This is a genomic window from Clostridiales bacterium (assembly GCA_030016385.1).
Taxonomy (GTDB): Bacteria; Bacillota; Clostridia; order Clostridiales; family Oxobacteraceae; genus JASEJN01.
Window position 1 is genome coordinate 1 of the sequence record JASEJN010000020.1, and the last position, 46,449, is coordinate 46,449.

General features: G+C 39.6%; 38 protein-coding genes, 1 tRNA gene, 1 other RNA gene and 1 other annotated feature. Of the genes, 12 read left to right on the forward strand and 28 right to left on the reverse strand.

Going from position 1 to position 46,449, the window contains the following annotated elements; all coding sequences use genetic code 11:
- Positions 1–235 precede the first annotated feature (235 nt).
- From QME45_06580 to QME45_06605, 6 genes are all read right to left on the reverse strand, one after another.
- Positions 236–1,216 (reverse strand): ATP-binding cassette domain-containing protein, encoded by a 981-nt coding sequence (locus tag QME45_06580; GenBank protein ID MDI6618330.1) that lies wholly within the window; start codon positions 1,214–1,216, stop codon positions 236–238.
- Complete coding sequence (locus tag QME45_06585; GenBank protein MDI6618331.1) at positions 1,209–2,222, reverse strand: ABC transporter ATP-binding protein; 1,014 nt, start codon at positions 2,220–2,222, stop codon at positions 1,209–1,211. Before QME45_06585 ends, QME45_06580 begins: the two co-directional genes overlap by 8 nt.
- Before the next feature lie 12 nt (positions 2,223–2,234).
- Positions 2,235–3,089, reverse strand: coding sequence for an ABC transporter permease (locus tag QME45_06590; protein ID MDI6618332.1), 855 nt, complete (start codon positions 3,087–3,089; stop codon positions 2,235–2,237).
- Positions 3,090–3,095: 6 nt separating this feature from the next.
- Positions 3,096–4,049, reverse strand: a complete 954-nt coding sequence (locus QME45_06595) for an ABC transporter permease (GenBank protein ID MDI6618333.1) — start codon at positions 4,047–4,049, stop codon at positions 3,096–3,098.
- 77 nt (positions 4,050–4,126) lie between these two features.
- Positions 4,127–5,704, reverse strand: a complete 1,578-nt coding sequence (locus tag QME45_06600; protein MDI6618334.1) for an ABC transporter substrate-binding protein — start codon at positions 5,702–5,704, stop codon at positions 4,127–4,129.
- A 57-nt stretch (positions 5,705–5,761) separates the two neighbouring features.
- Positions 5,762–5,974, reverse strand: a complete 213-nt coding sequence (locus tag QME45_06605; protein ID MDI6618335.1) for a hypothetical protein — start codon at positions 5,972–5,974, stop codon at positions 5,762–5,764.
- A gap of 114 nt (positions 5,975–6,088) precedes the next feature.
- Positions 6,089–6,333 (reverse strand) — a binding site (T-box leader).
- Between the two features lie 593 nt (positions 6,334–6,926).
- Here QME45_06605 and QME45_06610 point away from each other — a divergent pair.
- Positions 6,927–8,285, forward strand: a complete 1,359-nt coding sequence (locus tag QME45_06610) for a citrate/2-methylcitrate synthase (protein ID MDI6618336.1) — start codon at positions 6,927–6,929, stop codon at positions 8,283–8,285.
- A gap of 59 nt (positions 8,286–8,344) precedes the next feature.
- Here QME45_06610 and QME45_06615 read toward each other — a convergent pair whose 3' ends face one another.
- Entirely contained in the window at positions 8,345–10,138 is a 1,794-nt protein-coding gene (locus QME45_06615) for a heparinase II/III family protein (GenBank protein ID MDI6618337.1), read from the reverse strand.
- A 430-nt stretch (positions 10,139–10,568) separates the two neighbouring features.
- Between QME45_06615 and QME45_06620 the strand changes: the two genes are divergently transcribed.
- Entirely contained in the window at positions 10,569–11,141 is a 573-nt protein-coding gene (locus tag QME45_06620; GenBank protein ID MDI6618338.1) for a 5-formyltetrahydrofolate cyclo-ligase, read from the forward strand.
- Between the two features lie 57 nt (positions 11,142–11,198).
- Here QME45_06620 and thpR read toward each other — a convergent pair whose 3' ends face one another.
- Positions 11,199–11,726, reverse strand: a complete 528-nt coding sequence (gene thpR / locus QME45_06625) for an RNA 2',3'-cyclic phosphodiesterase (protein ID MDI6618339.1) — start codon at positions 11,724–11,726, stop codon at positions 11,199–11,201.
- A 206-nt stretch (positions 11,727–11,932) separates the two neighbouring features.
- On the opposite strand from thpR, the gene QME45_06630 reads away from it, so the two are divergent.
- The 6 genes from QME45_06630 (at position 11,933) to QME45_06655 (ending at position 17,781) form a co-directional block, all read left to right on the forward strand.
- Complete coding sequence (locus QME45_06630) at positions 11,933–13,228, forward strand: response regulator (GenBank protein ID MDI6618340.1); 1,296 nt, start codon at positions 11,933–11,935, stop codon at positions 13,226–13,228.
- Between the two features lie 5 nt (positions 13,229–13,233).
- Positions 13,234–14,385, forward strand: coding sequence for a hypothetical protein (locus QME45_06635; protein MDI6618341.1), 1,152 nt, complete (start codon positions 13,234–13,236; stop codon positions 14,383–14,385).
- Positions 14,386–14,408: 23 nt separating this feature from the next.
- Positions 14,409–15,464, forward strand: a complete 1,056-nt coding sequence (locus QME45_06640; GenBank protein ID MDI6618342.1) for an ADP-ribosylglycohydrolase family protein — start codon at positions 14,409–14,411, stop codon at positions 15,462–15,464.
- Between the two features lie 116 nt (positions 15,465–15,580).
- Positions 15,581–16,408 carry a sugar phosphate isomerase/epimerase family protein gene (locus tag QME45_06645; protein MDI6618343.1) on the forward strand — a complete coding sequence of 276 codons (828 nt, stop codon included), beginning with the start codon at positions 15,581–15,583 and terminating at the stop codon, positions 16,406–16,408.
- A gap of 20 nt (positions 16,409–16,428) precedes the next feature.
- Positions 16,429–16,920, forward strand: a complete 492-nt coding sequence (gene rpiB, locus QME45_06650; protein ID MDI6618344.1) for a ribose 5-phosphate isomerase B — start codon at positions 16,429–16,431, stop codon at positions 16,918–16,920.
- 192 nt (positions 16,921–17,112) lie between these two features.
- Complete coding sequence (locus QME45_06655; GenBank protein MDI6618345.1) at positions 17,113–17,781, forward strand: HAD family phosphatase; 669 nt, start codon at positions 17,113–17,115, stop codon at positions 17,779–17,781.
- A 71-nt stretch (positions 17,782–17,852) separates the two neighbouring features.
- On the opposite strand, the gene QME45_06660 is transcribed toward QME45_06655, so the two are convergent.
- The 3 genes from QME45_06660 to QME45_06670 all read right to left on the reverse strand — a co-directional run bounded on the left by QME45_06660 (position 17,853) and on the right by QME45_06670 (position 19,550).
- Positions 17,853–17,928 (reverse strand) — tRNA-Met (locus QME45_06660).
- Positions 17,929–17,972: 44 nt separating this feature from the next.
- An RNA gene (gene rnpB, locus QME45_06665) (RNase P RNA component class B) lies at positions 17,973–18,294 on the reverse strand.
- Positions 18,295–18,671: 377 nt separating this feature from the next.
- Positions 18,672–19,550: a DMT family transporter gene (locus tag QME45_06670; GenBank protein ID MDI6618346.1), complete on the reverse strand. Its 879-nt coding sequence runs from the start codon at positions 19,548–19,550 to the stop codon at positions 18,672–18,674.
- A 186-nt stretch (positions 19,551–19,736) separates the two neighbouring features.
- Between QME45_06670 and QME45_06675 the strand changes: the two genes are divergently transcribed.
- A complete protein-coding gene (locus QME45_06675; protein ID MDI6618347.1) occupies positions 19,737–20,441 on the forward strand; it encodes a hypothetical protein in 705 nt (234 codons plus the stop codon).
- 7 nt (positions 20,442–20,448) lie between these two features.
- On the opposite strand, the gene QME45_06680 is transcribed toward QME45_06675, so the two are convergent.
- The 7 genes from QME45_06680 to QME45_06710 form a co-directional block, all read right to left on the reverse strand.
- Positions 20,449–21,618, reverse strand: coding sequence for an aminotransferase class I/II-fold pyridoxal phosphate-dependent enzyme (locus QME45_06680; GenBank protein MDI6618348.1), 1,170 nt, complete (start codon positions 21,616–21,618; stop codon positions 20,449–20,451).
- Positions 21,615–22,094: an Lrp/AsnC family transcriptional regulator gene (locus QME45_06685; GenBank protein MDI6618349.1), complete on the reverse strand. Its 480-nt coding sequence runs from the start codon at positions 22,092–22,094 to the stop codon at positions 21,615–21,617. The genes QME45_06680 and QME45_06685 overlap by 4 nt, the downstream gene beginning before the upstream one ends.
- A gap of 228 nt (positions 22,095–22,322) precedes the next feature.
- Positions 22,323–23,381 (reverse strand): NAD(P)-dependent alcohol dehydrogenase, encoded by a 1,059-nt coding sequence (locus QME45_06690; protein MDI6618350.1) that lies wholly within the window; start codon positions 23,379–23,381, stop codon positions 22,323–22,325.
- A 107-nt stretch (positions 23,382–23,488) separates the two neighbouring features.
- Entirely contained in the window at positions 23,489–24,430 is a 942-nt protein-coding gene (locus QME45_06695; protein ID MDI6618351.1) for a hypothetical protein, read from the reverse strand.
- Positions 24,423–25,106, reverse strand: a complete 684-nt coding sequence (gene sigI, locus QME45_06700) for an RNA polymerase sigma-I factor (GenBank protein MDI6618352.1) — start codon at positions 25,104–25,106, stop codon at positions 24,423–24,425. Before sigI ends, QME45_06695 begins: the two co-directional genes overlap by 8 nt.
- A gap of 202 nt (positions 25,107–25,308) precedes the next feature.
- Entirely contained in the window at positions 25,309–26,106 is a 798-nt protein-coding gene (locus QME45_06705; GenBank protein ID MDI6618353.1) for a hypothetical protein, read from the reverse strand.
- A 15-nt stretch (positions 26,107–26,121) separates the two neighbouring features.
- Entirely contained in the window at positions 26,122–26,439 is a 318-nt protein-coding gene (locus tag QME45_06710; protein MDI6618354.1) for a hypothetical protein, read from the reverse strand.
- A gap of 168 nt (positions 26,440–26,607) precedes the next feature.
- Here QME45_06710 and QME45_06715 point away from each other — a divergent pair, with 168 nt between their 5' ends.
- Positions 26,608–27,180 (forward strand): nitroreductase family protein, encoded by a 573-nt coding sequence (locus tag QME45_06715; protein MDI6618355.1) that lies wholly within the window; start codon positions 26,608–26,610, stop codon positions 27,178–27,180.
- Positions 27,181–27,189: 9 nt separating this feature from the next.
- Here QME45_06715 and nagB read toward each other — a convergent pair whose 3' ends face one another.
- The 3 genes from nagB to nagZ form a co-directional block, all read right to left on the reverse strand.
- Positions 27,190–27,942: a glucosamine-6-phosphate deaminase gene (gene nagB / locus QME45_06720; protein ID MDI6618356.1), complete on the reverse strand. Its 753-nt coding sequence runs from the start codon at positions 27,940–27,942 to the stop codon at positions 27,190–27,192.
- Positions 27,943–27,947: 5 nt separating this feature from the next.
- A complete protein-coding gene (locus QME45_06725; protein MDI6618357.1) occupies positions 27,948–28,673 on the reverse strand; it encodes a GntR family transcriptional regulator in 726 nt (241 codons plus the stop codon).
- 154 nt (positions 28,674–28,827) lie between these two features.
- Complete coding sequence (gene nagZ / locus QME45_06730; GenBank protein ID MDI6618358.1) at positions 28,828–30,141, reverse strand: beta-N-acetylhexosaminidase; 1,314 nt, start codon at positions 30,139–30,141, stop codon at positions 28,828–28,830.
- Between the two features lie 159 nt (positions 30,142–30,300).
- Here nagZ and QME45_06735 point away from each other — a divergent pair, with 159 nt between their 5' ends.
- Positions 30,301–31,086 (forward strand): alpha/beta hydrolase family protein, encoded by a 786-nt coding sequence (locus QME45_06735; protein MDI6618359.1) that lies wholly within the window; start codon positions 30,301–30,303, stop codon positions 31,084–31,086.
- 266 nt (positions 31,087–31,352) lie between these two features.
- Here the strand turns inward: QME45_06735 and QME45_06740 are convergent, their stop codons facing one another.
- Positions 31,353–33,239, reverse strand: a complete 1,887-nt coding sequence (locus tag QME45_06740) for an ABC-F family ATP-binding cassette domain-containing protein (protein ID MDI6618360.1) — start codon at positions 33,237–33,239, stop codon at positions 31,353–31,355.
- An 817-nt stretch (positions 33,240–34,056) separates the two neighbouring features.
- On the opposite strand from QME45_06740, the gene QME45_06745 reads away from it, so the two are divergent.
- Positions 34,057–35,019 carry a DUF4180 domain-containing protein gene (locus tag QME45_06745; protein ID MDI6618361.1) on the forward strand — a complete coding sequence of 321 codons (963 nt, stop codon included), beginning with the start codon at positions 34,057–34,059 and terminating at the stop codon, positions 35,017–35,019.
- Positions 35,020–35,107: 88 nt separating this feature from the next.
- On the opposite strand, the gene QME45_06750 is transcribed toward QME45_06745, so the two are convergent.
- The 6 genes from QME45_06750 to QME45_06775 all read right to left on the reverse strand — a co-directional run bounded on the left by QME45_06750 (position 35,108) and on the right by QME45_06775 (position 46,181).
- Positions 35,108–37,291 carry a family 2 glycosyl transferase gene (locus QME45_06750; protein MDI6618362.1) on the reverse strand — a complete coding sequence of 728 codons (2,184 nt, stop codon included), beginning with the start codon at positions 37,289–37,291 and terminating at the stop codon, positions 35,108–35,110.
- A 13-nt stretch (positions 37,292–37,304) separates the two neighbouring features.
- Positions 37,305–39,485 (reverse strand): family 2 glycosyl transferase, encoded by a 2,181-nt coding sequence (locus QME45_06755; GenBank protein MDI6618363.1) that lies wholly within the window; start codon positions 39,483–39,485, stop codon positions 37,305–37,307.
- A 10-nt stretch (positions 39,486–39,495) separates the two neighbouring features.
- Entirely contained in the window at positions 39,496–40,899 is a 1,404-nt protein-coding gene (locus QME45_06760; protein ID MDI6618364.1) for a glycosyltransferase family 2 protein, read from the reverse strand.
- Positions 40,896–41,870 (reverse strand): HEAT repeat domain-containing protein, encoded by a 975-nt coding sequence (locus tag QME45_06765; GenBank protein ID MDI6618365.1) that lies wholly within the window; start codon positions 41,868–41,870, stop codon positions 40,896–40,898. The genes QME45_06760 and QME45_06765 overlap by 4 nt, the downstream gene beginning before the upstream one ends.
- Before the next feature lie 187 nt (positions 41,871–42,057).
- A complete protein-coding gene (locus QME45_06770; protein MDI6618366.1) occupies positions 42,058–45,174 on the reverse strand; it encodes a hypothetical protein in 3,117 nt (1,038 codons plus the stop codon).
- A gap of 221 nt (positions 45,175–45,395) precedes the next feature.
- A complete protein-coding gene (locus QME45_06775) occupies positions 45,396–46,181 on the reverse strand; it encodes an ECF transporter S component (GenBank protein ID MDI6618367.1) in 786 nt (261 codons plus the stop codon).
- Positions 46,182–46,449 lie beyond the last annotated feature (268 nt).

Consider the following 46,449-nt stretch of genomic DNA (forward strand, 5'->3'; position numbering starts at 1 on the left):
ACTTATGGAGACAGCCAACTTTTGGGCTTTCCCACTCTTTGCAAGGTTACCCTCTCCACAAGCCAACCTCCGGTTCGCTTTCGCTATGTCCCATATTTCCTCTTCAGCTTCCTTTAGACATCTTTGTCACCAAGGATGCCCTTGCCTTTGAGTTATCTTCCCGTTGGTTAGGTGATAAGGTTTCTTTCAACCTATCGGCTCAACAGACATGTTGGGCGTACAAAAAAGCCATTTATCATAATAAATGGCAGGCAGCAAAATGGCCTTTTTCTATTTCCCTCATTTTCGGGTCTTCTTCACTGCATATTTTCCTTGCATATGGACATCTTGAGCAAAATCTGCATCCTTTCGGAATATCGAATGGACCCGGCGGATCCCCTTCTATTATCTGCCGCACGGTATTCCTTGCTTTAACGGGATCAGGTATGGGTATGGCCGAAAGCAATGCCTTAGTATAAGGGTGCAGAGGATTCTTATAGAGCTCGGAACTTTTCGATATTTCGACTATCCTGCCAAGATACATAACACCCACCCTGTCTGAAATATGCCTTACCATGGATAGATCGTGGGCCACGAAAAGGTACGTAAGATCCATTTCATCCTGCAGGTCTTCCAGCACATTTACAACCTGTGCCTGTATCGATACGTCAAGAGCGGATATTGGCTCATCACAGAGTATGAATTCAGGTCCTACCGAAAGTGCTCTTGCAATGCCTATTCTCTGGCACTGTCCTCCGCTGAATTCATGAGGAAACTTTTCCATATCATTTTTACTTAGACCCACCTTTTCAAGTATTTTCTTAACCCTTTCCATCCTCTCCGCCTTAGTAAGCTTTGTATGGATAACCATGGGCTCTTCAACTATTTCGTCAACAGTCATATAGGGATTCAATGAAGAATAAGGGTCCTGAAAGATACTTTGCATTCTTTTATGATATGGCTTAAGTTCTTTCTGCTTAAGCCTTGTTATATCTGTCCCATCAAAAATTATTTTCCCGTCGGTTACATCATATAACCTTATAATAGTACGGCCGAGAGTAGATTTCCCGCATCCCGACTCGCCTACAAGTCCGAATGTTTCCCCTTTATTGATATAGAAACTCACATCATCCACAGCCCTTACATATTTTCTCTTTCGCCCATAAAACGGCATCCCGGTCTCAAAATATTTTTTTAAGTTTTCTACTACTATGAGTTTTCTATCTTTATCATACATCGCATTTCACTCCCTTGTCTGCCAGAAAACACATGCATCTATGGGTAGGGGAAAAACTTTTATACTCCGGCATACTGCTTTTGCATCTATCCTCTGCGATATCACAGCGTTCTGCAAATGGGCAACCATTTGGAGGATCAATAAGCGACGGCGCATTGCCCCTTATCGGCTTTAATCTCTTCACATCATCTATATTTACAGATGGGATGGAGTCCAAAAGAGCTTTTGTATAGGGATGCCTCGGGGAATAAAATATTTCATCTGCAGTCCCTTCTTCCATTATCATACCGGCATACATGACAGCAATCCTGCTGCACAAACTTGCGACCACCCCAAGGTCATGGGATATTAAAATAACCGACATATTGTTTTCATCCTTCAGCTTTTTCAAGAGCTCAAGTATCTGGGCCTGTATCGTAACATCAAGGGCGGTTGTAGGTTCATCTGCTATAAGAAGTTTGGGACTTGATGAAAGAGCCATAGCTATCATGACCCTCTGCCTCATTCCGCCGCTTAATTCATGTGGATACTGGTTTATCCTCTTTTCGGGAGATGGAATCCCGACCATTTTGAGAAAGCTTATGGCATTTTCCCTGGCCGCAGCCCTGCTCATGTGCTTATTTCTTATCAAAACTTCTTCAATATGGTATCCTATCTTTTTCAGCGGATCGAGGGCAGTCATGGGATCCTGAAAAATCATCGCGATTTCCCTGCCTCTTATCATTCTTTTTTCTCTTTCTGGCAACTTTTCCAAGTGACTTCCACATAATATTATTTCACCTTTATCTATTTTCGCGTTTTGAGAAAGTATACCCATTATGGATCTCATCATAACACTTTTTCCGCTGCCCGACTCACCTACTATGCCGAGTATTTCGCCGGCATTTACCTTAAGATTCACCCCGCGTACAGCCTCAATTTTTCGATCTCTGTCATAAAAAGTCGTGCGAAGATCCCTTATTTCAAGCAGAACATTCTCGTTTTTAATTTTTGCAGCACCTTCCAATCGATATACCCCCTATCTGCTTCCTATCCTTGGTTCTGCAAATACCCTGACAAGATCCCCTGATTTGTTAAACGAATATACAGTAAGCACAATCAAAAGGCCCGGTAAGATGGCCATATATGGTGCATCCCCGATATGGCTTTGAGCACTTTGAAGCATGCTTCCCCATGATGACATGGGCTGCTGCACTCCAAGGCCCAGAAAGCTCAAGGATGATTCCATCATTATGGCATTCGCTATGCTTATCGTAGATGCTACAATCACTGTGGGAAAAACTGCGGGTAACAGGTGCTTTATTATTATATTTTTAGATGACTGGCCTGACACAATGGAATATAAAACATACTCCCTCTCCTTTACAGATAGTGTTTCGGCCCTCACCAGCCTTGCGATATTCATCCACGTAAAAAGCCCTATCACTATGATAATCGCATGGAGCCCAGGTGTAAGATAAATGCTTACCACCGTAACAAGTATCATCCATGGCACTGAAGATACGATATCGACTATCCTCATCAAAAAGTTGTCTATCCATCCTCCAAAATAACCGCTGACCGTACCTACCGTAACTCCTATAGCCGTGGAAATGATCATGGCAAGGAGCCCGACTGTAAGCGAAATGCGGCCGCCATACATGGCCCTTGTAAAATAATCGCGCCCAAGTTCATCTGTTCCGAAAATATGGGCAAGGCTCGGTTTTTGCAAGGCTCCTGATACATTCACTGCATCGGGTTTATAAGGCGACAAAAATGCAAAGACCGACAGCAGTATAATAAATATTAAAAATATCACGGCAAAAAGAGAAGCCTTATTATGCTTAAGCTCTCTTTTGACCTCCTGAAGTCTCCTGCTTTTATTCTTTTCCATCTGCCGTCACCTCATTTCCCTTATCCTTGGATCTATTACACAATATAAAATATCCGAAAGCAGATTTCCTATAATCACCAGGCCGGATGACAAAAGCATGACCGCCATGACTACCGGATAGTCAAAGCCCTGGATAGCCTTTACGAAATAAGGGCCGACGCCCGGCCATCCAAAAATCGTTTCTGTAATAAATGCCCCGGTGACCAGCATGGGAAGAGCCATCCCTATTATAGTTACAACAGGAAGCAGCACATTTTTGAGAACATGATTATAAAGTATCTGACTGCTGTTGGCTCCATAAGCTTTTTGCACAACTATATAATCCAAAGATAATTGACTTATAGTCGATGATCTTATATACCGAACAAGCTCAGGCAAAAAAGCAATCGTAAGCACTGTAAAAGGCATTATAAAATGCCTGAAAAAATCAGCGGGTGAATTTTCCATTCCGATGGTATGCATACCGAGTATAGGAAAAAGCCTTAGCTTATACCCGAAAATAAAAATAATCATCATGGCAAGCCAGAAAGTCGGTATGGATATGCCGGCAGAACAAAAACCGTCAATAAGTTTATCAGCCCACTTGTCCTTTTTCAGACCTGATATAAGCCCCAGTATAAAAGCAATTAAAAGCGCTGTTATATATGCAGGAAGCACCACCGCTATTGTGGCGGGAATCCTTGCTGCCAAATCCTTTGCAATGCTTTGATGCGTTACGATGGAGTAGCCGAATTCACCTTTTAATATCCCTTTAATCCAATAAAAATACTGTATATATGCAGGCTTGTCTAATCCATATTTAGCCTTTATAAGCGCAACAGTCTGTTTGGTCATATTTGGAGTCGTCATAACATCGACTGCATCATAAGGTGCCAGCTGCATCAGGGTAAAACATATTATAGATATTATTATAAGCATCGGCACTGCCTGTACGATCCTTCTAATTATATATTTTAGCAATTTAACTTTTCACCACCACTTACACTGATAAAGGGGAGTGCACCTCCCCTTTATCAAGTTCATATTACGAATTGAAGTTATTTAAAATAAAGCTTCGACATATCTTCAAAAGTATATATCGGGACCAGGCCCGCATCCTTTATACCGTCAATATCTGAATCGATGGCAAGTATTCGTTTGTTTTCAGTGATTGGATAAAACGCAGCATCGTCTATTATTATCTTCTGGATCTGTTCATAAATTGATTTTCTCTTTGCCGGATCCTTCTCGACTCTCCCCTGCGCAAAAAGTTTATCGACCTCGGGATTGCTGTAATGCATAAAATTGCTGGGATCACCCGTTACAAAAAGAGAATTGAATGTATCAGGGTCTATCCCCATGATATACCCGCCAAGATACATATCGGCATCCGACTGCCCCTTTGACAGCTTCTGATACAGGGCCGTGCCATCTACGCCTGAAAGCTCCACATCGACTCCTGCGGCCTTCAAATCCTGCTGTATGACCGCTGCCTGTTTTTGCTGTGTCACGTTGTTTGCGGTATACGCCAGCTTTAGCTTGATACCGTTTGCCGATGCTTTCGACAGCAATTCTTTTGCCTTGGCAGTATCGAAATCATGTTTGTCTACGTCTTCAGTATAGAAGTTTGCCTTTCTCGGAAGGAAGGAATATGCAGGCAGAGAATATTTTTCCGATACATAACTTGCATTAATTATCTCCGGCCTGTTCAGCGCATATGCGATTCCCTGCCTGAGATCCTTATTCTGAACCTTTTTAGACGTCATATTAAATGCCAGATATCCTACTCTTCCTTCATCATAAGGAATAATACTTATCTTGGAATTGTTTTTATATTTATCGACATCTGCAGGCGTAATTGCAAGCGCATCGATTTCGCCGCTTTGAAGCGCCAGATTTGCGGTATTTGCATCGCCTATTATACGAAATACAACGTTTGCGATCTTGGGAGCCCCTAAAAAGTAATTATCATTTTTTTCAAATTTAACATATTCACCTGCTTTGTATTCTTTTAATTTATACGCTCCTGTACCGACAGGCTCAGCATTTTTAGGACTGTTCGCTATATCGGTTTCACCTTCGTATATATGCTTTGGCATTATGAAAATGTTGCCTAAATTTTCTATCGCATTCATGGATATCTTTGGCAGCGTAAATTTCACCGTATAATCGTCGATCTTCTCGACTTTTACAGGTTTACCGTCAAATATGAGTTGGCCCCTGGCCCAGCCGCCGTTTGATTCCTTAAGCATCTGATCATATGTGAAAACAACATCATCGGCGGTAAAAGCCTGGCCATCCTGCCATTTTACATCTTTCCTGAGTTTTGCAGTGTAGCTTAAATAATCCGGCGATGGTGTCATGCTCTCCGCCAGGAAATAAACTATATTATTGGCGCCGTTATACATATACAAAGGCGAGTAAACAGCCTTAATCTCCATAAGCCCATATCTGTCACCGGTCGTTATCACATTTACAGCATTGCCAGGGTCTCCGTCAATACCATAAATAAATGTATCCGGTTTGGCCTTGCCGGTATCCTTACCCTTAATGGATTTATTTGCACATCCGCTTATCATAAGTAAAAAAGTAACTATAATTGCTATTGTTTTTATAATATTTCTTTTATTGTTCATATTTTCTTTCCTCTCTTTCTATATTGATTTCAATTCTCTTAATATCAAGTTGCTGCGTTATTTCAGTTCGTTTAAATCAGGTTTATCGAATATTATCCTTTCTCCATTGTTTATTACTATGCATGGTATCCCTACCCTGCCGCTTTTCTTTACTTCATCAAACTCATGCCTGTTGTCCCTGTACTTTAGAAACATTTTTAAATTAAATATACTGCTTGTAATATCAAGATATGCGTACCTGATATCATTATTTGAAAGAAACTCTTTCATATCCTTGCAGCCGTCTCAATACTTGCTCCCGAACAGCACTATCCTTTTCATATATCCTCCCCCCTTTGATCGGATGAGTACAAATTCTGAAAATAAAAAAACTCCTGTCTCATTTTCAGAGGCAGAAGTTCAATTCCGCGGTTCCACTCTGTTTGCCACAAAAACGGCATCTCATCGTTTTAGCAACAATAAATATGCTCTAATACTATAACGGGTACACCCGCCGGAGCCTACTATTAATTCGATCCGGTGCTCGAGAATGCATATTCGGTTAATTTTATCTTAAAATTCCTTCCAACCTGTGAGAACTTCTCTCTGTAAAATGTAAATTAACCTACTCTTTCCGTCAAAGCAATTCTTAGTATTTTACTCTGCTTTCTATATTATATTATCAGCATATGATTTTTGTCAATATGCATTGTTGAATTTGCAATATTCCAATTTTATGTTGCAAAATTATCATGAGAACTATTTCATATAAAAATTAATATACTGATATAAGCGGCTATAATTCATGTCAATATATGCCGTAATAAATAATTTTGCAACATGCCAATATTAATCTTTCACAATATCATATAATGTGTTAGAATCTAATTATTATTATATAAGAATGTGTGTATATATAATATCTGAAGAATATACACTCTATAAGGACTTCGATTCGTAATATAAGCTCTATGTTATTTTGAGCACTCATTCGCCAGATTTAAGTTCTATAAGTTCTAAGGCCAGCAGCCTTAAGAATCCAAGAGCTTTTGAAACTCGCTTTGCTCAGACAATCAAAAGCTCTACGGGATTCTTTTGCGGTAGCAAAGCCAAGAACTTATCAAAACTTTCATAATGCTTATTCGTTATTCAAAATAACATAATCCTATTTATACTGAATCAAAGATACTGGAAACTTAATATAAATAAACTGCAAGTTTGATGAATTGGAGATATGGGAGGAATGAGCATGTTTGATAGTTGTAAAATAGATGATAATGTTTTAAACAAGCTTGCTTATCTTGCAGAAAAGAACGGCAAAATAGACCCTGAATATTATACTATGTACGATGTAAAAAGAGGTCTTCGAAATAACAATGGTACAGGCGTACTGGTGGGCCTCACTCAAGTCGGCGATGTTCACGGTTATATCATCGATGAAGGCGAAAAAACACCTATCGATGGCAGATTGACTTACAGGGGCATCGACATAAAGGATATCGTAAATGGTTTTGAAAGCGAAAATAGATTCGGTTTTGAAGAGGTTTGTTATCTTCTCCTGTTCGGAAAGCTTCCAACAAAAACGGAATTAAAACAATTTCAGGAGATACTCGGTAAATGCAGATCCCTTCCGGAAGGATTCGTCGAGGATATGATATTAAAGGCACCAAGCAACGACATTATGAACAAGCTTGAAAGAAGCGTACTCGTATGCTATTCGTATGACCCTAACCCTGACGATATTTCCGTAAAGAATGTTTTAAGGCAGAGCATCGAGCTTATTTCCCGCTTTCCGGCTATGATCGCCTATGGATATCAGGCAAAGGCCCATTATTTTGATAATAAGAGTTTATATATCCATTCTCCACAGCCTAACTTGTCCACAGCCCAGAATATACTTCATATGATAAGGCCGGATAATAAATATACAAAAACAGAGGCTGAAACCCTTGACCTGGCGCTTGTCATCCATGCTGAACATGGCGGAGGCAATAATTCGGCTTTTGCAACGCATGTTGTATCTTCAACAGGAACCGATACCTATTCTGCAATAGCGGCGGCAGTAGGTTCATTAAAGGGGCCAAAGCATGGCGGTGCGAATATAAAGGTTATGGGAATGATAGACAATATAAAGAAAAACGTAAGCAACTGGGAAGATGACTCAGCCATAAGGGATTATTTGCTTAAGATTTTAAGAAAAGAAGCTTTTGATGGCTCAGGCTTGATATATGGAATAGGACATGCGGTTTATACAAAGTCCGACCCGAGGGCAGAACTTTTAAAAAGCAAAGCCGAACAACTGGCATCTGAAAAGGGAAGAATAAAGGAACTCAATCTTTATAAAAAGATTGAGGAAATATCCAAAAAGATATTTGCGGAATCAGGCAAGGTTATATCTGCAAATGTCGACTTCTATTCGGGTTTTGTATATGATATGCTGAATATCCCGAAGGAACTATACACACCGATTTTTGCAACGGCAAGAGTCCCCGGTTGGTGCGCTCACAGAATTGAGCAGCTCGTAAGCGAGCCTAAAATAGTAAGGCCGGCTTACAAAAACGTAAAGGAAGCCGTAAAATATATCAGACTCGACGAAAGGTAAAACATGAGGGTGTTGCACAGTGAATAAGTGATCCACTGTGCAACACCCTCATACAGTAATCAATATATCGAAAACGAAAACTGGCATCCATCGGGATAAAAACAAGTGCGATAAATCTTATCCCCCCATTCCCTCTTTAGCTTTGCATCCGTCAGAATGATTTCTTCTGTTTTCGCCTTCCCTGCTCCGGAAAATATTATTTGACCGCCGCCTTCTATGAAAAGCACTCCGTCCTTCCATTCCGTTTTTCTTAATGTCATAAGGGTAAGATAAGTGCCTTTTATCTGCGGCGTGAAAGTATCGGTAACGGTGATCCGCTGTCCCTTGACAAATTCAACCTTCCTTAAATAGCTCTGTACCGTCCCTGCAGGATAAGCCTTGGCAAGTTCCATAGTGATAGACACGCATGAATCCGAAAAGTTGACATCGCTTACTTCCGCCTTGTGTTCTGCTCCCGGAAGCTGAACTGCATCATTAAAGGTAAGAACATTGTGATAGCATGACTGCATCGTCCATATCTCATACCTCTGGGGTGAGAATGTCTTTCTGGAATAGGTTTCTACCCCCACATCGATAAGCAGGGGCCTGTTATCCCGATACAGCGTTATGCTTCCTGTATCATTATGATTGTGGCTGTCATTATTGCAGCCGGCTTTTACGGCCAGACAGAACTTATCGTCTCTTGCAATCATAAGGCCCGCACTCTCATACCAGATGTCGGGCTTCACTGGTGATTTGGAAGTGTCATAAGATGCAATTTCCTCCTCGTTGAATATACCCTGCAGGCGGTAGAACAGGTTACATGCCATCGGCTGAAGCCGTGCTGAATCCAGCTTATGGTCCATCGCTGCCCAGCTCATCATATCTTCATTTCCCGTACGCTTTGCAAAGAGGAATTCCCTTACTCCCGCCCGTCCGGCTATGGGTGAACAGTCCGCAAAATTGATATAGTATCGATCGTCTACGTGGACATTCATGATGTACGAGGCGATGTTCTTGATCTTATTTTTCTGATATACATTAAGGAATGCATCATCCATCACGGCATCCAAAACTTCAATGGCATTAAACAGGCAAAGGCCAGCTGCACGGTAATAGCCGGCTCCTTCATCGCAGCATCCATCCTCCCCATACCCGTCAACAAAATAATCAAGGCCTCTGCATGCCTGCAGAATCACCTCATGTATATCATTATCCGTAATGTTCTCCCTGCTTGTCAGCGCAATCAGCACGTTCTGGGTAATCCACGGGGTCCAATTGTTTACACGTCCCCATCCCCCCATCCAGCCAAAGCGGTTTCTCAGGTAAGGCGTAAGGATGCGGTCTGTGATTTCCCTATCGATCCTTTTGGTGATAAACGGGCAGATCTCATCCAGTTCCTCTTTCAGCAGATATTCCGCCATGGCCAGCTGAGCGCCCGTCTCGGCAGCAAACAAATCAAGTATCGGATCGGTACTGTCCGGCAGGCAGTAATGCTGCGACCACATATAGCAATTATGAGCCGGAATCTGCCAGCCGCTCTCTTCACAAATTGCCATAAGCCCGTTCACGATATCGTCAAGAAACCTTCCCCCTCCTTCTGCACATTCCGCCAGTATCAGCGTATTCAATATTCTTCTCCGGTTAAAATATAGTGCTTCATAGTTGGAACGGTTCCCTGTCCGGCAAAACTCCATGTACTTTGTGGCAGGAAGCACAGGATAAGCATAATTGATGTATTTTTCTCCCTCTTGAATGATTTCCTGCCTGAAATCATCCGGAAGGCTCTCCCAGCGCTTTCTGTCCGATTCTGGTGCATATGGTGCAAACTTCTTAAAATCCTTCCGATATGACTGCGCAATCCCAACAAACAATTACAATTCCCCACTTTCAAATATAAAATAAAAGATCCAATTAATAATCGAAAAAATATAATATAATGACAAGAATCAATTCTCTTTAGTTATTAAATCGAGGACATTTATTATTTTCACTTTAACATTAATTTACTATTTTGCAAATCCTGAATGTTGTATGGATGGACTATATTAAGCTCCATATTTCTATATATACTAAATAGTATTACATTTTTTGTTATCTCCTGTATTTTCCTCTGCTTACATACCAAACCTGTAAATCGAGCAAAACATATGAGAAAATTTTCATTAAACCGAATTAACCTGTAAGTCTGCATTTACAATCTGTTTGTGAATTATGGCAATAAATATTTTTCAGATCCTGATAATGACGCTTCAATTATATTGTGTATAATATTAATGAAACAGAATAATGGAGGCATAGAGCATGGAGTTTAAAGTCAAGAAAGAGTTAAGAAGATTAATGATTGAAAAAAGAAATTCGATGGATTTGAATAAAAAAGCCGAATGGGATAATAAAATAACATCTCAGCTTATAGAGAGTTCATTCTATGAAAATGCTAAAATTATATTTACTTATGTAAGCTTTGGCAGCGAAGTGGATACCCACTATTTTATAAAATATGCCTTAAACGATAAAAAGGTATTGTGCGTACCAAAGATAATATCAAAAAACGGTGTAATGAAGGCTTTCAGGATAAACAGTTTCAAGGATTTAAAAGCCGGTTCCTTTGGCATACCGGAGCCTGAAGACTGCCGCGTTGAAATCACGCCTTCAAAAATGAATTTGATATTGATGCCTGGATTGGTTTTTGACAGAGGAGGCGAAAGAGTCGGCTACGGTGCAGGATTTTATGACAGATTCCTTTATGGAGCGGGCAAAAAAGCAAGTAAAGTAGCCCTTGCATATGACTTTCAATTATTAAATAAAATCCCATCTGATAAGTTTGATATAAAAGCAGACGCAATAATAACAAATAAGGAAATAATCATCTTGTGAAACGCGCTTTATAATCCAAATGCTATAGGGGAAATTTGTAAAAAGATCTAGCGTCTGCTAAAGAAGCTTTGCATAAACTTCAGTATAAGTCAGCCTGCCGTTGATTCTCTCGGATTTCATCAGACTGATTTTCGCAACATCCATGTCCACCGGCAATATCGCCTTTGAAAAAGCATCCCTGTTAAAGTCGTCGGATAAGATAACTTCCCTGCCCATCGTCAGATGAGGTTTGAACTTGCGGTTTTCTAATGAAAATCCGTATTCACCAAGTGACCTGTAAAGCTTGTTATAAATGCCGCATAGCGCATTGCTTTTCATGGCTCCCATCCAGTATATATCGCCGCCGCCACGTCTAAAGCGCCCGACTCCCCTCAAGGTTATATTAAACGGCGGCTCGTCGATCTTATCCATTGCTTCCTTTACCTCATTCATTCTTTCGGTTTCACCGATAAATATAATCGTCAGGTGGAGGTTATCGCGCAAAGTAAAATTGCCGTGAACTGAACCCGCTTTGAGCCTTTGTATGTATCCTGAAAGTTTATTTTTAATCTGATCGTTGAATACAATTGCAATAAATAAACGCATTATATAACACCAAATCCTTCCAAATTACAGTAATAGCAACAATATGCCCATTCGATATTCATATTTTAACATAAGCATCGGCTATTATTCAATAACTGCAACTTTTCTCAAGGTAGGTGCATTTTTATATTTGAAAGATTTGTTCGAGATATGTAGAATATTATGTAGAATATTCAAAAATGTTATACTTTTACGGGGGTAAAATAATGTTTAAACTCATGCTGGTAGATGATGAAACCCTAGAGAGAGAAGGATTGAGGGATTTTATACCATGGAAAGAACTTGGAGTGAAAGTAGTAGGGGAGGCATCAGGATGTCCCCAAGCTTTAGAGATGGCTACCCGATTAAGGCCCGAGATTATAATAACTGATATAAAAATGCCGGACATGAGCGGGCTTGAACTCGCATCCAGGTTAAAGCCGGCTATGCCTTTATTAAAAGTCATTTTTGTGAGTGGATATCAGGATTTTGAATATGCTAAAAATGCTATATCATTAGACGCGTACGGCTACGTATTGAAACCGGTAGATGATGATGAACTGATGAACGTAGTAAAAAAGGCAGTTGACAGCATTATCGAAGAAAGGAACAGCATCCAAGAAAAAGAGGCTTTGAGGGTTCAGATAGCAGAAAGTTTGCCTCTCTTGCAGCAGCAATTTTTGAGGGATGTTATTTTTCACATCAACTGCCTGAAGGAAGCGGAATTATGGGATAGATCCTCTTACTTGGAACTTCCGTTTGATACGGGTTTATTTTGTGTTGCAGTAGTCAGTATAGATGACTACAAAAAGTACGATGACAAATTTACACAGGAAGACAAAGAGATTTTAAACAGATACGTATTAAATATGATTGGAGGAAATAGTATTCCTGGCATGGTATCTATGGCTCTGCAGATTAAAGAAGCCCTTTACGCCGTCATTATGAATATGAAAACCGATAATATTGACGGCATTGATTCATTTTTTAGAAAATTTATAGATACCTTAAATGATGTCTATGGTATGACCGCAACAGTGGGAATTAGCGAAACTGTAATAAACTATTCCGGTATATGGACACTGTATGATCAGGCGATGATGGCAATAAAGCATAAATGGTATTTGGGAAAGGGACAGATTATATTTTCTTCGGACCTTGAGGATGATGTTATATTAAAAAAGGCCAGCCCCGAATTGCCCGATATGGAAAACGACATCGTTCAGATAACTTTGTCTGGAGATATAGAAGGAGTGAATGCCGCCATAAGAGAATATTTCGATGGTATCCCCTTTGATAAAAAGAATTCTCCCGGTTATGTTAAAAATATCTCCTTAAATCTGGTTGCAGCCATTGAAAGAGCCCTTATAGAAAGAGGAGAAAACTTAAACGATATCCTTAAAGAAAATTTTAGAGGATTTGAAGATTTATTATGCTTGGAAACTATAACTGATGTCATTATGTGGGTGGAAAAAATATTTGCTGACGTCGCCACTTATATAAGAGAGCAGCATGAAGTTTAAATATCATGGATATTCCATGGTGTGCAACATATATTGCAAACCTGGCATACAAAATCGCAGGGGAGAAAGCACCAGGTAAATGGAAGAATATATTAGAAGGAAGATCACCAAAATTCCATTTTGAATTCCCGGGTTCAACTCATGGTTTCAGAATAGCATCTGATATCGAAGAAACGCTTGAATATGAAATACATAATACCACGGAGACATCTCATAGCGGCACAGGTTCATTAAAGATTGTAGCAAAACCATTGATGGGAGGAAAAGAGCTCCGTGTATTTTATAAGACATATTACAGGCCGAAAGATTTCCATGACAGTCGCTACGACCCGAGTTTTTCACCTGTTCTATATCCGGGGCAGAGGGTTACTGCAGGTGTAATGGTCCCTCAAGATACAGGTTATGGCGTACTTGCATGCCTATATGTAAAAGATGGAAATACAGGAAATATAATCGAAGGAAAAAAAGTCGATTTAAGTTTGGGCAATTGGAATGAACTGTCTTTTAACATCCCCCACCTTGATGGAGCATGCCTCGAAGAAGCAGGAGTCAAATTCATACCAAAGGACGGATGGAATGTTACATTGGTTGCCTATATCGATGATATGGACTTTAGAGGGGAACCCGACTATGCAATAGACTTTACAAAAGAGCGAATGGAAGTATGGAACGGCCTCCATCTTGAAGTGAGTCAGTTTACTTATCTTAAGGGAATATGGAGAATAGAAAACGGTGAGCTTAGCGGCAGCTGTTGCGATTTTGGGGAGGCATATACTGGAGGAAACAAGTGGAAGGATTATACCTTCGAAGCCACAATAAAGCCTCAGGTCGGTGAATACCATGGGATCAACTTCAGGGTACAGGGTGCCATAAGATCCTATTCAGTAGGATTAATTCCTTCTAACAAGCTAGCGCTCTCAAAAAATGAAAATGGATATAGAATCCTTGAGAAAGTCGATTTCCCGTGGCACTGCGGCGGCGAATATACTCTCAAAGTAGAAGCTAAAGGACCTTCGATAAAAGTTATGGATGGAGATAAAGTGCTTATAGAATACGAAGATTCAGACAAGCCATATCTTACCGGACAGGTAGGTGCTTGTATCCAGAAAGGCAGCCACTGTCATTATAAGGACTTTAAAATAGGGAAAATAAAATAGTTTCAATCTGGGGGAGCGCAAAAATGTACAATTATAGAAATGAACTATTTGATAAAGTTTATGGTTGTCTCCTGGGAGGATTGATTGGAGATGCTATGGGAGCGCCAGCGGAAGGTAAAACATATCGCGACATAAAAGAAAAATTTGGCTGGATTCACGATTTTAAAGGCTCGGGTACAGATGATTCAGCCATAAGATTAATCTTGTGTGAAGCTATTATTGGAAATGACGGATATGTTACTGCTGATGAATTTGCGGCCTCTTTTATAAAAAACAAGGAAAAGTATTATAACTTATTTTATATTCCTGTTAAAAATATGTTCCACAAGATTGAAAGCAAATTGACCCTTCCCGTGTATGCCGGATTTGGAAATATGCATAGCAGCAGTACGGCGATGTCTATCTCACCAATGGGACTTATCAATGCTTGCAATCCAAGGCAGGCCGCTGTTGAGACTTTTGATGTTGCAGGTCTCATTCATGCGGGTGATTCGACGTTTTGCAGGGACGGCGCTTGTGCCATGGCAGCGGCAATAGCCGAAGCGATAAAGCCGGAAGCCACAGTGGATTCCGTTATTGAAGCTTCTACCGCATACTTGCATAAAACAAGCTCTGCGGAGATGATCGGCTGGATAGATAGAACCATTAAAATGGCTAAAGAATTAAATAACTATGACAAATTCAGAGAAAAATTTTATAAAACAAATCTTGGCGATATTATCAGCGATTCAAGGGAAACAGTTCCTTGTGCTTTAGCCTTGTTTTATATTTCCAAAGGTGAACCTGAGCAGGCAATCTTGTATGGCGCTAATTTCGGCCGTGATGCAGATACTATAGGCACTATGGCAGGTGGTTTAGCCGGAGCATTTAAAGGAAGCAAAGGGTTGAAGCAAGAATGGGTTGATAAGATTGAAGCAAGCTATGGGAAAAAGCAAAATGTCAGTAAGGATTACGGCATAAATGATACGGAAGCAGTTAATCAAATGGAACTGGCCCAAAAGATAGTCGATATTATTGAAAAAAGAATGGAAGCACAGGAGAATCATATCAACACCTTGAAAAAACTCACAAATGAATAACAATATTTGCATGCGATAATTTTTATAATGATGTTCAATTATATCGGCGGATTTTTAATCATATTCAATGGATATCAAACGTTCTAAGCGACGAAAAATAGATTGGGGGAAACTTTATGAAACTCTCGATAGCTATCGCGTCAAAGGGTTCTCCACCTTCGGCATTTGTTGTTTGGAGGGGATTTGAAGACTCTATTAGAAAAGCGGCAGAGCTTGGATATGACGGTGTCGAGTTAGCGCTTAAAAGTGCTGATGAAGTTAATCCTGAAAAGCTTGCACGGCTATTGGATAATTTGAATCTTAAAGTAAGCTGTATAAGCACAGGGCAAATTTTTGCATCATTGGGTCTCTATTTTACTCAGGAAGATTTAGAGTTAAGGAAAAAGATGCTGGATGTTTTTTCAAAGCTTATATATCTTGCAAAAGATTTCGGGAAGATAATAAATATAGGAAGAGTAAGGGGCTTCATTGCAAAAGGCCGGACTAAAGAAAAAGCAGAAAATCTTTTTATAGATATGGTTAACAGATTATGCGATATAGCGGATCCATTGGGCGTAACTATTGTCGTAGAGCCAGTCAATCGCTATGAAATCAATTTTATCAACAATCTTGACGAAGGCAGCGACTTAATAAAAAAAGTGGGTTATACTAATATAGGTCTTATGCCTGATGTTTTTCATATGAACATAGAGGATGACAATATAGGCGAAAGTATAATACGCAACGGAAATTTAATAAAATATATACATTTTGCCGACTCCAATAGGCTCGCTCCCGGTCAGGGGCATATTAATTTCGATGAAGTATTCAATGCGCTCAAAAAAATACAGTTTAATGGATGGGCTTCTATTGAGATACTTCCGAAACCTGATCCTGATACTGCTGCTCTTCAAGCGGCAAAATTTATTATCCCAAGAATAAGGAACTATAATAAATTAAAATAGGTAAGGAAAGGAATTTGATAATGGATAAAGATGTAATCTGGATAGGAAACGACCATGGAGGCTACGAACTAAAGCTCCAGATCATGGAATATTTGAAACAGAATAATTACAAAGTACATAACGTGGGCTGCGACTCGACTAAGATCGTAAGGTACCCTTATTATGGGGCAAAGGTGGCAGGTGCTGTTTCGCGCGGCGAAGCAGCAAGAGGGATATTAATATGTTCCACTGGTATTGGCATGAGCATAATTGCTAATAAGTTCAAGGGCGTGAGGGCGTCTCTTTGTACCAGTACTTATATGGGAAAAATGACACGGGCTCATAATAACTCGAATATTCTATGCCTTGGAGGTAAAATAACCGGTGTATTTGAAGCATTAGATATTCTTCAAGCCTGGCTGAATACCGAATACCAAGGCGGAAGGCACGATATTTCATTGGGTTTAATCGAGGAAGCCGAACGGACATTATGCAACGAGGGCGGCTGGACCCCTAGCGGACCAATGAAATAATAAAGCAGATTACTGACGTCCATCATACCATTGTGGTGATCGGCGGCATCAACCGGAAAACCACTCCGATTTTCAACGGAATAGGCATTGACGGCATTGCAGCCGTGTCGGCCCTTATTTCAGCAAAAGATATCGCTTCGGAGGCAAGAATACTCAAAAATTTATCATTGCATATGCGGGGGTAATAGCATGCTGGACTTCAAAGCTGCAATTTTTGATCTGGATGGAACACTGATCGACTCCATGGGAGTATGGGAGAAAATCGATATCGATTTTCTGGCAAAGAGAAATCTGACTGTGCCTGAAAACTATGTCGGCGAAATCTGTACAAAAAGTTTTAAAGAAGCAGCTATTTATACAATTTCTTTATTCGGCTTACATGAAAGCACAGAGGCCATCATTAGTGAATGGAACAGAATGGCTATCGATGAATACAGCCATCGTGTCCCGTTAAAACCCCATGCAAAAGAATATCTGCTGTTCTTGAAAAACCATGGTATCAAGCTCGGAACGGCTACCGCCCTTCCAAGGGTTCTTTATGAGCCGGTGCTAAAGAACAACGGCGTGTATGATTTATTTGACGCATTTGCTTCGACCGATGAAGTAAAACGCAGCAAGGAGAGTCCTGACATTTATCTGCTGGCGGCAGAAAAGCTTGATGTCTGTCCCGGCAAGTGCATCGCCTTTGAAGACGTCCTGCCCGGAATACAAGGCATAATCTCGGCAAGAATGACAGCATACGGGGTGTATGATAAATATTCTAAAAACGAAAAAACCGCCATCCAGAAACTATCCAAGTGTTATATTTACGACTTCGCAGAAATGATGGATGTAAATTCGTTTGTAAGTCGAAATACCTGATTTTTAGTGAAATGTAAAAAAGCAAAGAACCACTAAGCAATTTTTTAGCTTAGTGGTTCTTTACAAAAATGTGGTTGCGGGGGAAGGACTTGAACCTACGACCTTCGGGTTATGAGCCCGACGAGCTACCAACTGCTCCACCCCGCGACAAATGTTAAAGCAATGATACAAATAATCATCAGATTAAGTAATGTTGTAAGCCACTTTCTGTTTTTAACAATCATCTGTCTACCATTTCTGGTCCCCCGCCAGTTCAATTCCCTTAAGGGGGTTCCCCTACCGTAATTTGGGTTTCTACATCGAGGGGTTTACAATCGTTCCATCTTCACTGTCACCAGTGAAGCTCGTCTCTGTTGCACTTTCAGGGTACTCATGCCTTGATTCAAGAATACTTTCCCCGCCGTCGGGTTACCCCGCCCTCCCTTGCGAGAGGCTCGATCCTTTTGGCACGGACTTCTCAGTCTGTGGTAGTGTGGACTTTCCTCTATGATACCATAGCGATTGTCCGCATTGCTTAATCTCGATTATTTAATTATTCTCACCGGAACAACATATCTTTATTCCAGTTTTTCAACGACTTCAGGACTCCAATGGTACTATTTCCATACCAGAAATATATTATATATCATTTTACGTAATTTTCAAACCGTTAAATACTAGCATTTTTACAATAGAATCCACCCCATACCGCCATATAAGCATTTATGCTCGAAATAGCCCTCTTTTTTGAAAAACATGCTCGACATGATTTTCGGCCTCTGTATCATCAAAATCCTCATAAATATACCAAGGTGTGTAAAGATTAATTGATTTGACCTGTCATGCAGATTAGAATATATACCCTGCTGATTATAAATCTAAGGCATCTTGAAATATGCTGCTATATATTCTTATCTGTTTGCAGTTTTAAGGATACTGAAATTAAACTTTATATTAAGCACGATCATGCCTAAGAAGATGAACGCGCATCCTAAGAGTTCCCTGCCTGTGAGGGCATCTCCTATAAATGTCGAAAATATAGCTCCGAATACTGGTTCTGCAAGGTAGATGATTGCCGCATGCGTTGGCTGCGTCAGAGGCTGCATTTTATTTTGAACCGACATAGCTATTGCTGAGCAAAATACAGATGTGAATATTAAAGCAAATATCGAATACGGGTTGAGTACAATATGCAGCCCTTCAACCCCTATAGCAGGTATAAACGCAAGGATGCCTACCACAAATGTTTCGAGGCAGGCAAGAAGAAGCACGTCGCATTCCCTGCTGTATCTATCGACAAACAGTATCTGAGATGAAAAACATATGGCGCCCAAAAGAGTAAGAACATCTCCGATATTTATGCCGTTTATTCCATTTATGGATATAAACCCGAGTCCTATAAGCGATAATATGATGCCGAATATCGTCTTCCCATCGGGGAATTTTTTGTACAATATAGCTATCATAACAGGTACAAAAACAACATTAAGCCCCGTTATAAAACCCGACTTGCTGGGAGTTGTATAAACAAGCCCCACAACCTGAAATATACTGCCGAGCAGAAGCGATATTCCGATTAAAAAAGCACCCTTTACTGCTATAACATTTATTTTTTTAAACCGCTTATGAAAAATCAGCGCCATAATTAAAGCAGCCAGCATGTTTCTAAAAGCTATATAGGAATATGGAAGAAAATATTTATTTTTTAATACTATGCTCATTACAGGAAAGCTCGCGCCCCATAACACGGTAATTCCGAGCAAACATAGATCCGCCTTAAGTGTCTTCATCGTTCCGGCCTTTCAGTTTAAAATAATTTTATTCTGTTTATGATTTTTTGCCTTTTATAATAACGTAAAATATTATATATTATATTTATATACAATGAAAGAAATATATTTTGCCCGGTGCATATTTTATATTTGGATACATTAAATTTTGCCCGGAGTTTTGATATGTTTAAGGATGGCCAGTCAATGCAGATTATAAATAAAAAAAAGTTTGTTTTTCGTGCTATCGTTTTTGTCTTTGCGTATGGGCTCGGCATTTATAATGCCGGTATTTTAGAAAGTATATTTTATTATAAAATAAAATTCATAAGAGTCTACCATATACTCTGGGCATTTTTGATGCTCAATATGGTGAAAGTTTCCATCCCCACACTTAACAGACATATTTCAGGTGGCAAAATGTTTGCAAAATACTTTAAGGAAGATCCCGGCTATAGCAAAGATGTACTGTATGAATACATAAAAAAAAACAACCAGAGAGCCCTTCTGGTTGCAGTTCTATGGGTTATGCTTTTATTTTCCATAGGTTTTTTATATTATAAAAATATAATAAATAAACTTGCAATACATTTGATCGTGGTGCTTTTTTATTTCGGCGATATATTTTGCATAAATGTATGGTGCCCCTTCAGAACATTTATCGTTAAAAGCAAATGCTGCAACTCCTGCAGAATATTCAACTGGGGATATTTTATGAATTTCTCACCATACATCTTTATACCATCCTTCTGGACATACAGCTTGGTTGCCATGTCGCTTATCCTGCTGGTACAATGGGAATACCTGCACCATAAATACCCATACAGGTTCTACGAAGTATCCAACCTTTACCTTCGATGTTCCAGCTGCTTGAACGGCAAATGTCATTATATGAATACAAAAATACTTTAATAGGTGATTATGACACCTGTGAGTGGATAAAATTATCAATCCTCTTTAAGGCTTCCATGATTTTGTCCATGGAAGTTGCATAGCAGGCCCTTACGAATCCTTCTCCGCATTGTCCGAAAGCATTCCCGGGTATGACCAGTACTTTTTCTGTTTTTAACAGCTTTTCGCAAAATTCATCCGATGTAAGGCCGGTGGACTTTATGCTGGGGAAGGCGTAAAAGGCTCCTTGGGGTTCAAAGCATTGAAGCCCCATTTTTCTGAAACCGTTTACCATCACATTCCTTCTCCTGTTATACTCCCTGACCATTTCACCGACACTTTCATAACTATTCTTAAGAGCCTCAATTGCTGCATACTGCGACATAGTCGGAGAGCACATTATCGCATACTGGTGTATCTTTTTCATAGCGCTAATGAGTGATGGATGCCCGCAGACATACCCAAGCCTCCAGCCTGTCATGGCATATGCTTTTGAAAAACCGCTGACAAGTATCGTCTTGTCCTTCATCTCAGGAAAACTTGCTATCGAAACATGCTTTTTCCCATATGTAAGTTCAGCATATATTTCATCTGATAAAACTATGATATTCTTATCTTTTAAAACATCCACAATAGCCTTAATCCCATCTTTTGTCATTATGGCACCAGTCGGATTATTCGGGAAAGGAAAAATCAGAACTTTTGTTTTTGGAGTTATGGCATTCTCCAAAAGTTTTGGAGTAAGCTTGAAATTATCCTCGGCTCTTAAGTTTACGACTTTAGGAGTTGCTCCGGCAAATGCGGTGCATCCCTTATATGCTACAAAGCTCGGTTCGGGTATGATCACTTCATCGCCCGGGCCCACCAGCGCCCTTAAGGCAATATCTATCGCCTCGCTTCCCCCGACAGTAACGATTATTTGATCTTCCGGATTATAGCTGACACAGAAATTCTTTTTCAAATAATCTGCAATTTCCTTTCGAAGCTCAATTAGCCCGGCATTTGCAGAATAATGAGTATGCCCCTTTTCAAGGGAATAGATACTCGCTTCCCTTATATTCCACGGTGTAACAAAATCCGGTTCGCCGATTCCAAGGGATATGACATTCTCCATCTCATTGATGATATCAAAATATTTCCTTATCCCTGACGGAGGAATATTTTTAATTTTGGGCAGTATCATATCCTCCATGTTCATATGATTATGGCCTCCCTGTCATCCTGCTCCTTTCCTTCAAATTCAACACCCTCGTCCTTATACTTTTTAAGCACAAAATGGGTTGCAGTGCTTAAAACATATTCCTGCACAGCCAGTTTTTGAGACACAAAAAGCGCAACTTCCTTCATCGTTTTGCCCTCGATAATAACGGCAAGGTCAAACCCGCCCGACATAAGGTAACAAGCTTTTACCTCGGGAAATCTGTATATCCTCGCGGCGATCTTGTCAAAGCCATATTCCCTCTGGGGAGTCACCTTGATTTCAATAAAGGCCATAACGCTTTCTTTATCTGTCTTTTCCCAATTAATCAATGTCATATAGCCAAGGATGATTTTTTTATCTTCATACTCTTTAATGGACTTCTGAACTTCTTCTATGCCCTTTCCTGTCATCTCTGCTATTTCTTTCGCACTCAACTTGCTGTTCTTCTCAAGAATTTCAAGAATCTCTTCCATATAATTACCTCCTTAAGTCAAAATGGAATATAAGACAACTTCGATTCGTAATTTGAGCTTATGTTATTTATGCCTGATTTCATATTGCGAATTAAATATAAGGCAATTAAGAACGCTTAATAATTATTATATCATTAAACTTATAAATAAAAAAAGACTATCGTAAGCTGCATTAAAGCAGTTATACGACAGCCTCTCAATATTAAAATATTAACAATGTTTTAATTCTTAATCTATTATAACAACAGGTTTTATAAGGTCAGGCTGTTTATTTTTCATCATGAGAAGAGCCTCTTCGAGCTTATCGAATCCATGGAAAACATGGGTAACAAGTTTGGAAGGATCAACTCTCTTATATTTTACAAGGCTTGCAAGAGCTTCCATTCTCACTCTTCCTCCCGGGCAAAGCCCTCCTTTGATCGTCTTATCAGCCATTCCGCTTCCCCACTCAATTCTCGGGATCGGAATAGTGTCGCCTGAACCGAAATAATTTACATTCCCTACCGAACCACCTGGCTTTAACATCTTTATTGCCTGAGATATAGATTCGGATGTGCCTCCGGCAACTACTACATTATCAACGCCTTTTCCATCCGTTAATTTCATGATTTGCTCAACTATATCTCCCTTTTTATAATTGACGATATCCGTTGCGCCATACTCTTTTGCAACCTCAACACACTTAGGCCTGCTTCCTACCGCTATAAGCCTGCCGGCTCCCCTCAGCTTCGCTCCTGCCACCGACATGAGACCTACCGCGCCTATTCCTATAACGACTACTGATGCACCTAACTTTACATCTGCAAGCTCTACGCCATGAAAACCGGTTGTCACCATATCGGATACCATAACAGCCTGCTCCAAGGAAACACCTTCAGGTATCAGGGCAAGGTTCATATCCGCATCATTTACATGAAAATACTCGGCAAATACACCATCTTTAAAATTTGAGAACTTCCATCCTGCAAGCATTCCGCCTGAATGCTGATGAAATCCCCTCTGTACCTCCATGGATCTCCAGTCTGGAGTTACGGCAGGAACAATAACCCTGTCACCGGGTTTAAAATCCTTGACTTCGCTTCCTACTTCAACGACTTCTCCTACTGCTTCGTGTCCAAGTATCATATCGTGTCTGCGTCCCAAGGCGCCTTCAAATACCGTGTGTATATCAGAAGTGCATGGGGCAACAGCTAAAGGTCTTACCAAGGCATCATATATGCCAACTTTAGGCTTTTCTTTTTCTATCCAGCCAACCTTTCCAATATCTATCATAGCTAAACCCTTCATGAAAACTTCCTCCTTTGTTGGTTAATTTATTAACAATTGATATTGTAGCACAAATTTATAAAAATCGCAACAGATAGAAATTGGCGAATTATAAGCAAATAATCAGGCTATCTGCTTTTTTTATCGTGCTTAATTCTGCAAATGCTTGTGTACCTTCGTATATTTATATTGCTTTTGCCATGTCTGCTGCTCCTCGATTCTTTTTTGCTTATATTATGGCTATCTATACTATTCCGGCGATACTTATTATTTTCTCCTGGATTAGCTTTATCATTCCTGGAATAATTTTTTTTGCTTTCAGTTTTACTTTCCGTTTTATTGATAACTGAGTCATTGCCTTTCTGAAAATCGATTTTTTCATGCGATTTCCCATTTTGAATTGCTTTGCCATCATCGATTGTTTTCACATTATCGATTTTATTTTTATTTTGAGTCTGCTTATCAATGGAATTGTTCTGCTTTGTTTTATTAATACTTTTAGTTTCTTTTTTCGCAGGTGCGCTTGTGACAGACACATTCAATCCATTTTTGGAAACATAATTCTTAAACTGCGATAGGTTCGGCGGGCTTTGCTTTTTCGAATATATCTGTATTTTTACCTCATTGCCGTTTTGAGTATAATCATTATTTATAAAATTGTCCTTTTTGGATTGCTCGACGATCGAACTCAAACCGGCATTTATAGTCTTATTCCTTAACTTCACTTCCCCAAGAATTCTTTGACCGTCCTTATTCAAACCCTTGGAACTGATTATCCTGTCGAAAACGTTTGTTTTAAGCTGTATCGATGGATTTATATCCACAACTATTTCAGAATACGGCGAATAGTACGCATATGCGGCTGTTCCGCATGCTAGAATCATAAATAGAATTGATGCCGCCATGACCATACTCTTATAAAAGCTGTTGTGACCTTTTACTCTGCCTGTATATTCCTCTCCAATATCTACCGCTGTATGTCCGGTATAAACCTCATAGAACTTACCATTCTGGGACATAATTACTGCGGTATTTTTTTGTTTCTCCATTACAAGGCCCTTTCTAATCATTTTTTTCACCTGCTTTTATATTGAGATAAGATTTTATGTATTGGTAACTTTTACCTGATAATATCAGCATCAACGCCAAAAGATATCTTCGCCATTTCTCTATTTTTTTTCTTTTTGTATTCGTCAGACTTACAATTTGATTTACAGGCAATTGTTTTTTTCTTTTTATATATTCCATTATCATATTATTTTTTGTACATAAAAAGGCTATGTTCAAAAGCATATTCCTCGTATCCTCATGTGAGGGAGAAGATTTAACCAGCATTTCAAAGCTCAGCCCATATTCTTTAAGTTCATTTGAAAGCATCATTATTTCTTCCGCTCTGTTTTTATTTTCAATACCCTTTTCATATTCGCTAACAGAGATTTTTAAATCAATACATTCCTTTTTTTCATTCTGGTCCTCAAACTCAAGAACAGGTATATTTTTATTTTTCCTAAAGTAATCTATAAGAGAATTTTTTATCACTATACCCGCATAGCTGTAAAAATTACCCTTGGAATTATTGAACGTATCGCATGCCTTGTTAAATGCCATAAGTGATATACTTAGCTCATCATCATTATTCCAATCAAGTTTCCTTTTGCATATGTGCTCCGTGCAGGCGTATATAAATCCTTTATTTTCTTCAATAAATGCATTTCTGTTTTCTGGGTCAAGAATGCTCAAATTCATTAAAACACCTGCCTCTATATCTATATTACGTACATTCAAAGCAAATTAAGGGGGGCTTTTAGATTTTCGGTACAAGTACTCAATATATATTATTATATCATTACAATCCATTGGAATGTATATTTTACTTCGATTGCTGTAAAAATGCTCATAATAAACAAAAATAGGGAGCATAATATGCACCCTATTTCGACCCTTTATGTTAGTTGGTGGCAACAACTGAACTGCCGGTTGAAGGAGCAGTCGCCGGAGCCTGTCTTAGTACTTTCAATACATCCTCTAAATCTAAATTCAGTTTGACAAGTGCATTAAACCTCTGTGACATCCTTTGAATCACTTTATCCAATGAACTCAGGGCATTATTGAAATCTTTTTTATTGAGTTTTCCCTGCGTATCCGATATCAGATCTTTATATGAAGCCGTTCCTTCAATATTGTTAATGTCCGTCTTCAATATCTGGGCCTTTGACAATAAAGTGCTCAACATGTCGCTTGTAAGCGTCTTTTTACCCGATTTAATATCATTCAATATCGATTCAAGTTCAGTTTTCTTTTGCTGAAGAAGCTGCTTTTGCTCTTTTATCTTTTCCTGAAGCTGTTTCATTGTTTCATGCTTTGCCTTGATTTGATTTTTAAAATCTTCTATCTGCTTCTTTTTTTCTTCATTTTGCTTTTCGATTATTTCTTTTTTGGCCTGTTCTTGTTCATTTTTAATGAGCTTGCCGGTTTTCCCAAACAAAACATCATGTAATTTTTCAACGGTTTGTTTTATTTGAATACCCTGTACCGCTTTTTTTCTATTGAGTTTTATGCCATTTGTTTTATTCTTTGGGTATGCAAAAACATTATGTAATTTTTTAACGGTTTGTTTTATCTTGATACCTTGTGATGATTTTTTTGTATTGCCTTTTATTCCACATGTTTTATCCTTTGCGTATGCAGCTGTCGGCAATACCAATAAAACAGACAATATTACCGCAATAATCCTTTTATTTTTCATATATTATACCTCCATTTAATTAAGCGGACTTAAATCTATATCTTTAAAATCATCAGTGGATTTTAAAGAATCTTCTATCCCACTTGTAATCGAATCAAATTTTTTATCGATCTGCGATTTTTGAGCAGCATTCAGTTCAGATGCAGAATCGCTTTTTTCAGTTTTAGAACTGGTACTCTTATCATCACCTCTCTTGTCTTGCGAAACTTCAGACTTGTTTATGGTGTTTTTTGAATCATCATTTTTGTATTTTTGATTATTCAAGTTTTTTCCACGGCATCCCGATAATAGAAACATCAATGCTATGAATACTAAAATGATCTTGAATTTCAAGCTAAAACCTCCTTTTTTAATCTCATTCATTTTTATATACGCTTGTAATATTTATTTTCAGGGGGTACTTATAAAAAATGGATAATATACTCGTTTACGACATTGAATCTGTGATAGAATGATGTTAAATAAGCACTGAATATTATTTTTAAAAGGAGAGATTGAACTATGGATGTATATGAAGCTATCTTAAAGAGAAGAGCTATTCGGAAGTTCAAACAGGACAAGATAAAAATAGATGTACTTAAAAAGATAATCAATGCTGCAAGATTGGCTCCTCAAGGATCTAATATGCAGCCGATGAAATATATCATAGTCTATGAAAAACAGACAGTAGACAAAATATTCGAAACAACAGCCTGGGCAGGTTATATAAGACCGCAGGCGGATCCTAAAGAAGGGGAAAGGCCTACTGCATATATCGCCGTCTTAGCTGATACAGAAATAAAAAAATCCGGTTATGATACAGATGCAGGTGCTGCAGTAGAAAATATGCTTTTAGCTGCCGCCGGGGAGGGAATAGGAAGCTGCTGGCTTGGCGCTATAAACAGGGACAGGATAAGACAGATACTATCCATCCCTGAAAGATATCGGATCCATACTTTGGTTGCCCTTGGCTATCCTGCTGAACATCCTGTTTCTGAAGATGAAAACGGCTCAATAAAATATTACAAAGATGAAAACGGGGTACTACATGTCCCAAAGAGGAAGTTAAACGATATCATATTAGATATCAAATGATCCACGTTTTCAGACGGCAATACTCTTTAATTCATCCGGATTTATATACGATGCCGCCTCAGTATCCATTATTACGATGACATTATTATGAAGATAAAGCATCGATGCGGGCACCTTAGTGTTCACTACCGGTTTTATAAGCTTTGCCATTATCGGTGCTTTATCCGGCCCGGATGATAGAAGTATTATTTTTCTCGATTTCATAATCGTACCAAGCCCCATTGTAATGGCAAAACGCGGCACGTCGTCATAAGAATCAAAAAATCTTGAATTTGCCCGTATGGTATCTTCTGTAAGCTTTGTCATATGCGTTCCAACCATCAAAGCGCTTCCGGGCTCATTGAATCCTATATGTCCGTTTCTGCCGATTCCAAGCACCTGAAGGTCTATTCCTCCAGCATTCTCAATGGCTTTATCGTAATTCTTGCATTCGATTTCCACATTTTTGCATAATCCATCTGGTATATGGATGTTTTTTTTATCTATATTTATATGGCTGAACAAATTTACATCCATAAAATACCTGTAACTTTGGGGATGAACCGGCGGCAATCCATAATATTCATCCAGGTTGAATGTTTTTATATTCGAAAAGTCCAACCCCTTGTCGTATTCCTCAACAAGTTTTCGGTACATGCCAATCGGCGTGCTTCCTGTCGCAAGTCCTAAAACACTGTCTCTCTTATCATTTAGCTGATCTTTTATAATCTTTGCTCCGATGCTGCTCAATTCATCATAATCCTTTGCAATAATAAATTTCATAGTGCTCATCTCCTGTAAATGTTTACATTGAAAACATATTTATCAGATCTATAAAGGGATTCTTCATAATATAAATTCAAACCCTTATCGGTAACATGCACAGCCGTAACTTTAAGTATAGGCGCAGGCTCTTTAAGGTTAAAGAGCTTCAACTCGTCTGGCCCTGTTATTACAGCCTCCAGAGTGGTTTTTACATGATCTATGCTGTAATCATATTTATCTTTTAAAAGCTTATATACAGAACCCTTAAAATCGTCTTTTTTTATATTTCCTATATACTTTACGGGTATATACATTTCTTCTACGCCTATTATCATTTTCTCAATCGTCCTGAATCTTTGGATATAATAAACATCCTCGTAATTATCGAGTCCCAGTCTCTCCATTACGCTCATATCGGCAACCTCTATTTCAAAGTTTTTCACGATATTGCATGCCTCAAGTCCCTGATTTAGCGCTGCCTCGGTAAAGCTCATGGCATCCGATTGCTCAATCCTCTGCTCTCTTACAAACGTTCCCTTTCCTTTTTCTCTATAGAGTATCCCTTCGCTCACAAGCTCATTCAATGCCTGACGTATGGTCATCCTGCTTACTCCAAACATTTCCGAAAGCTCCCTCTCGCTCGAAATAGGCGAATCAGGAAGCCATTCGCCTTTTTTTATCCTGTTTAATATAATCTGCTTTAGCTGAAAGTATATGGGGATAGGGCTTTTCTTATTTATCTCCATCATTACCACCCCTTATATATATTATAATGTATAGTGTTATAGTTGTCTATACCAGTTGTGAATAATCTCCGATTCCTAATATGGGATACATCCTTCAATCGCTGCGAAAATGCTGACCAGAAAAAATGAGCTGGGAAAAACACAGATTTGAATAATATTATTTCAATGTTCTAAGGAGGGCATTGATCTCGCCGTTTATCTTTTTTACATCTACGGAACCGATCAAATTATCGTTTATATTGTATTTTCGCTTTAAACTGAGTATCCTGTAAACACTTTCATCAACTCTGGCTTTGCTTATGGTGCCCTTTGAAACTGCGCTTTTGAGCGCGGTTATGACGGCGACTTCATTATCATGTCCATGGCAGACGAGTATTATATCGCACCCTGCATTTACAGATTTAACGGCCGCACTTCTTATATCATAGTTTTTAGTAATCGCACCCATCGTCATATCGTCCGTAATTATGACCCCTGTATATTTAAGATAATTTCTCAAAATACCGGTTATGATAGATTTTGACATTGAAGACGGATAATCGGCATCTATCTTGGGAAACAATATATGCGCCGCCATCACCCCGTCAACACCATTTTTTATCGATTCCTGAAATGGAATAAGTTCAAAACTTTTAAGCTTATCCAAGCTGTGATTTACTGAAGGGAGCCCTATATGCGAATCGACAAAAGTATCACCATGCCCCGGAAAATGCTTTACAACGGAGATTACATTTTGAGACTTTAAACCTTTGACAGTCTGAATGCCGAGTTTTGTAACAATATTTGCATTTGCTCCAAAGGATCTGTCCCCTATTACAGGATTTTCAGGGTTGCTGTTTATGTCGAGGACCGGGGCAAAGTCCATATTAAATCCAAATGATTTTATCTTATGCGCTATTGCAACTCCCACCTTATATGAAAAAGCGGCATTATTGGCTCTGCCGATTGTACTGTTGGGGGGAAAATTTGCAAATTCTGCGGGCATTCTGCTTATTCTTCCTCCTTCTTCATCTACAGAAATGAACAGGGGAATTTTATTCTTTGAATTCGCCTTTTTTAATGAATTTAATAATCCGAGGAGCTGGCTCGTATTTTTTACATTTTGACTCAGCACAATAAAACCGCCGACATGGTAGCTGTTTATCATCTTCAATGCATTGCCGTCTGCAGTATATGAATCTATACCTGTTATAACCATCTGACCTAATTTTTCGTCTAACGTCATACTATCTAATTGTTTCTTTACAGGATCCGTGCCATTGGTTTTCGGCTGTATTTTATTTTCGTTATTGCCATTGGTGCTCTGCTTTGGCGGCACCGTATTATTATCTTTTGCATTATCACTTGACGAGGGATTTTTGCCCTGCGGTCCTAGTATCTTTCTATTGCCTTTAATATTTCTTATCAGACTGCATCCTGATAAAAAGATAAATGCTGTTATTATGAATAATGCTATCAATTTTCTAGTCATTTAAACTCCTCCAAGCTTTTAGATAATCATTAATCTCTGTTTAATATGCGACTGCTGTAACTAAAATATAAAATAAAGCAATCTGATTATAGCATAAGCTATTTTGATAAATCTATTATATAATATATTCATAGTGATAAATTATCGGGAGGTGTTAAAATGGCATTTATCGAATGTCATTTCTTTTCAGATGTACTAGGAGTTTCAGCATCTATAAGCGTTTTACTGCCGCAGGAGGCTAAGCAGCAGATAGGGATGGAGGGATCTTCAAGGAAGGGTAACTATCCCACTCTTTATCTTCTCCACGGCCTTTCGGACGATCACACAATATGGATGAGAAGAACATCCATAGAAAGATATGTATCGGATATGGGACTTGCAGTTGTCATGCCCGAAGTAGGAAGAAGCTTTTATACCGATATGAAAAGGGGGTATAATTATTTTACCTACATAACGGAAGAACTTCCTAAGGTGGCACGCTCATTCTTCCACCTTTCAGACAGACGTGAGGATAATTTTATAGCCGGTCTATCCATGGGAGGGTACGGTGCATTTAAAATTGCACTCAGCTGCCCTGAAAAATATGCCGCGGCAGCAAGCCTCTCAGGTGTCCTTGACATAACCGCCATCAACATGAGAAACGATATACAAAGCCGTTCAGAAGCTGAGAACGTATTTGGAGACTTGAATAATCTTAAAGACAGTAAAAATGATGTTCTGTACCTTGCTAAAAAATTAGACTCATCCGATGGGCCAAAACCTATGCTTTACCAGGCCTGTGGAACTGAAGACCCTCTGTATGAAAACAATCAGACTTTTAGAAATGCCATCAAGGATTTAAGCTACGATTATACGTATGAGGAAGGTCCCGGCACGCATGAATGGGGTTTCTGGGACTCCTATATACAAAAAGTCTTGAAATGGCTTCCTCTGAAAAATTGCTAAGATAAGCAAAAAATCTGTTCAATTTTGGGTATGCATATTTTTATTTGAAGAATATTATTCAATCGCTAAGTTCTAAGTATATAGAGTCTGTAAACTTGTTCAGGGCAGAATCAAAACCCAACTAAGTTCAAATATTGATTCTGCTTATCCTGAACATGCGTTAACAGACTCTAAAGACTTTCCGCTAATTGCTCTTTCCATAATATTCTTCAAATAATTTTGATACACCCCGATTACGAGCGGATTTTTTTGCATGGCTAAATATTTTAAATGGTACTATCCCATGCTGCATATAATTTGTCGATTCTATTTAACAGGTCGTTATATTCACGATATTTTTCAGGATCCGTCCCGCTATCAAATGACCGCTCCATATCCTTTGCCATCTTTTCAAGCCTCATTATTTCCCATTCTATATTATCGCCGTCTATCTTTGTACCATCGCTTTTTATCTTTTCGCTCACATTTTCCTTTTTCCATTTTCCCTGTTTGTGAATCGTCCTGTCATCCGAATTATAAGCCTTATCTTTCATCTGCCTGTAATGCTCATAGTTTCCCTCATATGAATTTATCCTGCATCCCGATATTTCAAGTATCCTGTTTACACAACTGTTCAGAAAATATCTGTCGTGGGTCACCGCAATAACAGTGCCTTTAAATTCTAAAAGTGCAGACTCTAATGCTTCCCTTGCGGCTATGTCCAGGTGATTTGTGGGCTCATCAAGTATAAGGCATGTAGGCTCGCCGAGCATTATACACGCAAGATACAGCCTTACTCTTTCTCCGCCACTTAAAACGCCGATACTCTTTTTTGTATCATCGCCATAAAACTGAAACCTCGACAGATAATCCAAAGCCTCGGATTGCAGCATTTCTTTCTGGGCCATTATTTCATCCACGACAGTTCTGTTCTCATCCTTAAAAGAAATCTCCTGTCCCATGTATGAATATTTGACCCATTCACCCAACCTTACATAGCCTTTGTAATCCTTATCATTTCCAAGCAGTATATTTATAAGCGTAGTCTTACCGCATCCATTCGGTCCGATTATTCCTACCCTTTCACCGCCTCTTATGCAAAACTCCGCATTTTTGAATAAATCCACGTCTTTGAAACTCTTGAAAAGACCTCTTACTTCTGCAATATCCTTGCTTGTATGGTCAACTTTTTTAAATGCTATCTTCGGCGGATTTTTTTTATATAAATGGTTTCTCTGCTTCATTTCCTTCAAGTCTTTGAGTCTTTCTTCATTCCTTTTTTGCGTTATATGCTCCCGGCTTTTCCATGCGCTTATTCTTCCCATGCTTTTAAGTCTCTGTACAACTTCGTTATCCCTTTTGATTTGTATCTCAAGCCTCTTCTGTTCCTTTAAAAGATAATCCTTCATAATCCCCTTTTGTTCCATAAAATTAGTGTAGTTACCAGCCCTTTCGGTTATGCACCCATTTACAAGCTCAGCTACCCTTGTTGCGACATGGTCCAAAAAATACCTGTCATGGGATACTACAATAACTCCGCCGCTAAATTTACAAAGGAAGCCTTCAAGCCACTCGCAAGCGCCAATATCCAAATGATTTGTGGGCTCATCGAGTATTATAAGGTCCGGCTTAGTCAGCAGCATCCTGGCTATCGCGACACGCATCTTTTCGCCGCCGCTGAGTTTGCAAATGGGAATAGTAAGAGCCTCTTCCCGTATGTCCATCCCAAAGAGTATTTTTTTTATTTCCGTTTCGGCATTATATCCATCGATGGCTTCAAATCTTGAAGTAAGCTTTGCATATTCATCAAGCAACGTCTTCTGCTCATTTTTATCGGCTGGGGAAAGGTTCGACATCTTCATCTCAAGCTGTCTCATTTTCTTTTCCATACCCATCACATTCTTGCAATATATGGCTGTTTCCCCATTATCATCGTTTATAATATCATTCACGCTTTGCGAAAGATAGCCGACTTTTATATTGCGGGCGATCGAAACATTTCCGCTGTCACAGGATTCCAAGCCGACAGCTATTTTAAGGAGTGTGGATTTCCCCGAACCATTCGGTCCGATCAACGCAAGCCTTTCTCCCTTTTCCACTTTCAGGGTTACTCCGTTCAATACTGTCCTCATTTTAAATTCCTTAGTAATATTTTCCATTAATAATAAACTCATTTTACCATCCTCCCGACTTTTAAAAGTAAAAGGCCGCAAGCATGCTGCGACCTTTTATACAAAAAGGATAGTAAAATATAAAAAGCCGCAGAAAGAGTGATACTTTCCGCAGCTTTAATTCATAGATAACAACACTCATTATATATAGCAATCCTCAAATGAGTATAATAAATAAACCAAATACAGCACGCATTCGATTACCTGAAGTTGCCAAAAAACAAACCTAATAAAGCCCTTGCATTTTTATAAGGGCAAATAAAATTTTTTAAGCTTATCTGGCACCGGCTACTTCCTGTAATCAAGCTCCGGACAAAGCATCACCGATTTTTTTCATGCTCTGTTATCTCTGTACGAAGCCAATCCTGCGGCCTGATGCCAGCACATTAATATACATATCCATGATAGTATCCTCCTGTACCAGCAAAACTATTTATATTTCTTACAAATATAATATATCATATGCATTAAATAAAAACAACACCATCATTAAACTTTGATTTGTAATTTAGAATCAGGTATAAATAAACTTACGTCATTTTGAGAAACGAAATTCGCATTATGAGAGTTTTGATAAGTTCTTGGCCCCGCTGCCGCAAAGAATCCTTAGAACTTTTGAATGCCTGAGCTTTAGTTAAGTTTCAAAAGCTCTTGGATTCTCAAGGCTGCAGGCCTTAAAACTTACAAAACTTGAATCTGGCGAATGAGTGTTCAAAATAACATAAGTTCATATTACGAATTGAAGATTAATAATAAAAAGTTATTGACTAGCAGCATAACATATGTTATTATTAACTTATGATAGGAAGGAGAGGATATTATGCCCATTAGATATGCAATTTTGGGATTATTGAGTTATAAATCGCTTACAGGTTATGACCTTAAAAAAATCATGCAGGATTCACCTTTTATGTATTGGTCTGGAAACAACAACCAAATTTATAAGGCGTTAGTTGATCTGCATAATGAAGGCTATGTGACGAGTGAGATTTTCCATCAGGAAAGTTTTCCGTCAAAAAAAGTATACACAATTACGGATGCAGGTTTATCGGAATTAAAACGATGGACGCTATCTTTACCAGAAGTACCTGAAATAAGGAATACTTTTCTTGTTCAGCTTGCCTGGACGGCACAGCTTAGCAACAAAGAAATAGATTCGTTGCTATCCAAGTACGAGCAAGAAATAAATGGCCGGCTTGCTATTGAACAGCAAAAAATAAACAGAGGTTGCTTTTCCCCAAAACGGACACCTAGGGAAGCATGTATTTGGGAATTGCTGTATGACAATGTTTTAAAGGCTTATAAAAGTGAGCTGGAATGGGTGAATAAGGTTAGGCAGGCACTTCATAAATTCAACGATGCGGATTATGAAAAAAAAGCAAATAACTCAATCGGATCTGAAAGTGAGGAGAAATCAATGGATTATCAAGTTGTTGAAAAAGATAACCAAAAATATATCAAGCTGGACCATTCGGGAGCTTTTATCGAAAAGGAACAGGACGCTTTGAAACTCGTATCGATTTGTGCAGAGAATGGGACAAACCTTTTATTGATCCAGGATGAAAGATTACCCAATGAGTTTTTGCAGCTAAAAACAGGAATTGCAGGAGCGGTATTGCAGAAATTAGCTATGTACAATATTAAGGCGGTTGCCGTGCTTGACCAAGATAGAATCAAAGGCAAGTTCAGGGATTTTATTTTCGAAAGCAACCGCGGTAATACATTCAGAGTCTATAAAAGCTTCGACGAAGCCGAGCAGTGGCTTTTGAACAATAATCATTGAGTATCATTTCAGTTTCTAACGATCATTAGTGCTAGAATAAAAATAGTACAAGAGAAATTGAGAAAGTTCCCACACCGCTTTTAAAAATTTACTGATATTCTTTCATGACCCGCAAAAATCCCTTTCTTATGATCTGATAAGACCTCTTCAGCCGGGCATGGAAAGTGGAAGTATTCCAGCCGTTGAATGGTACAGATGACATTTTAACCTGCGTGATACCTGAAGCAGATATCCTCGCCGCTCCGATTCCGATCCTATCAAAAGTGCAGAATGAAATTTGACCGTTTTGATAAAAGTCGTCCACTTGTAATCTTTCAGCCGGATTGACCACACTCAGCAGATACCATGGGATTCGGATTTCGAAAGCGTTATCTTCAAAGTAGAAATCAGCCAGTGAATCGTACGATGGGCTTTTCGGATTTGCATCTCCAAACTTAAGCAGACCCGCTTCATAAGATTGCGGAGGAATGGTTTTATCAAATGGCAATACTATTTGATAGCTCAGCAGCATTTTTATCGGATTGAAGATTCCGCTATCCTTCTTGGGAGTTCCCATCGATTCGGGAAATACACGATTCTGTTTTGCATATTGATAATAAAACAAATCATAGTAAGCATTCGTCAAAAGTCTTGTACGACTTTTCCCGTCAAGCACAAGCAGAAAATCAGCCGGATCTGAAAAGGAAAGCTTGTAGGCGCTCGAGCTTCTATTCCCTCTTCCCGTTAAACCAATCCCTATGGCAAGCTTGTCCTTGTCAAACGAAAATGGCTTTTTAAAACGTCCCATCATGTATAAATAACCTTCATCCTCCCTTAGATAAAGGCTTGCTTCGGCAGTAGAAGATACAGGTTTATCACCCGACCACTCGCTTAAATCGCCGTCTGGATAGCATTTATTCTCCGATTCCCCAGGATCATAAGATAGGATTCCATAATGCTGTTCGGCGGATTGCTCATTCACCGTCCTTTGAATGGAATCGGCAGGCGCATATTTTACCGTATTCCACGTTTGTTTAAACCATTCATCCTGCCAGCTGAAAACCATCGCTCCTGCATAGCGCTCCCTGGCAATATCCTCAAGCATCGATACATCCATTTTCCCCTGGTCGGTTTCACTTATACCCCCTTGATTATAACCCATAATGCTTTTATGCGCCATGCCTCGGGAAGTAGAGAGCCCAAATTCCGACACGATTACCGGAACGCGGTAATGATTCTGCAAATCCCCGAGGTATGCTCTAAACGGATTTGTTTTGCCTGAAGGATCCCGATGGTTCACATACTCCCTCTGATAATTCAAAAATTCGGGATAATAAGGGTAAACATCCATGGCTGCGAAAAGCCCTGCTGCATACGCCTTTGTCCCTTGAATGTGCTCGGTATCCACGCTTACCATGTCTTCCTGCAGATCAGGCTCGTCGCTGTGCTTTATAGGGTCGGTGCCCGACCAATTCAAAAAAGCTACGGGATGCTGCGCATGATAATTGGAAGTCTCATAATCGACCAAAAAGTCTCCGGCCTGACATAAGAACGATTCAAATGGCGAGGCATTTTGCGTATAAAGGTATTTCCCTGAATAAAATCTTCGATCCGGATGGGCGTTATCGGTCTTTATTACAAAGTCAGGCGACCATTCCAGCCCCATGATATAGCCGGCCACATATTCCGACACATCCTTGTGATAGGTTGCTTTCGAGATGCTTCCATATGAAGTATAATCGCTTTTCCCGTGGACGATATCTACAGTTTCAAGAGCCGCTCTTTCAAACTGCTTGAGAATCGTTTCATTTTCTCCAAAGGCGTCGCCGATAACGGACATCTCCTCCTCATTGAACCATATCCCCTGAAGCAGATAAAGAATAGACTTGGGATGACCCCTGTTATAATCATAAAGTGCATTGTAGAAATCCGGATTCATAACAGTATAGACTTTGATGGTGTTTGCGTTCATCGCGGAAATTTCCGAAAACCACTTCAGATATGTGCTGTAAGGAATATCAGGATTGTCAAGATCCGTTGTCGGCAATGTCAATCCGATGTTGACACCTTTAAGGAACATGCATGTCCATTTGCCATTCTTATTTAGATAAAAATATTTTCCATTTGTCCGTGAATTGAGCCGTATTCCGACTATGTCCGCCGCCTGAACGGTTTTAGGCGGCGACGGGTAGGGATCCCTTCGCTGATTCTGAAAAATCACAAACAAGGCGGCAGCGGCAATGCATAAAGCGGGAATCAGGATAATCCACAAACGCTTTCTTATTTGATTCAAAATCGACCACCCTTTACTGAAATTTTACAAGCCCCTTTTGAAGAAGATAATAGGCCGGTTTCAAGCGTTCATGGAAAGTCGGAGTCGTCCATGCGTTCCAATCAAATTTTCCATCCAATGAAACCTTCATGCCTGCACTGCCGGTAACACCCATTCCGACCGAAAAGCCGTCCGCTTTTGTCGGAGAAATACTCTGCATTTGATATAAATCATTCATGATTTGTTTTTCTGAAGGGTCCATGACATTCAGAAGGGCCCATGGAATCCGGATTTCAAGGATGCCATCCTTATAGTTAAAATCTGCGAGAGATTGATAGTCCTCATGGGATGGATTACCGTCGCCGAATGTAAGTTTCCCCGTTTCATAACTTTCAAACGGGACCTGCGTATTTTCCGGAGGAACCGTCATCGGATAACCGATGCACTGTTTTAGCTGATCAAATCTTCCGCTATTTTTGGCAGCGATATCCGCGATGACCGGCAGCATTTGATATTGTTCAGCATAAAGATAATTGAACGAATCATAATAAGAGTCGACCATGATCCTGGTGTTGTTTTTTCCATTCACAACAATGACGAAATCAGCCCCTCTATCAAAATTTATATTTAAATCGTTCATCCTTATGTTTCCCTGACCGGGAATAGTATCCATAGGGATCACAAGTGTCGAAGCGTTGAAATCGAAATCCGGAATCTTCGCCATAAAATAGACATACCGTTCATCGCTTTTCATATAAAGCTGACCGGTGCTGTTCGTAAGCACAGGGGCATCTTTTGTCCAGTCTTTAATATCTGCGTCCACACAGCATATTGTCGTCTTCTCTCCCGGATCAAATGCCAAAATCCCAAACGACTGCTCATTATTCTGGATATTGGACCAAAGCGGCCGGTTGCCGGCAACATCAAACTGATCTGTGTTCCATGTTTTCTTAAACCATTCATCCTGCCATGAAAAAATCAGCCCTCCGGCATATTTTTCCTTATAAATGGAATTCATCATGTTCAGGATCATATCCCCTTGCTCAGTTTCAGAAATATTCCCCTGATTATAACCGGTGACGACGTTTTCATGCGCTTTACCCCTTGAAGTCGGTATCCCGAACTCGCCGATAATAACCGGCATGGTATGTGCCATTTTCAAATCCTTCAGATACGCTTCGTACGGATTTTTCTTTCCGCTCGAGTCTATATAATTTATATAGTCCCTCTGATAATTGAATGAATCCGGATAATAAGGATACACATTATAAGATGCAAATTCATTTGGCAGGAAACTGTCTCTGCTCTTGATGTCCTCCATGTTGACGGATACCATGTCGTCATCCGGATGAGGCTCATTCGGATGGGTAAGCGGATCCGTGGTAAACCAGTTGGTAAACGCAAGAGGCACCTGGTCTTTATATTTTTCTGTCTGGTATCGAATCAGCTCATCGCCCACCTGGCATAAAAATGCTTCAAACGGCGAGGCACTTTGCGTATAAAAGTATTTTCCGTCATATGAATTTTTCGCCGGATTATTGTTATTGGTAATTTTGACAAAATTCGGGTCCCATTCGATTCCAAGAATCCATCCGGCGAAATATTTTGAAACATCCACAGTATATGTGCCCGAAGCATATCCAGCCCGCAAGGGGAGCGTGATATCTCCGTGGATTATATCTGCAAGATTCTTTGCATCCTGTATGAAATCATCCATAATTTTTCCATTTTGAGCATAAGCATCACCGATAGATGTGATATCGTTTTCGTTAATCCAAACACCCTGAAAGAGATAGAGCGGATTTTTAGATTTTTTATTGAAGTCGGCAAAAGCGTTATAAAATTGAGGACGCTGTGCAGTGTAAACACGGATGCAATCGGCCCCCATTGCGCTGATCTCGGTAAACCACCGATAATAATCCTCATAGCTGATCGAAAGATCACCTGGATTCAGCCCCGGCTTTGTCGTACCTATATCCACACCCTTCAGGAATTTTTTATTCCATTTCCCCTTGTCGTAAAAATAAAAATAGTTTCCTTCAGCTTTAACTCTGTACTTCACATTTCCACTTATCACATAGCTGAACGAATCCTTGCCGCTGCCTGATACCTGACCGTCAAAATTTTCTCGATTTCCGCAGCCTGAAGACAGAAAAAACAGAGCAACCAAAAAAATTATAAAAATAAACCTTACCCAGGGTAATTTTTTTTTCATATTCAGCACCTCATTTATTAAAAGTCTTGCGCCTGATTTTTCCCCAGTCATTTTTAATCCAATGGTAACGAAGCATTCCCTCCACTCTGCAGAGTGTGACATACTGGCGATATCCGAAATTTTCAAGTACCGCATACCGTGTCAGATGAAAACATTGTTCCGCAGACATATATCCCTTGTCTTCAATCTGTTCGAGAATCAGTCCCCCAAATGAATAAATAATACCCAGGCACACTGCCAGCATAAGATACAAAATAAAATAATAAGGACTGAGAATGCCAAGAATCAGCGATAGCGGAATAATGAAATATCCAAGCACCTCTATCAAGGCTCCCAGCAATTCAAACAGCAAATTATACGGCATCGAAAACAATCCTACAAATCCATAGCGGGGATTGAGCATCATCGCTTTATGGGAAAGCAGCGAATCCATTAGTCCCACCTGCCAACGCCTTCTTTGATTCCGCAGATCGTGCAAAGACATCGGCCCCTGTGTCCAACAGATAGCATCCTCATAAAACTTCATCCTGTATTTTCTTTTGTGCTTGCGCAAATATCGGTGAAGACGAACGATGATTTCCATATCCTCTCCAATCGTGTTGTTCTTATATCCGCCACAATCGATAACCGCCTGTTTGCTGAAAACACCAAAGGCACCGGATACAATCAGCATGGAGCCGGTAATCCCCCAGCTTATGCGGCCGGCCAGAAACGCCCGGAAATATTCTACTATCTGAAATTTTTCCACTATTTTTTCAGGGATTTTAAATCTCTTCCACTCCCCGTTTTCGATGACCGAGCCGTTTGCAATCCGTACAAATCCTCCCGCCACAACGGTGCTGGTGTCCTTCAAAAACTCTGTGGAAAGCTTGAGCAATGAATCCTTCTCCAAGCGTGAATCGGCGTCAAGGCAGGCAAAAAGAGGATACGATGACACATTGATTCCTGCGTTAAGCGCATCGGATTTTCCACCCCGTTCCTTATCTACATAGATCAGATTGGGATATTCAAAATTATAGTAAACAGCCCGTATGTCCTTAGTAGGAATGGATACCTTAATGGAATATTGAATTTTCTTCAGATTAAAGTGATCGATTATGCTCTGATGCGTATGGTCCGTTGATCCGTCGTTGACGACGATCAGCTCGAACTGTGGGTAATTGAGTTTAAGGAGCTCTTCGATATTTTTAATGATATTTTCCTGTTCGTTGTGCGCAGGTACAACCAGCGAAATCGGTAAAAGATTTTCAGAATCCGCATATTCCCCATAATCAGAGGCGGGCATCCGCTTTTTATCCTGCTTAAGCTTTAGATAAGACATTATCAACTGGGCAATATACAAAAGTGACAAAACAAGCGTATATCCCATGCAGAAAATATTGAAGTAATAAATAAACCGCATGATGATGTTCATACCTTCGCCACCTCCCCTTTGCCCATATTATACGCTTTGGACAGTTCATTTTTAACAGCATCCGAAGCATATTTGTCATATCCTTTCAGAACGGCGTACACATATTTATGACTGGCATCCATCCTGATCAACGATTTTGCAGCGTTATGCCTTACCCACCAATCTGTATCCTGAATTGCCTCTGTTACTGCCTTCATACCGGTTTCGGTCGGGAAATTACTAAGCTCTTCCACTGCGGCGGCGCGAACCTGCCAGTTTAAATCATGCGTTTCAATGATCAAAGAGCGCTCACTCTTTGGATCGGCTATCTTCCCCAATGCGCGGATGCAGGCGATCTTCATATCCATATTTCTGCTGTTTAAACCCTGCAAATACGTCTCCTCGAATTCGCTTAAACGATACTTCGCTATTCCCTTTATGACACTTACCCTGATATATTCGTCGCCCTGGGCAATCAATCTTCGGGCGAGCGAACTGATATTTCCCGCATACTTCTCAAGGACTTCAATAATAATCCGGTGGGAATATTCGTAGTTCTTTTCACAGTTCAGGATAAAGTCCACCACAGAGCCTTCATCACCAAGGACCGACAAAGCCATGGCTGAGTTATAAGACAAATCTTTATTTTTAGAATCCGCCATAGGACGTATATCGGGTATCGCTTCTTTTCGGCCATGGTTTGCAATTTCACGACAAATACGCGCCTTTTGATAAGGATCTCCGTTTTTCAAGACAAACTTATAATATTCCATGGGCTTAATAATTTTGATAAGCTCAGATACCACATTCTGGCATGTTTGTGATATGGTCGGCCGATCGGCATAATCCAGCAACTTGCTGCATAGGATTCGCATCCCCGGCGAATTTTCTTCTGCGAATTTTTTTAATCCGAGTATTTTTCTCCTCATGTCATCCCGATCGGAGCTTTTGAAAATCAGATCCAACCTATCATCGATTTTCCGATTGATCATGGCCCTTCTCTTGCGGCAAGATTCATGCCTTTTTGATAGCCTGCGCAACCAAAGGAATTCGAGAATGATTACTGCCAGAGCAATGCATAAAGCAATAAATCCAATATGTCCATAATCCATTTCCTTCACCACTTTCTGATCGTCTAATAAAATTCAAGCATGGTGTATATTTTATATTTGAAGAATATTATTTCAGGCTCTGAAAGTAATTTGCAAGGATCGCATAACTTTCTTTTTCCCGAATCCGATACGTCGGAGTCATCCAATCATCCCACGAAAAAATTCTGTATCCATCAGACTGTTTATTTTCCGGAAAGATATACTCTGTATCCTTCGTCTGCTTATTCGCAATCAATATGGAAAAGATGATCCCTTCGGTTTTGATTGTTTTAAAGCCGAACGGATCGTTTAAAATCTGGGGCTTCGTGCGGCTATCGTTCAAAACTATTTTTTTAGCCGGGTCCGTGAAATTCAAAAGTCTCCATGGAATCCGAATATGGATGGTAGACCCGGTTTGATAAAACTCTCCATCCGAAGAGTCAAAAGAACCGTATTTAAGCGGGGCGATATAGTTAAAATTCCCCTTATAGCTTTCCCGAGACGCATAGGAATCTTTGGATTTGTCGTAGTCCGGCAGACAATAAAGGCCGGCAGAATTCTTGCCCTCAAACTTGATAAGATATTCCATGCCGGAAAGGCTCGTCGCAAAGTACGACGGGTCATATCTGTATTCGCCATTGTTGCGCAAATACGTATCCAGCCCGACCATCAATTGCTCTATGTCATAATTTATATCATTATTAAGCGCGATCGTAGCATAAATATATTTATCATTGATAGAAAGCTGCAACTCCTTCATCCTTCCTGTATCCGTCAGGGTCAGCCCTATTTTTTCAGGTGGCGCCGGCTCAAGTGCGAGAATTCCGCGATTCTCTAAAGGATCCGTCGCATCCTGCCATAATGGCTTGTCTCCCTTAGGAATATTATATGGACCCTGCGAGGATACGCACCACTGATCATCAAGGTCGCTGATAAGCGCACCAAGAAAGTTTTCTCTTTTTACAGCCTCCAACATTCGTACGAGGCCATTCCCCTGATCACTCTCCGATAAACCGTTGACGGATGTCTCCTTTTGAAACGCATTGACATTTGTAGGAAGACCCATCCCGTCAATCAAAATAGGATAAGAAGATTCTATGCCTTTGACTGCCTTGATATATCCTCCATAGGGGAGGGATCCCTGATCGTCATGATAACCTGAAAAAGCGTCAGTATTATTCAGAAAATCCAAATCGGACGGTTGAAGAGCATACGATAGAAAAAAATATCCTTCAGCAGCTTTGGAAGCTTTTAAACCGTTCACATTAAAAAGAGAGCTCTGCGATACAGGCGTCCAAGGAAGCCCCGGCAGAAGGGCTGCGTTTCCCACAGCACCGATTGGAGCCATATATCCGTATTCGCGTTCGTGATAACTAAAAGCATAATCGCACAAAGCCGCCATGATTCCTTCCGCACAGTTGCCGGATGACGATACATAGGCCCCGTCATAAGTATACTTCGGGTTTTTCCCGTTAAGGGCCTGTACAACACCTGCGCTGTTATCGAACTTGACGATATAACCAAGCAAATAGGGAGATACATCATCGATATAGACACCGCCGTTTCTTGAACCCTCCTTTGGCACCCTAGCGTTTCCATGGATCGCTTCCTCTACATGCTCGATATTTTTCTTTAACTGCTCCATTCCCAATCGATTCCCATAACTTTCAGGAACTATGTTATCGGCCGGGGAGATTGTCTGCATCAAATAAATCGTTTTTCCGGGATTGGCACGATTATATTGGTAAAGAGCGCGATAGAATTCAGGTGCAAGCAGATCATCCGCACGTATGCAGTTGCCGCCCATGCCCTTCAATTCCGACAAAAATTCGCTGTAAGTCGTTATATCCCTTGTGTAATCATAGGCTTGCGACCCAGGCATCACTGCGCTTAGATTGAATCCCTTGATATCAAGAGGATGCCTTTTGTCATCTTGCAAAATTTGGAACTGATTGTCCTGAATTTTTACAGTAGCCTTTGTATTTTTCGCGGACCTCATGACATTTGCCCGATTATGATATGCATCATTCAAAATAGTTCCCATGACAGGTCTATAAAATTTCCAGTAAAAATTCGTGATGTCGCCTTCGCGGTCAATCGAAAAAAAGCGATAAAACATGCTAGAAAACAAAAATTTTGTGTATTTGTTTTCTCCAACGCAATCATTGAAGTCGCCTGCGAAATAATAAGCAGGTGCATTGAAAGAAGTTACTTCCGTGATTGCGGGAAATACCATTTGCGTGGAAATCCGATCAAACTTTTTTTGACCCGTCTTGTTCAGGTTAAGACGATATTGTGCGACGATATTCGTGCCATAATTTCCTGAAACGATTTCGAACCAATTATAATAGTTGACTTTCAGCTTTCCAAATTTCTTCTGATATTTGGGCGTGATCTCAATCGACAAAGGTTCGCCGCTAAAATCGACTCCTTGCTGCAACACGACGATCTCTCCTTTTTTTGAAGTAATCAACAATCCCGGGCCCTTCATATTCCATTTATAGCCGTACTCACGTTCATAAAGGCTGGTAGCCCAGGAGGGAACCTGAGACATATCCTTCATATCGGTTATATATTTACCCACCCACTCTGAATAAGCAAAGCCGAACGTCGACTGAATTTCTTTTATAATGGAAGCATCGGTACCGGTTGTAAGATCGGACTCTCCGATGATTGTCGCGCCGTTTGTATGAGCTGATGAAGCCGCCGCCATGTCATAATAAGAAAGACCGCTGCCTTTATTGGCATTCCCTTCGGCATCACCATATGTATCACTCAAATAGACGATATCCGGTGTTTCAGAAAGGCGCTCTAAATCCTTATTTTCAACTGTCCCGTCAGATGATGGAAAATCCCCGTAATAATCTTTTGTACTATCATATGGCTTCCCCGTCAGTGGATTTCTATATTTTATATCGTTGAGGAGCCAAAAGAGCCCGATATGTTTACGATAGCCGGACACAATATCCGATTGCTTTACCGATTGCAGGGATTGACCTGCGCTCACCGATTTATCGACCACAACGACGTCTAAATTTTTTGAGGGGACAATATGCCAACCTATAAAAACCACTAATAAAAGCAAAATTAAAACCGACGGTAGAAAAAAATAAGGCTTCAATATTTTTTTGAAGTTCATATTCTTACCCTTGAGATGTAAATGATTTGAAAATTTTTTATAATTCCCTTCTATTTTGAAGTTCATCTGTCATTCCTTTCATCAGCAGCCCTGACTTTTAAACTCATTAACCTTTTTTGCTCATTTTTATATTTTCATATTATATCAAATTAAGTAAATTGGCAACATTTTTTTGCAATTTCAAGGGATTTTGCATCATATTTCCATGAAAGATTTTTATAAGGTACATTAAGATTATGAAATAAATGTTATTTATTATGACCATGTCATATAAAATATGCACCCTTTCATATCTTATCTTTTTCTATTTTTCTGTATATAGAAAGCAGAAGAGATATGATATACGCCTGTATTACAGTTACGAATATCCCTTCAAACAGCCTCGGAATTAATAAAATAATAAACCCTTTTTTACCGAGGGACGGTATGAACATCTGCAGTATGAAAGTATTGAAAACAGTAACTACTATCTCCGAAGCCCCAATTGCCGTAATAAGCTTTAAATAAAACTGTTTTAAAAACAGATTCCTGTATTTTTTCTGTATCATTATATCTATTGCAAGAAGGCCAATGCCGGCTATGGAAACTCCTTCAAGCCCAAAAGTCAAAAGGTCCCTGTTTTTGCCGATGCTCATGACAGAGTGCGACCAGAATGTATTGGGAAAATATGCGACACTTATATGATTTATAACTCCCACGGCAAAAACAACAATAAAAATAGTAAACAGCTTTTTTTGCAGCAATTCCGTATTTATATTTTTAAATATTTTCCATATATAACCTGTTATAATGCCCCCCGCTATTGCCGTAACGGTAAGCCATGGAATATATGCGCCGTCAGGCTTCAGCATATATCCTAAAACATCGAGGATTCCTGATGCAATCCCTCCATATAACGGGCCGAAAAGTATCGCCGGCATGTGGATAAATATTCCTGAGAATCCTATGCGCATGCCCGGAGCACCTCCAAAGTAGACCATGTAACTAAAATTTCTTATAATAATTGCAAGAGAGATAAATAAACCGCTCTGTACAATCTTCTTTGTATAATCCACATCTTTTTTTATCATCATGAATATCGTTCTCCCCTTCAAAAAAATTTAAAAGCCATTTTATTTTTAATGTACTGCTACATTAAAAATAAAATGGCTTTTAACGTAACAGCGGATGATGTACTGCGCTTTAAACCATTCTATCAGGTTCTCATATAGAGGCTCTACTCCCATCCTCTAATGATTAGGCACAATACCTGCTCTGTAACTACTGAAATTATATTCATTTATATACTTCAATTCGCAATTTGAAATCAGGCATAGATGGGATTATGTTATTTTGAGCGAC

Excerpts from the sequence above, each read along its gene's own strand:
- QME45_06715 (MDI6618355.1), top strand. The coding sequence starts at position 26,608 with ATGGATGTATATGAAGCTATCTTAAAGAGAAGAGCTATTCGGAAGTTC.
- thpR (MDI6618339.1), bottom strand. The coding sequence starts at position 11,726 with ATGCGTTTATTTATTGCAATTGTATTCAACGATCAGATTAAAAATAAA.
- QME45_06745 (MDI6618361.1), top strand. The coding sequence starts at position 34,057 with ATGCCCATTAGATATGCAATTTTGGGATTATTGAGTTATAAATCGCTT.
- QME45_06675 (MDI6618347.1), top strand. The coding sequence starts at position 19,737 with ATGCAGATTATAAATAAAAAAAAGTTTGTTTTTCGTGCTATCGTTTTT.
- QME45_06775 (MDI6618367.1), bottom strand. The coding sequence starts at position 46,181 with ATGATGATAAAAAAAGATGTGGATTATACAAAGAAGATTGTACAGAGC.
- QME45_06640 (MDI6618342.1), top strand. The coding sequence starts at position 14,409 with ATGTACAATTATAGAAATGAACTATTTGATAAAGTTTATGGTTGTCTC.
- QME45_06685 (MDI6618349.1), bottom strand. The coding sequence starts at position 22,094 with ATGGAAGAGATTCTTGAAATTCTTGAGAAGAACAGCAAGTTGAGTGCG.
- sigI (MDI6618352.1), bottom strand. The coding sequence starts at position 25,106 with ATGAATTTGAGCATTCTTGACCCAGAAAACAGAAATGCATTTATTGAA.
- QME45_06705 (MDI6618353.1), bottom strand. The coding sequence starts at position 26,106 with ATGAAAAATAAAAGGATTATTGCGGTAATATTGTCTGTTTTATTGGTA.
- QME45_06630 (MDI6618340.1), top strand. The coding sequence starts at position 11,933 with ATGTTTAAACTCATGCTGGTAGATGATGAAACCCTAGAGAGAGAAGGA.
- nagB (MDI6618356.1), bottom strand. The coding sequence starts at position 27,942 with ATGAAATTTATTATTGCAAAGGATTATGATGAATTGAGCAGCATCGGA.
- QME45_06680 (MDI6618348.1), bottom strand. The coding sequence starts at position 21,618 with ATGAACATGGAGGATATGATACTGCCCAAAATTAAAAATATTCCTCCG.
- QME45_06590 (MDI6618332.1), bottom strand. The coding sequence starts at position 3,089 with ATGGAAAAGAATAAAAGCAGGAGACTTCAGGAGGTCAAAAGAGAGCTT.
- QME45_06695 (MDI6618351.1), bottom strand. The coding sequence starts at position 24,430 with ATGATTAGAAAGGGCCTTGTAATGGAGAAACAAAAAAATACCGCAGTA.
- rpiB (MDI6618344.1), top strand. The coding sequence starts at position 16,429 with ATGGATAAAGATGTAATCTGGATAGGAAACGACCATGGAGGCTACGAA.
- QME45_06610 (MDI6618336.1), top strand. The coding sequence starts at position 6,927 with ATGAGCATGTTTGATAGTTGTAAAATAGATGATAATGTTTTAAACAAG.
- QME45_06725 (MDI6618357.1), bottom strand. The coding sequence starts at position 28,673 with ATGATGGAGATAAATAAGAAAAGCCCTATCCCCATATACTTTCAGCTA.
- QME45_06645 (MDI6618343.1), top strand. The coding sequence starts at position 15,581 with ATGAAACTCTCGATAGCTATCGCGTCAAAGGGTTCTCCACCTTCGGCA.
- QME45_06765 (MDI6618365.1), bottom strand. The coding sequence starts at position 41,870 with ATGATCAATCGGAAAATCGATGATAGGTTGGATCTGATTTTCAAAAGC.
- QME45_06635 (MDI6618341.1), top strand. The coding sequence starts at position 13,234 with ATGGATATTCCATGGTGTGCAACATATATTGCAAACCTGGCATACAAA.
- QME45_06620 (MDI6618338.1), top strand. The coding sequence starts at position 10,569 with ATGGAGTTTAAAGTCAAGAAAGAGTTAAGAAGATTAATGATTGAAAAA.
- QME45_06605 (MDI6618335.1), bottom strand. The coding sequence starts at position 5,974 with ATGAAAGAGTTTCTTTCAAATAATGATATCAGGTACGCATATCTTGAT.
- QME45_06770 (MDI6618366.1), bottom strand. The coding sequence starts at position 45,174 with ATGAACTTCAAAATAGAAGGGAATTATAAAAAATTTTCAAATCATTTA.
- QME45_06580 (MDI6618330.1), bottom strand. The coding sequence starts at position 1,216 with ATGTATGATAAAGATAGAAAACTCATAGTAGTAGAAAACTTAAAAAAA.
- QME45_06600 (MDI6618334.1), bottom strand. The coding sequence starts at position 5,704 with ATGAACAATAAAAGAAATATTATAAAAACAATAGCAATTATAGTTACT.
- QME45_06670 (MDI6618346.1), bottom strand. The coding sequence starts at position 19,550 with ATGAAGACACTTAAGGCGGATCTATGTTTGCTCGGAATTACCGTGTTA.
- nagZ (MDI6618358.1), bottom strand. The coding sequence starts at position 30,141 with ATGACTAGAAAATTGATAGCATTATTCATAATAACAGCATTTATCTTT.
- QME45_06690 (MDI6618350.1), bottom strand. The coding sequence starts at position 23,381 with ATGAAGGGTTTAGCTATGATAGATATTGGAAAGGTTGGCTGGATAGAA.
- QME45_06755 (MDI6618363.1), bottom strand. The coding sequence starts at position 39,485 with ATGAAAAAAAAATTACCCTGGGTAAGGTTTATTTTTATAATTTTTTTG.
- QME45_06735 (MDI6618359.1), top strand. The coding sequence starts at position 30,301 with ATGGCATTTATCGAATGTCATTTCTTTTCAGATGTACTAGGAGTTTCA.
- QME45_06760 (MDI6618364.1), bottom strand. The coding sequence starts at position 40,899 with ATGAACATCATCATGCGGTTTATTTATTACTTCAATATTTTCTGCATG.
- QME45_06740 (MDI6618360.1), bottom strand. The coding sequence starts at position 33,239 with ATGAGTTTATTATTAATGGAAAATATTACTAAGGAATTTAAAATGAGG.